Origin of the sequence: Roseivirga ehrenbergii, assembly GCF_001593005.1 — a bacterium.
In the GTDB taxonomy this organism is placed as follows: domain Bacteria; phylum Bacteroidota; class Bacteroidia; order Cytophagales; family Cyclobacteriaceae; genus Roseivirga; species Roseivirga ehrenbergii.
The window spans coordinates 461,372-502,340 of record NZ_LQZQ01000002.1 but is presented as its reverse complement, the minus strand read 5'-3'; the positions used below and the strand labels follow the sequence as shown (position 1 = coordinate 502,340).

The 40,969-nt window shown below is 38.9% G+C and carries 33 protein-coding genes and 2 tRNA genes (1 of these 35 only partly in view); 15 read left to right on the top strand and 20 right to left on the bottom strand.

What is annotated here, in order from left to right:
* The 4 genes from MB14_RS19070 to MB14_RS04065 form a co-directional block, all read right to left on the bottom strand.
* On the bottom strand, window positions 1-1,287 hold a 1,287-nt coding region (locus MB14_RS19070; protein WP_221405454.1), incomplete at its 3' end, for an autotransporter outer membrane beta-barrel domain-containing protein.
* A 132-nt stretch (window positions 1,288-1,419) separates the two neighbouring features.
* The gene (locus tag MB14_RS04075) at window positions 1,420-3,192 is read right to left on the bottom strand and encodes a tetratricopeptide repeat protein (protein ID WP_062589001.1); all 1,773 of its coding nucleotides are present in this window, start codon (window positions 3,190-3,192) and stop codon (window positions 1,420-1,422) included.
* 274 nt (window positions 3,193-3,466) lie between these two features.
* Window positions 3,467-4,147, bottom strand: coding sequence for a response regulator transcription factor (locus tag MB14_RS04070; RefSeq protein WP_062588999.1), 681 nt, complete (start codon window positions 4,145-4,147; stop codon window positions 3,467-3,469).
* Complete coding sequence (locus tag MB14_RS04065; RefSeq protein ID WP_062588997.1) at window positions 4,144-5,649, bottom strand: sensor histidine kinase; 1,506 nt, start codon at window positions 5,647-5,649, stop codon at window positions 4,144-4,146. Before MB14_RS04065 ends, MB14_RS04070 begins: the two co-directional genes overlap by 4 nt.
* Before the next feature lie 117 nt (window positions 5,650-5,766).
* Between MB14_RS04065 and MB14_RS04060 the strand changes: the two genes are divergently transcribed.
* The 7 genes from MB14_RS04060 to MB14_RS04030 all read left to right on the top strand — a co-directional run bounded on the left by MB14_RS04060 (window position 5,767) and on the right by MB14_RS04030 (window position 13,715).
* A complete protein-coding gene (locus MB14_RS04060) occupies window positions 5,767-6,612 on the top strand; it encodes a GLPGLI family protein (protein WP_062588995.1) in 846 nt (281 codons plus the stop codon).
* Window positions 6,613-6,644: 32 nt separating this feature from the next.
* Complete coding sequence (locus MB14_RS04055) at window positions 6,645-9,338, top strand: carboxypeptidase-like regulatory domain-containing protein (protein ID WP_062588992.1); 2,694 nt, start codon at window positions 6,645-6,647, stop codon at window positions 9,336-9,338.
* A gap of 193 nt (window positions 9,339-9,531) precedes the next feature.
* Window positions 9,532-10,161, top strand: coding sequence for a peptidoglycan-binding domain-containing protein (locus tag MB14_RS04050; RefSeq protein WP_062588990.1), 630 nt, complete (start codon window positions 9,532-9,534; stop codon window positions 10,159-10,161).
* Window positions 10,162-10,164: 3 nt separating this feature from the next.
* Window positions 10,165-10,515, top strand: coding sequence for a hypothetical protein (locus MB14_RS04045; protein ID WP_062588988.1), 351 nt, complete (start codon window positions 10,165-10,167; stop codon window positions 10,513-10,515).
* A gap of 10 nt (window positions 10,516-10,525) precedes the next feature.
* Window positions 10,526-11,362: a hypothetical protein gene (locus tag MB14_RS04040; protein ID WP_062588985.1), complete on the top strand. Its 837-nt coding sequence runs from the start codon at window positions 10,526-10,528 to the stop codon at window positions 11,360-11,362.
* Window positions 11,355-11,831 carry a Rab family GTPase gene (locus MB14_RS04035; protein ID WP_062588983.1) on the top strand — a complete coding sequence of 159 codons (477 nt, stop codon included), beginning with the start codon at window positions 11,355-11,357 and terminating at the stop codon, window positions 11,829-11,831. The genes MB14_RS04040 and MB14_RS04035 overlap by 8 nt, the downstream gene beginning before the upstream one ends.
* Window positions 11,832-13,715: a hybrid sensor histidine kinase/response regulator gene (locus MB14_RS04030; RefSeq protein WP_062588981.1), complete on the top strand. Its 1,884-nt coding sequence runs from the start codon at window positions 11,832-11,834 to the stop codon at window positions 13,713-13,715.
* A gap of 2 nt (window positions 13,716-13,717) precedes the next feature.
* Here the strand turns inward: MB14_RS04030 and MB14_RS04025 are convergent, their stop codons facing one another.
* On the bottom strand, window positions 13,718-16,117 hold the full coding sequence (locus MB14_RS04025) for an ABC transporter permease (RefSeq protein ID WP_062588980.1): 2,400 nt from the start codon (window positions 16,115-16,117) through the stop codon (window positions 13,718-13,720).
* A 631-nt stretch (window positions 16,118-16,748) separates the two neighbouring features.
* Here MB14_RS04025 and MB14_RS04020 point away from each other — a divergent pair.
* The 5 genes from MB14_RS04020 to MB14_RS04000 all read left to right on the top strand — a co-directional run bounded on the left by MB14_RS04020 (window position 16,749) and on the right by MB14_RS04000 (window position 21,064).
* The gene (locus MB14_RS04020) at window positions 16,749-18,104 is read left to right on the top strand and encodes a sigma-54-dependent transcriptional regulator (protein ID WP_062588978.1); all 1,356 of its coding nucleotides are present in this window, start codon (window positions 16,749-16,751) and stop codon (window positions 18,102-18,104) included.
* Between the two features lie 185 nt (window positions 18,105-18,289).
* The gene (locus tag MB14_RS04015; RefSeq protein WP_132644066.1) at window positions 18,290-19,213 is read left to right on the top strand and encodes a Cbp1 family collagen-binding glycoprotein adhesin; all 924 of its coding nucleotides are present in this window, start codon (window positions 18,290-18,292) and stop codon (window positions 19,211-19,213) included.
* A gap of 102 nt (window positions 19,214-19,315) precedes the next feature.
* Window positions 19,316-19,933 (top strand): porin family protein, encoded by a 618-nt coding sequence (locus MB14_RS04010; protein WP_071387096.1) that lies wholly within the window; start codon window positions 19,316-19,318, stop codon window positions 19,931-19,933.
* Window positions 19,934-20,039: 106 nt separating this feature from the next.
* Entirely contained in the window at window positions 20,040-20,573 is a 534-nt protein-coding gene (locus MB14_RS04005; protein WP_062588973.1) for an RNA methyltransferase, read from the top strand.
* A gap of 41 nt (window positions 20,574-20,614) precedes the next feature.
* A complete protein-coding gene (locus MB14_RS04000; RefSeq protein WP_053222374.1) occupies window positions 20,615-21,064 on the top strand; it encodes a hypothetical protein in 450 nt (149 codons plus the stop codon).
* A 47-nt stretch (window positions 21,065-21,111) separates the two neighbouring features.
* Here the strand turns inward: MB14_RS04000 and MB14_RS03995 are convergent, their stop codons facing one another.
* Entirely contained in the window at window positions 21,112-23,475 is a 2,364-nt protein-coding gene (locus tag MB14_RS03995; protein WP_062588971.1) for an ABC transporter permease, read from the bottom strand.
* A gap of 237 nt (window positions 23,476-23,712) precedes the next feature.
* On the opposite strand from MB14_RS03995, the gene MB14_RS03990 reads away from it, so the two are divergent.
* Window positions 23,713-23,785, top strand: a tRNA-Gly gene (locus tag MB14_RS03990).
* 181 nt (window positions 23,786-23,966) lie between these two features.
* Window positions 23,967-24,050 (top strand) — tRNA-Leu (locus tag MB14_RS03985).
* Window positions 24,051-24,302: 252 nt separating this feature from the next.
* Here the strand turns inward: MB14_RS03985 and MB14_RS03980 are convergent.
* From MB14_RS03980 to MB14_RS03915, 14 genes are all read right to left on the bottom strand, one after another.
* Complete coding sequence (locus MB14_RS03980) at window positions 24,303-26,510, bottom strand: DUF5916 domain-containing protein (RefSeq protein WP_062588969.1); 2,208 nt, start codon at window positions 26,508-26,510, stop codon at window positions 24,303-24,305.
* Window positions 26,511-26,520: 10 nt separating this feature from the next.
* Entirely contained in the window at window positions 26,521-27,921 is a 1,401-nt protein-coding gene (locus tag MB14_RS03975) for a DUF3526 domain-containing protein (RefSeq protein WP_062588967.1), read from the bottom strand.
* A gap of 1 nt (window position 27,922) precedes the next feature.
* A complete protein-coding gene (locus tag MB14_RS03970) occupies window positions 27,923-29,311 on the bottom strand; it encodes an ABC transporter permease (protein WP_062588965.1) in 1,389 nt (462 codons plus the stop codon).
* A 3-nt stretch (window positions 29,312-29,314) separates the two neighbouring features.
* Complete coding sequence (locus MB14_RS03965) at window positions 29,315-30,016, bottom strand: ABC transporter ATP-binding protein (protein ID WP_062588963.1); 702 nt, start codon at window positions 30,014-30,016, stop codon at window positions 29,315-29,317.
* Between the two features lie 119 nt (window positions 30,017-30,135).
* The gene (locus MB14_RS03960) at window positions 30,136-31,581 is read right to left on the bottom strand and encodes a DUF3526 domain-containing protein (RefSeq protein ID WP_062588956.1); all 1,446 of its coding nucleotides are present in this window, start codon (window positions 31,579-31,581) and stop codon (window positions 30,136-30,138) included.
* A complete protein-coding gene (locus MB14_RS03955) occupies window positions 31,574-33,010 on the bottom strand; it encodes a DUF2705 family protein (protein WP_062588954.1) in 1,437 nt (478 codons plus the stop codon). Before MB14_RS03955 ends, MB14_RS03960 begins: the two co-directional genes overlap by 8 nt.
* A gap of 4 nt (window positions 33,011-33,014) precedes the next feature.
* Complete coding sequence (locus MB14_RS03950; protein ID WP_062588952.1) at window positions 33,015-33,716, bottom strand: ABC transporter ATP-binding protein; 702 nt, start codon at window positions 33,714-33,716, stop codon at window positions 33,015-33,017.
* Between the two features lie 3 nt (window positions 33,717-33,719).
* On the bottom strand, window positions 33,720-34,925 hold the full coding sequence (locus MB14_RS03945) for a DUF4374 domain-containing protein (RefSeq protein WP_062588949.1): 1,206 nt from the start codon (window positions 34,923-34,925) through the stop codon (window positions 33,720-33,722).
* 19 nt (window positions 34,926-34,944) lie between these two features.
* Entirely contained in the window at window positions 34,945-37,278 is a 2,334-nt protein-coding gene (locus tag MB14_RS03940) for a TonB-dependent receptor (protein ID WP_246032608.1), read from the bottom strand.
* A gap of 149 nt (window positions 37,279-37,427) precedes the next feature.
* Window positions 37,428-38,312, bottom strand: coding sequence for a hypothetical protein (locus MB14_RS03935; protein ID WP_062588944.1), 885 nt, complete (start codon window positions 38,310-38,312; stop codon window positions 37,428-37,430).
* Window positions 38,313-38,475: 163 nt separating this feature from the next.
* Window positions 38,476-38,856, bottom strand: coding sequence for a hypothetical protein (locus MB14_RS03930; protein ID WP_062588941.1), 381 nt, complete (start codon window positions 38,854-38,856; stop codon window positions 38,476-38,478).
* A 1-nt stretch (window position 38,857) separates the two neighbouring features.
* Window positions 38,858-39,286, bottom strand: coding sequence for a hypothetical protein (locus tag MB14_RS03925; protein ID WP_062588939.1), 429 nt, complete (start codon window positions 39,284-39,286; stop codon window positions 38,858-38,860).
* Complete coding sequence (locus MB14_RS03920) at window positions 39,283-39,666, bottom strand: MerC domain-containing protein (RefSeq protein ID WP_062588937.1); 384 nt, start codon at window positions 39,664-39,666, stop codon at window positions 39,283-39,285. Before MB14_RS03920 ends, MB14_RS03925 begins: the two co-directional genes overlap by 4 nt.
* A gap of 212 nt (window positions 39,667-39,878) precedes the next feature.
* Complete coding sequence (locus MB14_RS03915; protein WP_062588935.1) at window positions 39,879-40,256, bottom strand: Fur family transcriptional regulator; 378 nt, start codon at window positions 40,254-40,256, stop codon at window positions 39,879-39,881.
* 194 nt (window positions 40,257-40,450) lie between these two features.
* On the opposite strand from MB14_RS03915, the gene MB14_RS03910 reads away from it, so the two are divergent.
* A protein-coding gene (locus tag MB14_RS03910) for an NAD(P)/FAD-dependent oxidoreductase (protein WP_062588932.1) crosses the window boundary here: on the top strand, window positions 40,451-40,969 show its 5' portion. The gene runs 390 nt beyond the window's last position; the window shows 519 of its 909 coding nt (coding positions 1-519); its start codon is at window positions 40,451-40,453; its stop codon lies beyond the right edge, outside the window.

Sequence of the window (40,969 nt, the reverse complement as noted above, 5' to 3'; positions counted from 1 at the left end):
AATCACCAAAGCTTTATTTGCCCCTAATGAATTAGCTGCTCCTGGAATAGCCAAGGTCAAGATAGCGTCCTTTCCTCCAGCATCTTTAATCGTTCCTCCATTCAACCCAAGAGAATTAGTTGCTACATAATCTAAGTCTGCGTTATTATCTCCAGCTTGAACTGTATAGCTAAAGGTTAGCGTGCTACTTCCAGTGCCCGAGGTATAATTTATCACCCTGTCTACTGATCCTGTCTCTAAAGTGAGTTGAAGAGAACCTGTTACCGTAACTGCTTCTGAAAAAGTAACCGTTACTGCAATTGCATCTCCTACTTTATAAGTGCCATTACCTGTAGATGAACTTACACTTGTAACTGTTGGTGCAACCGCGCTAGCTATTACAGTTGTAGTGTTGTCAGTATCTGTATCCGTTCCATCATTCACCACTACGGTAAAGGTGGTGGTTTCTGAAGTTGCAGTTCTATTGTCTGTTGGGTTAAATACCAATGCTCTTAAAGCCGTTTGCATAGCCGCAGGTGTACGACTAGTAATTGTATAAGGACCAGAACCTGAAGAAGCTCCTGTAATTATCCCCTTCGCATTGTTATCTAAAGTAATTGTTGCCGTTAGATTATCCCCATCAGCATCAGCCACTGTGATTGCAGAGAAAGGAGAAATGGTTGCGTTGTCATTTACGGTTTGGCCTGCTGAAGCTCCTCCAATGGTTGGGGCGGTGTTGGATACAGGAGTAGGAATCATGGTTGCTCCTACACCGCTAAAAGCACTATTAGCAATAACTGCAGTATATGGCCCAGCATTAAAGGTTTGGCCAGCAGTATAGTTGCCTGGCAAACTTTGAATAACAGTACCTGCGGGAATAGTTAATGTTTCTCCAGATGCAATTGTAGTAGAAGGGGCTAGAGAAAACGCGATCACTTCATCAGTAGTATGGATAAATGGACCATATGTTGCAGCGTAAGTACCCATTGATGTCGCACTTCCTGATTTCCCTCCAGAAGTGGTATAAGTAAGCCCAGTGGCACCCGCGAATCCGCCTGATGGAGCAGAATTATAAACATTTTTAATGATAACACTAAAAGCGTTCTGAACATTTGAGTAGTTTCCCGAAAACTGAAAAGTAGCCGGTTGGTTCAAAACCATTTTCAATCGAAAATTCCCTAAGTTTCCCGGTTCAACACTAAATGTAGCATCCAACTGCTGTGCAGAGAGTTGAAACTGTGTTATAATTAATAAGAAAAGAAGCGCTGATAGATTACGGAAGAATTGACAGAAACGAACTTTGAACATAGTCTAATTGCATTAAAAACTATCCAATCACCATGACTGGAAAGAGTAAATGCTAAGAACATAGGTTATAAGGGAAGAACACTACACCAAGGGCGGACAATAGGCGGACTACAAAACAAGACAAATAGCAGACTAAGCCAATTTTGAAAGGAAAACCAGCATTTCCTTAGCATCTTGAAACCCAAGTTTTTGTTTAAGTCTGTATTTTGCTCTGATTACGCTATCGCTTGATATATTCAATAAAGCAGCTATTTCTTTATTAGACAGATTAATTTTAAGGAGTGCCAGTAATCTCTGCTCGTTGGTAGACAGTTTGACTTGTTTATCGGTTTCAATCAATGAAAAAAATTGAGGGAAAACAGCCTCAAAATAGAGAACAAATGCTGTCCAATCTCTATCACCCCTTACCGCATTATGCATCTTTTCAATCAGGCTATTAATGTCTGGGGCATTACTCTGTTCTTCATCAATTTTGATTTCTAACTCTCCTGCTCTTTTTTCTAGGCTTTCATTCTTTGACAGCAACTCTTCAGTATAGTTAGCCAACCTTTCCTTTTCAGATTCATAGTCGAGTAACTTCAGGGTCATTTCTTGTTGAGCAATTAGTTGATCTTTTCCCTTTATTAAGAGCTTTGTTTTCAGCTTATTTCGATTCCACATTGCCCAAAAAGCCACCACCAGTAATATTACTGAAACAACTAAAATCACCTGTCTACTTTGTGATATCTTCAGGTTTTCTATTTCAAGTTGCTGTAATTCTATCTCTTTGTCACTTTTCATTTTCTCGAATTCAAATTCCTTTGTCATTCGTTCGTTATTCCTTTGATTTGTTTTAATCGAAATCGAATCTTTCAAAGCGACATGTAGCTTGTAGTACTTTAATGCATTATCATAATTTAAAAGGGACTCGTATGCTTTGGATAGCAAAGCATACATTTCACTCAAAAGTGCATCATCTAAAAATGTTTTCTTCTCAAGACCTCTGTTTAAATAAGTAATGGCTGATCTAAAATTAGAATCATCAATCATTAACTCACCTCTATTCTTTAAAACAACAGCCTGGCTACGTTGATTATTAAGTTCAGTCCATAACTGTTCTGCTCGGTCATAGTATTTGATTGCATTCGGCACATCCTTCAACTTGGCATAGGCATGCCCAATGTTCATCACTAAATTTGCCACTTGAGCCTTAGAGTCCAATGCCTCAAAAGTATCTAAGGCCTTTTGAAAATATTCCAAAGCACTGCCGTAATCCAATTTGGATGCACTGATAATACCTAAATTACCATTGATTTGACCTATCCTGATTTTTGAAACTTCTGGGTTATCCTCTGCTAAACTTCTTGCCTCTAGTAGAAATGTTTTTGCACTAGTGTAGTCTTCTAACATTTGCTTAACTGAAGCAATATTGATAAGGTTTGATACTTCTAAATCAACATTGTTGATTTTTCTAGCTGCATTGATTCCATCAAAAGAAAGCTCTATTGCTTTGTCATAATTATTCTCCCTTATGTTAATAGCCACTAGGCTTAAATTGGAATAAGCCAATCCATATTGAAAATCAATAGATTGTGAAATCTTCTTTGCTTGGTTTAGAACATCCTTTGCTTCTTGAAATGAAGACCTCAGATTAAAAATCACACCTTGATTGATCCAAGCCATTACTTTACCTTCTGAATAACCCACTTCATCTGACAACTGAATTGCCTGAGTTGATAAATCCATGGCTTCATCTGGGGTATTATACATCAAACCCCGTGTCAGATCATTTATCGCATCGATCTTTTCATTACCATCAAGTAACGGAATTTGCCTTCTAATACTATCAATTCTAGCCTGTTGTGAAAAAAGGTTTAGAGATAAAAATGAAAAGACTATTATCCAATATATAGTTGTTCTCGACATGATTTAAAGATCCCGAAATTAACGATAAGTCTATCGCAGTCAAAATAATTTGACAGAAGTAACAAATTCCATTTCCAGATCAAGATTAGAATAGTTGTAAGCTTTTTATTCTTAGAGAAAGCCCCACTGCTCGATTGAGCAATGGGGCCTGTTAATGTTTTATGGTGTTTACTGCCCTACAAAGAAAATAGAGTTGGTTATAATTAACTTACAGTTTCCTAATAAGTAAAATATCGGTCAAGCCATAATTGTGTACCTACGGGCAAGCCGTTTTTCAACACACCAACTTATACCCGTAACCACGAATATTCAGAATTTCTACGGTTTCATCTTCGCTTAGTTTTTTGCGGAGTTTGGTGATGAAAACGTCCATGCTTCTGGCATTGAAAAAGTCGTCATTGCCCCAAAGTTGAGTAAGAATCAAACTTCTATCGGTAACTGCATTTCGGTTTTCGCTCAAGTGAAAAAGCAATTGTGCCTCACGGTGGGTTAAGGTTTGTTCCTTCTCTCCTAAAACCAGTTTCTGTTTAGAAAGGTTGAAACGATATTTACCAATATTCACTTCCTCAGAAGATTCTCGTTTTCTCTTTCGGTCTAAAAGCGCATGAATCCGAACGATAAGTTCTTCCATACTAAAAGGCTTTTTCAAATAATCGTTTCCGCCCAAACCAAAACCCTCCACTACATCTTCGGTTCTAGATTTAGAGGTCAGAAAAATGACAGGGATTTTATCGTTTTCAGTCCTAATTTCTTTGACGAGCGTAAAGCCGTCCTTCTTAGGCATCATCACGTCTAGCACCAATAATTCTGGTTTTTCTGTGCGGTAAGTAATTAATGCTTGTTCCCCGTTGGTACAAAAAAGCACTTCAAAACCACGGGTTTCTAGGCTTTCCTTAATAATGGTGCCCAATGCCGTTTCATCTTCGGCCAGTAATATTTTGATTTTATCCGTCATGAAAAAGCCACTTCAAAGCTGGTCAGTTGAGATTTCAAAACTAAGTCTATCGACCCTCCATGTTTCTCAATAATCTTTCGGGTATAATAAAGGCCGATCCCAAAACCTTTCACATCGTGTTGATTACCGGTAGGTATTCTGTAAAATTTGTCAAACACCCTTTCCTTTTGGCTCCTCTCAATAAAACCGCCATTGTCTTGAACCGCCACTTGTACTCGTGTACCTAGCTTGGTCAAAATCACCTGTATTTCGTTTCCTCCATACTTTATGGCATTGTCTACCAAATTGGAGAGCGCGTTTTCAAGATGGAAAGGATCTGCTTCTATAATCACATCAGCAGCAGGCGCAACAAATGAAAGTAGTTTATCGCCCGATAGCATTTTATACTTTTCAACCATGGTAGAAAGTAGCTGTGTTAAATTCACAGGCTCTTTCCTCAAACTCAATTCATCACTGTCGAGCGTGGCTGTTTCCAGTAGTTTCTCCACCATCAGATTAAGTTTTTTCAACTGATCATTCGACATATCTAAATACTTGGCCGTTTTTTCAGGGTCGTTTTGTTTATTGAAATTTGCAATACCTTCAAGGGCTGAAGTAACCGTAGCTATTGGGGTTTTAAATTCGTGGGTAATGTTGCTGATCAAGTCGTTCTTAATTTCAGCCAACTGCTTTTGCTGATTGATGATTTTATAGAGGTACAAGAGCGAACCCACCACAGAAACCGAGATAAGTAGAGAAATCAGCAAATCCACCATACCTCTTTTCAGAATAATTAAAGAGGCATTATCGAAATACATTTTCAACTCCTTTTTGGGTAAATAGCTGGCTTTTGAAAGGGTGGAAAGCGAAAACTCATCATCGCTAAATTCCCTAGATCGTTCAACCACCTCGCTGTTTTGTAAAGAGGCAAAAGCGAAATCAATGTCTATTTTCTTTCGGCCCAATTCTTTCTGAACATACTTTGTCAGGTTTTCAAAGTCGATGGAGTCTTGCACCATCGAAATCATAATTTTGGTAGTAAAAGCTTCTAACTCATATAATTTGGTAGAAGGAATGGTGTCTTTGGTAATCGAAATGCTTTTAATGGCAGCTGGATTATTAAGTTTGGCAGTACCAAGTAAACGAACTCTTGAATCTCCTTTGCCCGTGCTCCGAATCGTTAGTCCACCAATTGAAGTGTCTGAGTTAAAGGCTGCATTGGTCGAAAACTCAAACCTTTTTAGAGAATCACTCTTCTTTCCTTCAATATTATGCTGAAAAAACGCTTTGATTTCACTGGTATCAAAAGCGCCACTGTCGTTTCTATCTAGAAACACAAAGTTCTTGGCCAAAGAAGAAAAATAGCCTTCAACTCCGTTGTCTAAAGCTACTTGCACATCGTTGATAAAGCGCTGCTTGTTCAGGTTATAATTCTGAACATTTCTATACACTTGAATGCCCACAGTAATAAATACCGTAAAGGAAATCAGATAGATAATAGCCTTGAACTTGCGTTTTTTCACGGTTCAAATATACGCATTCGTAATGCCTGAGCATCAAAGGTTAACACTCGTTAACACTGGTTAACTATCGGTTTAATTGAATTCAAGCTTTTTTGTATTCCATAAAACAGATCAAAAATGAAAAAGCTCAAAAAAACAATTATGCTCGTATTGGGCATTATAACAGCAGGAACGCTGACCCTAAATGCCCAGAATTTTCAAGGAATTGCTACATATCAGTCTGCTCGCAAAATGGGCGGGTTAAGTATTAAAGGAGATGGGATGTCGCCAGAAATGGAAAAGCAAATTCAGGAAAGCCTTAAAAAACAAATGCAAAAAGAATATGAATTGAAATTCAACTTAACTGAATCTACTTGGGCCGAAGTGGAAAGTCTTGAAGGGGCACCTGCGGCAGCCGCTGGGGGTGTAGTAATGAGAATATCTTCTAATTCGGGCACTAAGTATAAAAACACTGCCGACAATCTATTTTTAAACGAAACCGAAGTGTTTAGCAAACCTTTTTTAGTTGAGAGTGAGCTTAAAAACCGAGAATGGCAATTGACCAACGAAACCAAGAAAATTGGCAATTACACTGCCCAAAAAGCCATTTTTTCTGAAATAGTAGAGCGCACCGTTATTTCATTCAACAATGACGATAAAGAATCAACAGTAACCTCCGATACCATCAATATCGAGGCTTGGTTCACTCCTGAAATTCCAGTATCACAAGGACCCGATGATTTTTGGGGTCTACCGGGTTTAATCATGGAAATTACTGACGGCAAAATCACTTACCTCTGCACCAAAGTAATTCTGAATCCAGAAGAAGGTGTGAAAATCAAGAAGCCATCGAAAGGTAAAAAAGTTACTCCTGAAGAATTAAAGGTTATTCGAGACGAAAAAACCAAAGAGATGATGGAAAAGTATAGCCAAGGTAGCAACGGAGATGGTAAGAGCTTTACCATAAAAATAGGCGGCAACTAATTTTTCGAACCCAAAGGTCAAAAACTCACAACATGAAAAGAATAGGCTTTATTTTTCTGCTCGCATTTCTATGTGGAGCAATACAACAAGCAAATGCCCAACAAAAAGTAGTTTACCTTGGCGAGGTAAGAGATTCATTAGGCTTGCCTCTTGAATATGCCAATGTAATGGCCATGGACACCACTAAAAAAACGATTGCTTCGTTTGGAGTCACTAATAAACAAGGCCAGTTTAGATTACTGCTAGAAGACCAAAAGGTCTATCAGCTCAAAGTCAGTTTTATTGGCTTCGTTCCTTTCGAAAAGTATTTCACTGCCAAAGACACCCAAGCTCTACCCGTTTCAATTCAGTTGAATAATGACGAAAGAAATTTGGGTGCTGTAGAAGTGGTTTCTGAAATGCCCATTCTCATTCAAGGCGATACCATTACTTATAAAACCGATGTATTTACCCAAGGCAACGAGCGCAAGCTAGAAGACGTGCTCAAAGATTTACCTGGTTTTGAAGTAGATGAAGATGGACAAGTCAAGGTACAAGGTAAAAAAGTGGACAAGCTATTGGTTGATGGCAAAGAATTCTTTGAGGGTGACACCAAGTTGGCCACGAAAAACCTACCTGCTAAAGCAGTAGACAAAGTTCAGGTATTGCAGAATTTCAATGACGTTGGCCCTTTAAGCGGGGTGAATAACAGTGAACAATTGGCATTGAATATTCAACTCAAAGAAGACATGAAGAACATGGTTTTTGGCGATTTGGAACTTGCTGGCGGCCCTGAAGAAAGGTATAAAGCGCACGCCAACGTTTTCTATTATGATAAGAAAACCAACATCAACTTTATTGGTGATGCCAACAATGTAGGCGATTTGGCCTTTAGCATGGGTGATTACTTTAGGTTTAGCGGTGGCTTAGCGAGTTTAGCAAGCCGATCAGGTTCAAACTTCCGCGTAAGCTCCGACCAGTTGGGTATTCCAATGGCAGAAAGAAACAGCGCAAAGGAATTGAATAACCAACTGGGTGCACTCAATTTCAATTACACGCCTAGCAGCAAAATCAGATTTTCAGGTTTTGCCATTGGCTCTAAAGTAGACAACACTTTGGGTTCAATATCGGAACGCCAGTATGTTTTACAATCAGGAGAAACAGAAACACTAACCACTGAATCGAATGTGCAGAGTACTTCGGGTTTGTTCAAATTGGGCATTACCTATTCGCCAAACACAAGTTTGCAATTGGATTATAATGTGTTCTCTCGACTTTCTAATATTGAAAATTCAGACCTTCAAAATTCGCTTTTCAATAATACATCGAATGATATTAACAGCTTAAGCACTCAACAGCCATTTTCTATTGAACAGCAACTGAGGGCATTCTATGCCCCAGATGAAAAGAACGTTTTTTCGGCCGAAGTCACCTATAAAAATCAAGAACAAGACCCAACATACGACTTGTCGACAACGCAAAGGCCTTTTGCGGCAATCATTCCTATGACGGGCAACAGCCCTTACAACCTGCTTCAATTCAAAAATATAGGTACCGAGCAAGCCGAAGCCGCCATTAACTATTATAGAATTCTGAACAACACCAACCATATCAATTTCAAACTTGGGGTGAACCAAACGAGTCAGGATTTAAGCTCCAGTATTATGGAAAGGCTCGACATCGGGACTACGAATGAGTTCAACGATCCGGACTTAAATAACTTGGTTGATTATAGTTTCAGTGATTATTATTTCGGGCTTTACTACAAAGTGAAGTTTGGAAAGTTGGTATTGAACCCAGGGCTTAACCTACATCAATATTCCATCGAAAATCAGCAAAACGGCATCACCGAAGGTTTCGATAAAACACTTTTACTTCCTTCGTTAAATGCGAAATACAATTTCAGAAATTCACATTCACTGAATCTGAATTATGGAATGTCAGCCAGTTTTACAGATATTCAAAACGCTGCGCAAGGCATAATTGTAAGGGGTTATAACTCGTTATTTGCTGGAAACCCAGTGTTAGACAATAGTTGGTATCATAATATAAACCTCAACTATTTCAATTTCAACATGTATAATTTCCTTAACGTTTCGGGCGGAGTAAACTACCAAAAACGCTATGACGACATCACCAACATTATAGATTTCAGCGGATTGGAAAGGGTAAATACACCTACTAACATTGATTTTGCCAATGAAAGCATGTCGGGGAATGCCAGTATCGACAAAAGGTTCGACCATTACAGGGTTAGTCTTTCCGGAAACTGGTCGCGGTCGGTAACGAATAACCGCATTAGCGATCTGACCAATGAAAATGTAAGCTTTCAACAAGGCTATAAAGCGGGGCTTTCTACCACGGTTTTAAAAGCTTTAGAGTTCAATTTTGGTTATGAAGTTTCATTCAATAATTACACTGCCAGCAGCACTAGCAGTAAGTTCGAAAATCACAAACCTACGGCTCGTTTGTACATCAATTTCTTAAAAGATTTCCGTTTCGATACCGACTATGAGTATAACACTTATAAAAACACTTCTAACGGAACAAAAAGCACTTACGACCTGCTAAATGCCAAATTGAGTTACAGAAAAGAAGGCAGCAAATGGGAGTTTAAAACCACCGCCATGAACCTGCTGAACACCACGGGAATTAGAAGAGATTCATTTTCGGAAAGCTTAATCAGCACTTACGAGTACTTTATTCAAAAGCGATATTTCTTATTTTCAGTGAATTACGACTTATAACAAAATACATTATATTAAATTCTATTCTGTGCCGCTCGGTTTTGAGCGGCATTTTTTATGCCTTTCTCATAACAGCATTATTATCAAAATCTTATCGTGTTTAACAGTCTTGCAGTTTTATCCCCCGCCACAATGTTATCCGATCAATAATTTCTGCTATTTTTATGGCTGAGATTTTTTAATCCATACAGTCATGAAGCGTCTTCTTGTTATTGTAATACTCATAGGTGTAGTTGCCTATATCGCAGTTCAGTATCTAAAAGATCGTAGATTCAATCCGCCATCGGCTTACGATTATGAACTAAGCCAAAATATCGATACCGATTTTTACGATCGCGCTGTGCTTAAAGAATACTATAAAACTGCTTTAGAAGTGGGTTCTTACGCCCGTTCATTGTGGAGAAACGATCAAATAGATGTTCGATTTATCAACAACGAAGATTTTGAATCTACCAGAGCAACAGAAGTGTATAATGAAATGATTGCCACAGCCAAAATGCTCGAAACTAAACTTGAGCTGTCTGCCGAACTAAAATCTAAAGGTTATAATGACTACGAAGTCCGAATGTATTTTGAACAAGGCTTGACTCGAGAAGACATTAACTTTGAAAGAAATTACCATTTACTCGATCTAAAAATCGGAGCAAAAGGTGCGGCCGTTTGGGAACTTCAAAAGTTATTAAACACCGATTCAGACAGCATTCCTCAAGACGGAATATTTAACCTAATTACTGCCAATAGGCTTAAGACTTTTCAACAAAACAATGGTCTTTTCCCTTCGGGCGAAGTAGACGAAAAAACACTTAAAGCTTTAATTAAATAAATCATGGCTAAGGAAAAAGAAGAAGAAAAGAAACAACCTGTTTCTTCAGGCGACCCAAAAATTGACGCGGTTAAACAATTGATTTTTGGTGAAAGCATGCAGCAGTACGATGCTGAGTTCAACGAAATCAAAGCGTTAATCAAGCGTACGCGCAACGAAATTGAAAGCGAATTAAATGACACCCGCGATCAGCTCAACAACATCATCAACGAGCTAAGAACCGACATGAATAAGAAGGTTACTCAGCTTAGGTCTGATATGGATGAAGCTGTTACCGACCTTGACAATAGAAAAGTAAACAGAAAGCTACTCGGTGCCCTATTGCAAGAAATGGGTAAACAAATCGCTGAATAAGTAACCATTCATGAGCAAAGGCTTGGCTTTTGATAAACTTAGAGAAATCCTTCTGGAGAAAGACTGGGAGGAAAGGGAAGAGTTTGCCCAAAAGCTAAGCGACCTCGATGATCAGTTAAACTCTAGAAACAGGCTGGAAGAAAAAATTCAGCCTATTTTGGACGATGAACGCGAAAGCCTAAGACATCGTTTTCCAGATCTTTTCGGCCCTCAAATTACCGAAACCATTAGCAAACAGATTCGCGAATCGCAAGATGAAGTGGTAGAAGCACTCTATCCTATTTTGGGTAGAATGATCAAAAAATACATTACCAGCGAAATAGAAAAGCTTTCTGAAAAAGTAGATGAGCAAATGAAGCTTGCTTTTTCTTGGGAGGCTTGGAAAATTCGAATCAAAGCTTGGTTTACCGGCACGCCTCAAAAAAACATGATTATTTCTAAGCTCATTGAGCCTAAAATTGAGGAAATATTTATTGTTGAAAAGCAATCCGGCATGCTTATGGGGAGCTTCTCTAAAAACCATTCGGTAGATCAAGACATGATTGCGGCAATGCTCACTGCCATTAAAGCCTTTGTAGAAGATGCTTTCAAAGGCGAAACTCAGGAGCTGGACAGCATTGATTACGACAACTATAAAATCGTAATAAAGAACTTCAAATCATTCTTTATTGCTGTGGTTACTTCGGGCGGAATGAGCATGGCTTTCCGTGACAAACTGGACGACACATTGCTAGATTTTGCCGAAAAAGTACTTAGAAAGGCCAAAGATGCCGATGAAGAAGTAAAGCAAGAAAGAATAACCTCTGGTCTTGAGCAATACTTTGATAACTTTGACAAGAATGAATAAAAAGGTAATTCTTGTTGGCCATTTTGGAGTAGGGAAAACCTCTGTAGTACAACAATTCGTATACAGTAAATTTTCCGAAAAATACCTCACTACTATTGGAGTAAAAATAGATAAGAAACTAGTTAAGTTCGATGGATATCAAATGACCCTACTCATTTGGGACATTGCCGGTGAAACCGAGCAGAACAGCGTATCAAAAAGCTATAAGCTGGGCTCACATGGTATTATCTATGTTTTTGACCTCACACGCCCTTCTACCTACGAAAACCTCGAAGGGCAGATAGAATATTTAAAAACGCTATTACCCAATGCTCCCATTCAAATTTTAGGAAACAAAAAAGACTTGATTTCTGAAGAAGAGTTTAACAGTGTTAAAGAAAGCATCACGCTTCCCTTTAAAGCCACAAGTGCCAAAACAGGGGAACATGTTGAAGAAGCATTTATCGACCTCGCTAAAGCAATGCTGTAAATGAATAAGCTCGATAAAGTCAAACTTCAGCAAGTAGCATCAAAAATTCAGGTAATAATTTTTGATGAGGCTGGAAAAATACTCGAGAGCTGCGACACATTGCTAAAAACTAATAGTAGTGAACCTATTTTCAACCAGTTCATTTTTCTACAAAGCCTACAAGAAGTGTTCGTAACTATGGCTCGTGGTGAAAGCCATGAATTTCCTGAAGTAGAATGGGAAGAACAGCGACAAGGTTTATTGAGCCTAACTTTTGAGAAGCTAGAAAACGGACAAATTCAGTTAGTTATACTTGACAAAACGAGTGATTATCCGCGAATTCTTTTAAATCAGCAAAGCAGAAACAATAGCGTTATTAATGAAGAAGTAGCACTACTTCAGAATAAAGTGGCTGAAATGGAAAACCAGCTTCTTGGGTATCAAAACGAGGAGTTGAAGAGAATTCAAGTTTTTAAAAATCAATTTTTTGCCAACGTAAGCCACGAGGTAAGAACTCCATTAAATAGCATTGCAGGTTTAGTCAGCCTTATTCAAGACGACAAATCAAAACTGAACGATTATTTACCATCGCTAAAGGCTACTTCTGACCACCTTAACTCCATCATCAACGATATTTTAGATATTTCTAAAATTGAAGCCCGCAAGCTTCGTTTTGAGCAAATAGATTTTAACCTAACAGAATGCATTAACAACATTATTGCTGGTTTTGAATTTGAAGCAGAAAGAAAAAACACCCAAGTAAAGCTCAACATTCCTAATGAGCCTATTCTTCTCAAAAGTGACCCAACGCGCTTAAGTCAAGTATTATATAACCTGATAGGGAATGCTCTAAAATTTACTTCAGAAGGTAAAGTAACGCTTACAGTAAAGCCAACTGCACTGAAAAACAATCAAGTCAATATTCATTTTGAATTGACCGACACGGGAATTGGAATGACTCCAGAGCAAGTTAAAAGTGTTTTGGAACCTTATTCTCAAGCCGACCAAAGCACCTCCAGAATTTTTGGAGGAACTGGCTTAGGCCTAAACATTGCTTTAAAGCTTATTGAAGCTTTTGGGGGAAACCTCAATATTATTAGTAAGCCACAAAAAGGCACCACCATGAGCTTCGACCTTGCTTTTGATAAAGGACAAGCCAAGAAAGAAAAAAAGAAGCAACCAGATTCGAAACCAACCCCCTCTCTTGCCGAATTTAAAATTCTTTTTGGGGAAGACGACCCCGTAAGTCGTGCGGTAATTGCTGCATTTTTAGAGTCGCGAAAAGCGCAACTCACGGTAGTAGCTTCTGGCGAAGAGCTGATTTCAAATTTAACTGATAACACTTTCGATATTGTTATTTCCGATATCCAACTCAAGGGCATGAGTGGCATTAAAGTAATAGAGCAGAGAAGAAGCGTAAACGATTTTGTGCCCTTCATTTTTGTAAGCGGAAGCGAAGTTGAAGAATTCAGTTCCTTAGAACTTTTCAGCAATTGGCAGTTATTGCAAAAACCCGTGGATCTGCCTTTTCTAGAAGAGAGCATTCTTCAAGTTCTATCCTTGAAAAACAAGTTCAAAGTCGACTTGAGTATACTTAAACGCACGGTTCAGGAAGACGAAAGCTTTTTGAAAGAGATGATTGAGGTGGTTCTCTTAAACCTCCCAATGGAACTGAATATACTGAAAGAAAAAACAGCCAGAAAAGACTGGATCGAAGTAAGAAAAGTTTTGCATAAAATACGCCCTAGTATAGACTATTTAGGAATTCCCTTTCTAAGCGAAGCCCGTAAGTCTATACATCATCAGGTAGAAACAGGTAAAGTAAACGAATCCACAAAGCAGCAAATCAAAGAATTTACAACAGGTACCGCCTTCGCATTAAATGACTTGAAAACATACATTTAGCCTTATTCATACCTTAAGGTTTCCGATGGGTTTTTTCGCGAGGTAAACCATACAATAATACTGACAATGCTCAGTGTCAAAAGAACTGCCACAATCACAGAAATCACCATGGAGAAGAAGCTGACAGGAGCTTGATAAGCAAAGTTTTCTGTCCACTTATTGATGACCCAATATGAGATAGGGGCAGAAATTATGCCTGCCAGAACAATGATTTTTAGGGTATCAGAAAAAATGATTTGTATAATTTGGCGCGTCATGGCCCCAAGTACTTTTCGTATACCGATCTCTTTTCTACGTTGACTCACATTAAAAGCAGAAAGTCCTGAAAGCCCTATTAAAGAGATGAAGATACAGAGTATTGACATGGAAGTGATCAAGGTGTTTTGATTCTTGTCCGCTTCATATTGATCACGTAAACTTTGGTTTAAGAAAGAGTAATTGAGCGGATAATTTGGGATAGTTTTCTCCCAAGTACTTTTTATGCTCGCTATTAAGTTCTCCTCATTTCCTGGTCTGAACCTTACAATCAAGTAGCTACCGGGCTGGTTATTAAAAACAATCACTAAAGGTTCAATAGGGTTGTGCAGTGAGAAAAAATTGAAATCACCTACCACTCCAATTACCCTCCCAAACTCTTCTTGATGAAAAAAGCCCATCTTTTTATCAATTGCGTTCTCCCAGCCAAGCATTCTTGCCGCGGTTTCATTAACCACAAAATAGGCATTGCCTCTGGTCTCATCCCCTCGGTAGAATGTGCCTTCCTTTAATGTCATCCCAAAGGTCTCCAAGTAATTTGCATCGCCCTGCAATGTTTTGAATTCCTGCTGCTGCATTTCTCCGTCTTTTTCAACCATAAAAACAGTTTGACCGACATCAGTACCGGGTAAAAAATTGGAAGAACTTACTGCTTCTATTTGTGGGTTTTGCTCAAACACCTCTTTTAATACCTTAAACTTGGTTCTTGCTAAACTATCCTGGCTGTTGATAACAAGAATTTGGTCTTTATCATAACCTAATTCCTTGTCTTGTAAGAAGTTCAGTTGGTCTTTCATAAGCAAAGTCCCTGTTAAAACGCCAATTGAAATTACAAACTGAAAAAGCACTAGGCCCCTTCTAATCCAACTACCGCTTCTGTCTGCAACCCAATTCCCCTTTAGGGCTTTAACAGGTTTTATTTTGGCTAAATATAATGCTGGATACAGCCCTGAAATCAAACCAGTGCAGATTACCAAGACCAGAAGTAGGCCAATCAAATCAGGGTGCGCAAACAAGTTGAATGAAAAATTCACGTTCAACAATGACTGAAAACCCGAATATTCGATAAGCAACCAAGCCATAGTTACACTCAAGATTAAGGCCACAGAAACCTGAACAAGAGACTCGAAAAGAAGTGCCATTCTAAGGCTTATGGAATCCGAGCCTAATACTTTTCTAATCCCAATTTCTCTAGCACGAAGGCCAGCGCGAGCCGTTGACAAATTCATGTAGTTAATGCAAGCCAAAAAGAGAATCGAAAACCCAATGATGCTAAAGACAATAAGGTTATTTGGGTTTCCCTTCGCAAAATCATCTTCAATTTTATCCTTATCGTAATGGATCTCAGCTAATTTTTGAATACGCAAATGATGCTCTCCATTAATTTTATTACCGAATGGCATGAAGTACTTCTCATTAAACGCCTTGAACTTCTCCAGAAACCGAGCTTTGTCAAAGCCTGGCTTCATCAATATATAATTCGCACAACTCGGATTCCATAACGCCTCAGAATTAAATACACCATCCTGAAAAGCAAATTCCCTTTGTGCAATTCCAGAGATAAGTACTTGAAATTTAAAATGAGTGTTTTCAGGTTGATTCTCGAACACTCCAGTAATTTTCAGATTGTTTCCGTCAATTTCAATGATTTGATTTATTGCCGAATCATTACCAAAAAGTCTTTCTTTAATATTCTCCGAAATAATTACAGAATGAGGCTCTGATAGTGCAGATTCCAAATTTCCCTCTATAAAATTCAAGGTGAAAACTTTAGTAACATCGGAATCCGTATAGAAAATATCTCGCTCTCTAAAGGTTTCATTTTTTAAGGTAACCTCTCTTCTGTTTGCCGGACTAAACCTAGCATAGGTTTCAATTTCCGGAAATTCTTCTGCCAACATTGGAGATAACTCTGGGGCCGAAAATGCAGTATTGAACTCTACTCCAGGCGCCTTAATGAGGTGACTAAAGCGATAAACCCGATCTCCATTTTCATGGTATTTATCATAAGAAAGCTCATTCTTCAAATAAAGCATTAACCAAATCGAGGCTGTTAGCCCGAGAGTAAGTCCTAGAAGGTTAAGAAGCGTGAAGAACTTATTTCTCCATAAGAAACGAAGGGTAAATTTTAAGTTAATGAAGTTCATTGTTTGTTGTTTGTTGTTTTGACCTATCGAATAAATCTACAACTAAATAATAAGTTGAAAAACATTTGGGCTGATTATTCTCCCGCCATTCCCAATCAGCAATTGATAATTAACAAATCATAAAAAATTCGGTTGGGTATTCTAAATGTCTACGATCCTAAAAACATTGATTAGAGCCCGTGAACGCATAAATGAAGGGGTGAATTGGTTCAAAGAAGCAGGTTACCTCTCAAATAGGATATGAACCAACCAGTTAATTAACGTTAAATTAATTTAAGAAACACAACCTTTCTCTTAAAAAAACGATCTTTGTATTAGAAATCAATGAGAAGTAGTAACCCTCAGGTTTCAAAGAATTCGATCACAAACGTGTGATCATCTTCATTAAGTTAGTAGTTTATTTGTTTAAAACCCGAGGAGTAGTTAACCTCGGGTTTTTTTATGCTCTATTCGGAAGGCTCTTTTTGGTACATGCCCTCCTCCATTATTCAATAACCACATAACATGCTAAATTCGAATAGTTAAAAATCATATGTAAACATCTGGTGACAATCATCTGTTTTAAAAACATGTTATTTGTGAAAAGTCAAATTGCACACACAAGCTTAATTTCATTTTGTAAATTGGTCGCATGAATAAAGCCTCTTTTACCATTTTCGTAGTTGAAGATGATGAATGGTACCGAAAACTTCTGGTGTATACCCTTGAGTTAAACCCAGACTACCGCGTAGTAGCTTTTGAAGACGGAAAATCTTTATTGGACGCTCTTAAAGAAAAGCCACAGGTAATAACTCTGGATTATCGCCTGCCAGATACCAATGGAGAAGATCTTTTGAAAAAGATAAAGGAGATCGCTCCTGAAATCAAGGTAATCATCATTTCCGAGCAAAGCGAAATAGATACTGCCGTAGAGCTGCTTAAAAATGGCGCTTACGATTACATTACCAAAACCAAAGACATAAAGGATAGGCTACACAATGTAATTAAACACATTCGTGAGCATTCTTCCTTACAAGAAAGAATAGAGACCCTTCAATCAGAAGTTGAGAAGAAATACGATTTCCAGAACTCAATTATTGGGCAAAGTGAACCTCTGAAAAAGGTCTTTGGGCTAATTAAAAAAGCTACAATCACCAATATCTCTGTAATCATTAATGGCGAAACTGGTACTGGTAAAGAACTTGTAGCCAAGGCCGTTCATTATAATTCGGAAAAGAAAGAAAGCCCATTTGTAGCCGTAAACATGAGTGCTATTCCGAAAGAACTAGCAGAAAGCGAACTCTTTGGTCATGAAAAAGGAGCATTCACGGGGGCAGCCAATCGACATATTGGAAAGTTTGAGCAGGCCAATGGCGGAACGCTCTTTTTGGATGAAATGGGTGAAATGGACAAAACTCTTCAGGCCAAAATACTAAGGGCACTTCAAGAAAAAGAAATTACCCGAGTGGGAGGAAAAGAGGTGGTTAAAATCAATTGTAGGATTGTAGCCGCTACCCACCGCGATTTACTGGAAGAAGTTAAGGCTGGCAATTTTAGAGAAGATTTATATTATCGCCTTTTCGGACTCACCATCCACCTTCCTCCTTTGCGCGAACGCGGAAAAGACATCATTGTTCTGGCCAAACACTTTATTGATGAATTTTGTAAAGAGAATGGTTTGAGTAAGAAAATCTTATCGTCAGACGCTTCTAAAAAACTGTTGGGTTATGGTTACCCAGGAAATATCAGAGAACTAAAATCTGTGGTGGAACTTGCAGTGGTAATGTCTGAAGGCGAAACCATCCAACCTGATGACATCACCTTCGGCACTAAAGATGTAATTGCTGAAATGTCGGGTGAAGAAATGAGTTTAAAAGAATACAACCAGCGCATCATTCAGTTGTATTTGAAGAACTACGATAATGACATCAAGCTGGTAGCCCAAAAATTAGATATCGGTCAGTCCACCATTTACCGAATGCTCAAAGAAATCGAAGAAAAGAATTAGCCAAAAACGCTTCAAACTTTATTCATTTTGACAAAAACGCTCTCAAAAGTAGAGCGTTTTTTATTTTAATCCACCACATCATACTGATTTACAATTACTTATAACTAATTCTCATCGTGGCTTTGTTTTGGCATAATACCAAGCACAAGAGAAAAATTAGTATTAACACATATAAATCAGTAGCCATGAAAATTCAAAATTCAAAAACAAGCAAAGCGCTTTTAGTGCTAGCAGCGTTCGCCACTGTAGGTCTGGCGTCTTGCAGTAATGGTGAAAAACAAAAAGTAATCGAAGAACAAACCGTTTCTATTCAAGAAATGAAAAGCGAGATTGCTTCTAGGGATTCCGCCTTTAACGAAGTATTAAATATGCTTAGTCAGGTAGAAGATCAGGTAGCAACGATTGTTGAAAAGGAAAACCTAATTGCTAACGCCCAAACAGGAGACAATGCCGATAACAAAGACAAGCTTCTAAAAGAACTTACTTTGATCGATAATTTGGTAGCGCAGTCGAACGAAACGATAGAAAACCTAAAAGGAAAGTTGAGAAACACCGATTTGAAGTTATCTGGGTTTCAAAAACGAATCAATCAGTTGACTGAGGATTTGGAACAACGAAGCGTTATGATTGCCGACTTACGAAGCGAAGTGCTTAGAAAAGATGAGCAAATCAATATGATTGCAAGCAGATATGACTCCATTCAAGTGATATCAACAAGTCAGGTAAGAGAAATCAATACTAAAGATCAAGAAATCGAATTACTAACATCTGTAAATGACGATTTGAATACTGTTCACTATGCTGTGGGTAGCTTCAAAGACCTTAAAGAAAGAGGTTTAGTTTCTAGAGAAGGTGGTTTTTTATGGTTCGGAAGAACAATTGATTTAAACGAATCTGCCTTAGGCGATGAGTATATTGAAACTGATATTCGTGAGTTTTCTAAACTCCCAATAGAAGCAGATAAAATTGAATTGGTTACCGAACACCCTGCCGATTCTTATGTAATCGTACAAGACGAAAACGAATCAAACATTAAGTACTTAGAAATTACTGACCCTAAGAAATTCTGGCAAGTATCTAAATACTTAGTGATTTCAACAAAAAGCTAATGCCCCTCCTCAACTGAGCAATAGCCAGCAAGAAAAGTAGGCTCCTTAACCGGAGCTTACTTTAAAAGCTAAAAAATACAACCATACTAAAAATCGAGAACCATGAAAAAGACAAATAAACTATACATAATTGCCCTATTGATGTTACTTATGGCATCAGCGGCAAAGGCCCAAACAGGTTTTACTGTAGGCGCTAACATTTCAAATCTATATGTAGATGATGTAGATGACGAAAATGCAAAAGTCGGTTTAAACATTGGTATTTATAACCGAATCAAAATCACAAACTTCTTAGGCATTCAGCATGAATTCCTATACGCTCAAAAAGGAGCAGCCCTGCAATACGATAATTTTCTTTCGGGCAGCGGTACATACAAATACAATCTTAATTATATCAAAATGCCGGTTATGCTTAGCGCCAATTTGGGCAAGCTTAACTTACATGCGGGCCCTTATGTAGGCTTTTTGGCTGGTGTTAAAATCAAAGATGTAGACGGAGATGGTTCTATAAACAGCATCCAGGAACTAGACCGAGACGACTTCAACACTTTAGACTATGGTGGAGTAGCAGGTTTAGGCTACGACTTTGACGGAGGTATTTTGGGAGTAAGATATAACTACGGTTTCCGAGAAATCGGTAAATCAGGATCCTTCGCTGGAGAAGCCACAAGCGAAGCTAAAAACTCGGCATTAACAGTCTATATCGGCTTTCATTTTTGATGGTTCTTTTGAAAGCCATATGTGTAGGGTAGGGTCTTAGGACTCTACTCTTTTTTTATGCCCAAAAACTATCGTTCTTATCAGTTATAGTTTTTTAATTTTGACCATGCGAAAATTAAAAAATGACGAACTCGACAGGCTGACGCTCGAAGAATTCAAAACCACCGAAAAACTTCCGCTTGTGCTTATTCTGGATAATGTCCGTAGCATGAACAATGTCGGTTCGGCCTTTCGTACTTCCGATGCTTTCGCAGTAGAAAAAATTTACCTCTGCGGCATTACTGCCCAACCTCCCCATAGGGAAATCAACAAAACCGCCTTGGGTGCTACCGAATCCGTAGATTGGGAACATGCAGAAAACACGGCAACACTTTGCAAAGACCTACAGCAACAGGGCTACAAAGTATTGGCTGTAGAACAAGCCGATAACAGTACTTCATTAGAGAACTTTAAAATTGAAGAAGGCCAGAAATATGCACTTGTTTTCGGAAACGAAGTTTTTGGGGTAGAAGATGAAGTAATCGAAGTTGCTGATGGCTGCCTCGAAATCCCTCAATTTGGCACCAAACATTCGCTAAACATTTCGGTTAGCATTGGTGTGGTGTTATGGGATTTGACCCGTAAAATAAAGTTTGGGTAACTCATTTTTGCTTAAATTCACCTTTCGAAAAGCCTGATCATATGAAGCAAATTAGCAACAAAGGAAAAGTAAACCGTTTTAAGTACTTGCTGTACTTCTACCTGCTTTTTGTGGTGTTTATTTTTGTGTACAAATATATAATCAGGCCCGATTTACCAAGCCTGATCTTATTGGTTGGCTTTGCCCCTGTTTTTGGCTTTTTGTCTAGTTTGGTCAATTGGCCGCTATACGTTACGGCTATTGAAACTGAAAATGGAGTGGCCATCAGTACTAAAAAACTATTCTCTAAAAAGGAGAAATCTATTTTGGTGACTAAGTACAACTTTGATAGTTATTACGAAACCGATCACCTCCACATAGGGCTAAATCTTTTAGACAAAGACGACAAACTTCAAAAACACAAACTGCGCATTAGCTGGTTGCGCATTAAAGACCTTCGCGCTTTAGAAGAAAAGCTAAGAGAAATTAATCCTTATGCACCTGTGAAGTAATTTGAGCTTGCTTAGACTAAAGAACCCAAACAAGCTCATAATTCCATTTACTCATACTTCAAGCTCTTTACAGGGTTTGCCGCTGCGGCACGGAACGAATGGTAGCTTACTGTAAGCAAAGCAATAATTACAGACGCAAAACCTGCAATAATATATACTCCTACACCTATGGTTGCCTGATATTCGAAAGCCGACAAGAAATCGGACAAGAAGAAGTAAGACAAAGGCACAGCAATTCCAAAACCCAAAAGCACCAGCAGCAGAAAATTTTTGGCTAAAAGCATAATCAAATTGCCAATTCCAGCCCCCAACACTTTGCGGATACCAATTTCCTTGATGCGTTGTTCTGCCGCAAAAGAAGCCAAGCCGAAAAGTCCTAACAGGGAAATAAACACAGCAATCAGGGTGAAAATATTGGCCAAAGTACCAATATCGGATTCTCTGCGGTAGAGGTTTTCATATTGTTCATCCAAGAATTGGTACTCAAACGGATACTGACCATTCACTTCTTTAAATACCTTTTCTACATAATCTAAAGTGGTTTTGGTATTTGCCGTAGTTGTTTTCAGAAACATTACATTCGATGACTCTGGCCTTAAACTGATCACCAAAGGATCAATTTTATTGTGCAGCGATGCAAAATGGAAATCCTTTACAATACCAACCACCTTACCTTGCCTGTCCCAAAAAGTGATAGGCTGATTCAGAGGGTTGTCAACGTTCATATTCTTAGCTGTTTGCTCATTAATAATCACATTGAGGGTATCGCTTACCAGATTAGGGTCAAAGGAACGCCCCTCTTTCATTTCCATACCCAAAGTTTCAATAAAATCTGTGCTCACCTGCAAAACCGTAAATAGCACTTCACTTTCAGGGTCTTTTCCTTCCCATGAAAAACCTCCTGAAGTAGAACTTCCAATATTAATCGGGGAATTACTGGCCGTAGATACATTCAGAATATTAGGGTTTTCGAGCATTTTAGCCTTAAAAAGCTCAATCTTACTTTCATTCTGAAGTTCACCTTCCAACGGAAGGTAAATGATGCTCTCTTTGTTATACCCTAAGTTGATGTTCTTTACATAAGAAATCTGCTTATGCACTGCCAAAGTACTGATGATCAAAAAAATGGAAATCAGAAACTGAAAAACTACCAAGCCTTTTCGAATGCCATTGGACCAACCCGAAGAGCGAAAACTGCCCCTCAATACTTTTATGGGTGAAAAAGAGGAAAGAAATAAGGAAGGATAACTACCCGCTAAAACACCCACTACCAAAGCAATCCCCACAAGTAAAAGTAGGTTATTGAGGTTTAGAAGAGAGAAAGTCATGGCCTTACCCGTAAAATCATTCAGAGAGGGCAACAAGTACATAATCACCAAGCCAGCCAGCAAGGTAGACGCCAAAGCCATAATTATGGATTCTCCCATAAACTGAGCAATCAGCTGACCTCGGGTAGAACCCACCGCTTTCTTCACACCTACTTCTTTTGCCCTTTTTGAAGAACGAGCCGTAGCCAAATTCATAAAATTGATACAGGCAATCACCAAAATAAAAATAGCCACATAACCAAACAGCCTCACGTAGGTAATTCTTCCCCCAGCCTGAACACCATCTTTGTATCTTCCGTGCAAGTACTGCTCTCCTATATTTTGTATAAAAAGATCAACTACCGAGCCTTCGTTTTTGGTTTTTACATAATCCTTAATTTTTGCATTGAAGGCCTGAGCATCTACACCTTCATGAAGTTTGATATAGTCTCTTATCCCATTGTTTCCCCAATTCTCCAACCATTCGTTGTTTCTAAGCCAAGGCTCAATGGGCAACACAAATTCAAAATCAAGGGTTGAGTTTATTGGAGGGTCTTTAAACACACCACCAATTTTATATTCGCCCCAGCCATTTACCTGAACCATTTTGTCTAAAACCGCAGTGGTCTTAAATATGCGTTCTGCCAAAGATTCAGAAATGTACACTACATCTGGTGCAGTTAAACTGTTTTGCTGACTGCCTTCAATAAAGGGAAAGTCGAAAACATGGAAAAAGTCTTCACTGGCGACCCTGCCACGAGACTTATAAGATTGGTCATTTACTATAAATAAACGCTCCTCCTCCCAAACTAGCTGAGTGATGTATTCCACTTCGGGCATTTCGGCCTTAAAAGCATCTTTCAAAGGACCTGGATTTGCTGTGGTAGTAAGCACATAACCACCAGAATAGCGCTGATGCTCCATTACCTGATAAATTCGATCCACATCTTTATGAAAGAGATTGACCGACTTTTCATCTTGAATATAAAGAAACAGCATTAGGCTTGTAGCAATGCCAACCGTAAGCCCCGAAATGTTTAAAAGGGAATAGCCGCGTTCTTTCCAAAAGACACGCAGCGCAGTGGTGATAATGTTCTTGACCATGGTTTTGTTGATTTGAGTTACTTATGAGACTCGTTTATTTGTAATTCATTACTCCACAGACACAAAAAAGTAACTTAGGTTGCACACTATGGAAAATTTTGTTAGCCTTAAACCGCTGACAACTAGACAGAAGAAGAAATACATTTATTTTTTTGCCAAACGCATTGCATATTTAACGGCCTTAGTTAAATTTGCACTCCAATTCGCTACAAGAGCGATAAACAAGTACTGAAATAAGCGAGAGTAGCTCAGCTGGTAGAGCACGACCTTGCCAAGGTCGGGGTCGCGGGTTCGAATCCCGTCTCCCGCTCATTATGTAAAGACGCGGATATTTAATCAAGTCATTTACAATGAGTCGCAAGATTTGTCCCGAAGTGTCGGGATCGTCTTTTCACTCAATAATATCAAAGCGTGATCATGATCGCGCTTTTTTACTTTAGAGCCAATAGGTTTTAAAGACTACCAAAAAACTTGACTATCTGATAGTCGATGCCGGAGTGGTGGAACTGGTAGACACGCAAGACTTAAAATCTTGTGACCATCTGGTCGTGCGGGTTCAAGTCCCGCCTCTGGTACAAAAGCCTCGGAGCAATCTGAGGCTTTTTGTATTTTATCCAACCCATTACCCAAACTGATTTTCCATCCAAGTAATAGAACTTATATACACGCAAGACTTAAAAATCTTGTGTGCATCTGGTCGTGCGGGTTCACTTCGAAGCTTCGGAGGCCGCCCCTAGTACAAAAAGCCGATTTTTCCCTTTCCTAAGACGAGGACAGAGTGATCGAATCTAGATATCAATGGATGGATAATCAGCGTAAGAGACTCTCTAAAACTGCTTCAAAAAGGTAATCTTAGCAATGGTTTGCTGCTGTTGAAAGTCTCTTTCCGTAGTATCTATAGAATTACTATTAAAGACAAGATAAAGGAATGATAGCGGTTGGTATTCCCAGCTGAAACGTACATTCCAGCGGCCTTGATCATCGAATGTATTGTATTGATAAAAAGATGAAAGCTGAATTCTCGGGTTCACGGCTACCCTACCACCAAGCGTGGTTAAATGTGTTTCTAAATCTTGTCGAAGCGTCCCCAAGTTTTGGAGTCTGATATATTCGTAATCAAAATTCAGCGCAAAATGAGGTGACGGTGCTAACCTTCCTCCACCGACAACCTTTTGCTGTTTCCCGTTATAAAAGTCACCCCACTCATAACTTCCGCTCAAAGACCATTTCTTAGACCTGTCGGTGTTGAAGTTAATGTCGTTTCGAACATAGAAGTAATCATCCTGCGAAATATCAACACCCAGAGGAGCAAAGTTAAAGTTAATGTTCTGCCAAGTTGGTGTAACGGCATATTCTATAAAGCTGCCATCCGTAAAAAATACATAAACCGGAAAAAAATAGAGGCTCGCTTGCTGAAAATTGCCTGGATTGCTAGCATCGTGATAGTAGTTTACAAATACACCGGGGTCCCATCTCCTAATCCATTTCAACTTTTCTGGCCGAACGATAAAATACCCACCGGGATTGTGTTTCATAACATCACTCTGGCTAATAAAACCCATCGCTGGGTTATAGGACTGATCGATATACTCTGTCACCCAACCAAAATACGCTTTATTGGATTGTCTTCCAGCAAAAACACGCCCCGCAAAACCTATATCATTCTGCTCATAATTAGCAGAGAATGAGGCGAGGTAATTGACCGTCCACATATCAGAAGGACGAATAAGGCCATCCACAGTGAAAGTAGAGTTGTTTTGGCTATCGGCATTTAAAGACTCTGAGGTTTCATCCAAACGATGGGTGAGCATAAATCCTACATTATTCTCTTTTCCATAATTTCTGGAATACCTAAAAACACCAAAATTACCCGCCTGTGAAATGTTGGTTTCGGCCTGATGGATATACATGCCAGCCAGTGTCTGATTTTCATCCCTCTGGGTATATCGTGCTCCGATATCTATCGGGGCGGGTTGGGCATTGAAGTTTCCAGCCAAACCTACTTTTCTACTGAAAAATGGTCGAATTGAAGATTGATCGCTACCAGACCAAATGCCAGAATTTTCAAGAAAGAACTGTCTTCGTTCTGGAAAGAAAATATTAAACCGTTCGAGGTTGTTAACTGCTCTATCTACATCAGCTTGAGCAAAATCTGTATTGAAGGTAAGGTCAACCACAGTATTTGGGTTCACAGCCCACTTTGCGTCACCTCCTACTTTAAATTCATTTGTAGAAGTAGAAACTCCACCCTCCTTTTGACTTTCATACTGAAACAAGGCATATGGCTCAACTCGTACATTAGCACTTGGTTCTGGCAACTCCAGTCCTTTTAACTGAGCCGCATAAGTCATTCGATAAGGGCTAAAAGATTGCGGAATGGCAGGAAAAACGGTTTGTTCATAGTCTCTTCTGGCCAGCCTTGTAAAAGTGACCCCCCAAGCAGTTTCTTCGTCTTCTGAAGACAAATCATAACGAAGTGATTTAAAAGGAATGGCAAATTCTATATAGTAGCCCTCTTTGGTTTGAGAAGTTCTTACATTCCAAAGGGCATTCCAGTCGTTGTCGGTACTTTGATCATTGAAGTTCTGTAAGTCTCTTTGGTTGCCATAGGGTGTAGTTTGAAAAGCAACAGCATACTGTTTCAAGTTTTGAGGATCTAACTGTATTCCAAAAGCATCATTTTCGCCCCAATTGAAATCGCGCCTGAGATCTTGAACACGGATTCCTTTCCTTCCTAAACTATCAGCACAAAACGCACCTACATATAAGTTCTTATCATCAAAAAGTAAGCGAACTTCTGTCTTGTACTGATAGTCGCCACCTTGACGAGGTTCCATTCTGAAGAAATCAGTAACAGGAATAGCCCGTTGCCAGTCGGCTTCTTCTAGCTTGCCATCTATCTTTATTATGCCAGTACTCCTTACAGCTCTAACTTCTTTTCTTATTTCAGGTGGGGGAAAGTTTCCCCCCGTTTCTTGACCTTTCAAAGTTTGAAAACAAGTTAAAATAAAGAGTAATTGTAGAACCTTTTTCATCTTAGCCCATTTACAAAAGTTGTCGCTTTCCTTCCAACCCAAGCCCTCTCAAGGCCATTAACACAGATAAAATGAGTAATACAGATATATTGATCCATATACCAGAAGCTCCAATCGAAGAGCGGTATTCAAACTCTGGAATATTATCGAGATCATCGAGATCGAGCATTTTGTTGTCAAAAACAAAGGGCATGAAATGTGCCCTCCAGTTTAAACTGAATGATTTTACATAACCTTTAAACTCATTGTAATTTTTAGAAGAAGTGCCAGCCAATTGTGTAGCTCCATCTTGGAATAGAACAGCTGGGCTTAAATAGCGCCATGCATCTATCCATTTTTGTTGCTTCTCCAATTGCTGATCGTATGCATCAACCAGAGGAGCAAGGGTCTTCTCCATAATTTCCTGACTGGCAAAGTAGCCCTGCCAGTATCCGAAGGCATTTTCACCTTCATTTCTAATCAATTCAGGATGGTTTCTTAAATATTCATCTAGCACTTGATCTTGTGCTTCACTCAACTCCTTTTTGGTTTCCCTTATTTCATTTAGCAGCGAAACCCTTGAAGGTGTAGGGTATATACTATTTGCTGCCTGGTTTATAACTGCCGGAAGGATTAAAACTATCACAATCCAAAATGAAAGCAATGAAATAGAGTTTCTAGCAGAAGATGAACCTAGAATATTAACCAAATAGGAAATTGCAAACCAAAAAGCCAGATAAGCATAAGTAATAAGAAAGAAAACCAACAATTGGCTACTTAACGCAACTCCTATCCATAACGCTGTGACAATAAGTGCTACCGTTAGAATTGCTGTTAATGAACAACACCTGATAATAAACCGCTGCAACAGCCATAAATTGGTGCGTATTGGGCTTGAAGCTAACAATTTGAGCCGGCCCGACTCGAGTTCTTGTGATCGCAAATTATATGAAAATGCAATAATTATAAGCGGAACTAGGTAGGTAATAACAAAGACCAGATCGAAGTTACCAAAGAGTAATTGCACCGGATTGGTGAGCTCATTGAAACTCATGGTGGCCAAATCTTCTCTGGATGTTATTTTTAATTGATGAGCGTAGAGGTCGCTTTGGCCAATGCCCAACTTACTCATTTCAGTAGCTGGCATAGTGGCCAGTCGGCCAGTAGCTATTGCCACGTTGGTTGGAGAAAGCCTAAAAGAACTAGGGTGTTCTTCTCCTTTACTCAAAGCGAGAGCCACTTCTTGAACTACTTGTTCTTTAGCAACTTGATTCTCAATGGCTGCTTGTAAATCTAGCTGTCTTCTTTCAAAGTGTTTCATACCATTATGGCCTGCATATAAACAGAGCGCTAACAGCATCATAGACAACGAAATAAACCAATAATTACGACTGAGTAGCCTTGTTTCGTGAAGAATATTGAGAGAAAGCATTTTAAATACGGGTTGAAACGAAAAACAAAAGACCAAAGGAGAAGAGTAGCCAAACCGTGAGAATAAGCAGGTTGCTTTGGTTACTACTCATTACTTCATTGAATTTAGGAGCATCGAATTGAAAGTCAGGAACTTCCGATAATAATGAAGCATCCGCCCTATAGTTCCATTCTCCTAGCTTAGAGTTTTCGGCAAAGTTGTCGTTCAGAATGCGTTGCATTTCTACTCGGTGTTTTTCGGCCAAATCTGCAAAATTCCAGTGTGTAGCATAATCTGTATTGGCCAGCGACATGGACATAAATCGGGTAGGTAAGAAAGGAGACAGGAATGCCAGATTCTTATAAACTTTTGATTGTGCTTGGTAAACCTCTCTTAGTTTTTCGTTGTGCTTGAAATAAATTTCAGCATCGTGTTCTTCTCCTTTTTGCATTCTAAAAGCATCAAAGTTAAAGGGCAAATCTTCCAGCCTATTTACCTGATAAGTCTTTAGGGTTTCCTGTTCCAATTTCTTTGAAGCCTCACTCCATGGGTCATGTCCGTCTATGCCTTGCTTTTTATCTTCTGCTACCGCAGACTCAAACTCTTGCCGGGTGGGGTAAGGATACTTTTCATTGGTATAACTGCTGGCGATCTTTGGGACCGCCAGACAGCTTACAATCCAAATGGTTAGCAACATAACCAATGAAATACCCGAGTTACTTGTCAATGAGGAGACTACAAGGGTAATAGCGTTAATTATGGCAAAATAGACTAGATAAACTAGCCACATAGTTGCCAAAAATTTCCAATTAAAATCTTGAATAAATACAGCGGCTAGAATAAATAGAAAGGTGGTTAGCAGCGCAATAGGAATGTAGTTCCCAAACCATTTGCCCCAAACTAACTGTCCATTGCTAATTCCCTGGGTCTTAATAATTCTAATAGTACCTTGTTCCTTCTCTCTTGTTATCGAATGATGGCCCAAGGCAATAATCATTAAAGGAACGATAAACAGCAGTATAAAATCAGGTGTCAAATCTCCAAAACGAGAAAGGCCAGTTTGGTCCGCAGCGGCTACATTGTCTGCTTCATTTCTGCTATGTGCTTCTAAGAAAATCGAAATTCCAGTATATTTTTCTACTCCTGGATCAATTAGTGAAAGAGGGAACTGGGGCTTAAAGGCATAAGTACCATAATGAGCGGCATTATGCGGATTGGTAGCGCCTTGTGCCAACCATAACTCCCTAGCATGTTCTTGCGCCTGTTCACGCTGAAGATTTTTCTCTTGCCAGTGCTTATGGCTAATAAAAACGGCCACTAAGCTAAGGATTGCCACAATACCGAACATCCATTTAAACTGACCCGAACGGAATGTCTCTTTAATCTCTTTTTTGGCTACATGGAAAATCATAGATCAACTGTTCATGTGGTTGAGATAAAGCTTTTCTAAATCGCTATGGTTGATTTGTTCTGTAGAAAGTTGTTCAACCAATTTGCCTGACTTCATTATTCCAATGTCTGTACCTGTTTCTTTAGCCCTAAATAAATCGTGAGTAGCCATTAACGTGGCCACGTTTTGTTGGCTTAAACGAAGCAACAATTCCGAGAACTCATTGCTCGCTTTTGGGTCCAGACCCGAAGTCGGTTCATCTAACAATAGCACTCTGGCCTTTTTGGCTATGGCCATTGCTACTCCAATCTTTTGCCTCATTCCTTTAGAATAGGTTTTTACTCTTTTCTTGAAAGCTTCATCTTGCAATCCTGCTTCTTGAAGAAAATTTACCATTTCATCTTCATGATACTTCATACCCGCCAGACCAACGAAGTACTCAAGGTTTTCTAAACCGCTGAGTTCATTATATAAAACCAAGTTTTCCGGGATATAGGCAATTAGTTTCTTGATTGCTTGTGGATCCTTTGATACCTCAATCTGATTGATAATCGCCTTGCCGCTGGTTGGAGCAATGAAATTAAGAAAGAGGTTAATAGTAGTAGACTTTCCTGCGCCATTGGCACCTAGAAGACAATAAATGTCTCCAGGTTCAATGGACAGGTTCAGGTTATCAAGCGCTAAACTCTCCTGATATTTTTTAGTAAGGTTAACAGCGTGTAGCATATCTTATTCCATTTGCAACAATGATGCAAATATGATGATTTAATTCATTTATGCAACAGTGTTGCATAAATAGATGTGCTCAAGTTGAAGAGTGGCTGAATCTCCATATAAAAGGTACACTATTTAACCCCTTCTATTCTTCTACGCATTTGAATTAGCCCTACGGAAAACAAGCAAATTGTATAGAGTGAAACTCCTGCCAACGAAGTTAATATTGGCCTCCATTTGTCGGCAGTTTGAGGCATAGAGAACTGGGGTAAATTGTCATAATCTTTCTCCAATATTGGTTTATCCCAGAACAGTCTCGTAAAGTAGAAGTCCGTTATTTCCCCATGAAAATCACTTAAAGCATTTTGAAAACGCACTAACGTAGCTAAGTCCGTTTCGGTAGTCTGAGAGAAAACCTCTTGTAAACTTACAGATGGACTAAGCCAATGAAACTTCGAAGTCCACTTACTTCTTCTTTCAACCTGTTCGTTATAATCATCTACAACTTTCTGACTCTCCATGCCTTTAAGTGTAGTATAAGCAGCATAAGCTTTCGGCATCAAGTTGTTCTGTATCAGACTATCCGTGCCCTCCAAATCGGGGCGATAAGCTAAAAACTCTCTAATCACCTCTCTACTTTCTTCTTGATCATTTTCATTTTCAAGACCCGTTCTTCTAGTAAGTCCAGCAAGTGTGGAGCTATTCAAAGGGTATTTTACAGTCACCAAAACATTGAGTACCGAAGGAATAATGATAAGTAGAAAAATCCAACAGCCTGCCGCGCTAATGGCATTAAAGGCAGAGTTTTTTCTAAGGCCAATAATCAGGAATAATAGCCCAAACCAAAAAGAGCAATAGACAAGTACAGCAAGGAGCCATACCAAGGCGGCTAACAAATTGCCTTGTGCTAGTACGTTCCCCGAATAGAGAAGGCCTAAAAACGAAATAAGCAGGGCCAAGCCCGTAATAATTACAAAATAGAAGCCTAATCTGATCAAAGTAATTTTTTGAATGCTCATAGTCTGTATTTGCAACAATGGCAAAGTTCCGTTCTCCTTTTCAGAAGAAAATAACCCATAACAAAAGGCTATGATTATGAGTGGAAACAGGTAGATAATTACAAAAGAAAGGTCGAAATTGCCCGCCATCAAGTTCACAGGGTTAGCCAATTCATTTTCAAATAACTGATAATGTAGACTCATACCTGTAAGTCTATAGTAGTATCGAAACAAATCTCTTTGGCCTATAGCCAAAGAGGCGTAATCATGAGGGTGAATAATGGCATGGTAACCATGCCTAAACCAGGCAAAGGAAGGTTGGGCAGCGATGTCATGAATCTGTTCTAGGTCAGGTGAGGAGTTTGTATTGTCAAAGCTGGCCCTGTACTGAGCAAATTCGCTTTCTTCTAAAGCTGTAACTATTCTTATGGTCTCTCGCTGGGCTTCGATTTCAGCATTACCATAGTAAATCCCATAAATTCCAAAACCGAATGTGATACACAAAAGCAAAAGCTGAAATTTGTTGCGTATAAACGACTTCCATTCGTAACGAATAAGTGTTTTCACCCTGTTATCCATGTATTGGTTTTAGTTTTTTATTACTTCTCTTCAATAAGAATATGGTAAAAACCACCCAAGCCAACAGTGACAAAAGTTCTAAGTAATACGGCCTTAAGGCAAAAAAAAATGTAGGTGCCGTATAATAAAACCCGTCAATCTCTTCCCACAATTCTTCCCCTGCTGCGTACTCATAAAACTCACCATACTTTGAGTTTTCAGCCATATCATTATTCATTCGTCTTACAAGCATTCGTCTATACTCTTCCACCTCGTTCTCAAAATGGTTGAAAGTGTGTAAATCCGTTCCACTCAAAGACATTGAAAGGTGTTGAGTAGCAATGAAAGGGTTGAAAATGCTAGCAATGCTTCCTAATCTATTCTGCTTGCTGAAAATAGCCCGAATTCCTTCATAATGATGGTCATAAACCATATTCCCATAATCTTCGCCCGCTTGCATGCTTACTCCCTCAAAATTGAAAGGCAATTGACTCAGTGAGTCCACCTTATACTTTTCTAAATACTCTGTTTCTAATTCTGCCATGCGAACAGAACGCGGGGTTTGTCCATCTAACCCATTCAGTTTACTTTCTTCAATTCCTGCCTTGAACTCTCTCATGGAAGGCAATGGATAAAAACTCTCGCTCAAGTTGGCCACTGTTTTTGGCATCAGAATAACAAAGAAAGTCCAAAAGGTAAGTAGTGTTAAAAGTGCATTCCTACCCGTCAGAGATTTCATTGAAATCCATACTGCAATAGTGATTACCAGGAATAAATAAATAGCATAAATGGTAATAAGAAGGGCTGTTCTACTAGCTACATCGGGCAGGGAATCGTTGTTAGCTGTAGCATTGGCAATTAAAATTAGGCCTACAAAAAATGGCATCAACATAATTAAAAGAATGATGCAATAGGCCAAGATTTTTCCCCAAGTAATAGCATTAGCCGATACCCCTTGACTCATTAATAACTTGAGTGTTCCGCTTTCTTTTTCTTTGGTATAAGAAGAAAAAGAAAGAAAGATAATTAGCAATGGAAGTAAAACCTGTAGTACCAAGGAAGAGCTTAACTCACCAAACCTGATCATGCTACTATGATCTTGTGCAGGTCTGAACATAAACTCATGCTGATTGTGTGCTTCCAAATAAACAGATGTACCAGTATAAGCATCTAGCCCAAAATCGAATAGGCTTAGTACTGTTTTAGGTTTGAATGCAAAGGTGCCATAGTGGGCAGCTATATGCGGATGCTTATCACCTTGATTGAGCCACTCCTGACGTTTATCATTTTCCGTTTTCGTTATTATCTCTTTTTGTTGCTCGTAAGATACAAAACCAGCAAAAAGTGAAATACCAAGCAGCACCATAATGATTATACCCAGAAAAACGATCAGTCGCTCACGGAAGGCTATTCTGATTTCCTTTTTAGCAATATGCAATAAGGCACTCATAAGTCTAGTTGTGCATGTGTTTTAGATACATTTTCTCCAAGTCTTGAAAGCTCACTTCATCTGATTCGAAGTGCTCAATGAGCACGCCCTGCTTCATTATTCCTATGTGTGTACCTGTTTCTTTGGCCCTGAAAAGGTCGTGAGTGGCCATCAATGTAGCCACTCCATTTCCTTTCATTTCCAACAGTAGTTCTGAGAATTCATTGCTCGCCTTTGGATCTAAGCCAGAAGTTGGTTCGTCAAGTAACAACACCTTAGCTTCCCTTGCTCGTGCTAGTGCAATTCCCACTTTCTGACGCATTCCTTTTGAGTAGCTGCTTACTCTTCGGTTCATAAAATCGGCCTGTAAACCCGACTGTAAAAGAAGGTTTTCCAATTCCTGTTTGGAGTAATTTTTATTTCCTAAGCCACAGAAAAAATCCAGATTTTCCATGCCAGTCAGGTTGGGGTAGAGCATCAAATTTTCTGGAATGTACGACAGCAACTGCTTCGTTTCTTTATCATGTTTTGATACATCCAAACCATTAATGGTGGCTGAACCAGCGGATGGAGAAATAAAATTCAGGAATAAGTTGATGGTGGTAGATTTTCCAGCACCATTTGCCCCTAAAAGGCAAAATATGTCCCCTTCCTTAACAGAAAGGTTCAACTCATTCAACGCTGTGAAGTTGCCATACTTCTTGGTCAGGTTTACAGACTTTAACATACTTTAGTCTAGTTTTGAAAATCCAGTGAGGTAGCCTCCTGTTGACCCAAAAAATTTAGAAGAGCTATTGTTCGATACATTATACTCATACACTGCATTCTCATTGTTGGTAGCAGTAGAAAAATACAAAGTGTTATCATCTGCCTCATAAATTAACATGGTTCTTGAGGCATAAGTAGTTGGTAAACCTGCAACTGGACCGCTACTCGTTTTTGCTCCTAAATCTATTTCCACATATTTAAACTGTGGCTCACCTGTAGCGTATTCCCAAAAATCAGATTCATTCTGAACGTTTGCGGTGAATGCTTTTCCTCCTGAAGTGTAGTAAATTCCGTAGCAAATATTACCAACCGTTTCTTCTAGGTTAAAGAAGTAATCGGTGTCAAACTCTGTTTCACCAGCCTTTATACGCAAAACACCGCTTGGGGCAGCGCCTCCAGCATTTGTGGTTCCTAAAGCCTGAACGTAAATATCTCCGTTAGCTGCTTTTACCATTCCTGAATTAGCAGAAGGTCCACCGAACAACATGCCGGTTCTATCATCCGAAATTACTTTTTCTACTTCATTCGTATTTAGGTTAATAACAGCTATATAAGCATTGTCATTTACAGGTGAAAAATTGTTCTCATAATGAACCCCCATAAAAAGTTTACCATCTCTCTCAATCATATCTAAATAATAGGTTCTATCCGCTTCTGGTATCAGACTCGTTATGGTTGATAATGAGATTTCACTAGTAATTCTCATTGAAGAAGGATCAAAAACGATAAGTTTAGAAATTCCGCCCGCCACTGTTCCGTACGCAACCGTTTCACTTTTAAAGTAAAGCGTTGAGAAAGTATTAGCTCCTGGAACAACAATTCGCTCTTCCTCTTCTGGTATTCCATCGCTGTTGATGATATACTTAACTAGGTTGGCGGGTGCTCCATGCGGAGTTGCAAAAACGGCTCCATTATAAGTAACTGTAGAGGCACTTCCTGTTAGCTCTATCGCGTTTTCATTATCTATACTACTAAAGTTTAATTCATTTGCCCATTGGAGATAAGTAGTCTGGTCTGGCCAAGCACCACTAACTGTAGAAATTGCATAACCCGTTTCAATCGGTTCATTAGTTTCGCTTGGTTCTGGGTTATCATCTGAACAGCCAGAGAATAGAAAGCCTGTTGCCAGTAGAAAGCTAGCCAGGTAATATTTTGATAAATTTTTCATCTTGTGATTTTGATTATTTTTAGTTGATAAAAGTTCTGAGAGTGAGGTAGAATGCCCTACCTGGACGCTGAACGCTAAAGTTGTCGTAAGCTTTAGTGTCGAAAATATTGGTTGATTCTAGGGTAATGGAAAGGCGGTTATCTGGCCAGATATATGATATTCCTGCATTTTGAATAAACTGATTAGGAATTACATTTTTTAAATCCCGATTGCCATCTACAGCCCAGAAAAGGTAAAACTCATTAACGTATGCCCCCGACCACCAGGCTGAGAACTTACTTTTTGTTCCCAAAAAATTGTCTTCAGAAAATTTCACTTCGGCATTGCCGAATAAATAAGGAATGTTAGGTAAACGAGCATTGAAATATTTGTCATCTATTGACCCAGTCACACTTTTTGGAGAGCGATTTCTGATGTCCTGAAAAGTCAGGTTTGCTTTAGCACTTAGAAAAGGAAAAGCCTGAAAACTTAAGTCAACATCGAACCCCTTTACCGAGGCTTCAAGAAGGTTTTGATATTGGGCAAAAAACTGTGATGTCCTTAACCAAATAATGTTATCGGTGTGTCGGTAAAAGCCGTTGATATCCAACTTTATTTTTCCTTGCGTATAAAGTAGGCCTAGATTGGCATTGTGGCTTTGCTCGGGTTTTAGAAAAGGATTGGGTCTTACGAGAGTAAAGTCCCCAAAAAGCTCAAATTCATCAGGTAAACGAGTGGCATACTCATAGGAGGCTTTAGCAATAAAATTAGAGAGAAGATTAGCTCTAAACGATTGAGAGTAACCAATATTAGAAACACGCTGTTTATTGGGAACAAACTCTAAATTTTGAATGGCATATCCATCCGCCTGATAGGCAAAATGCTTTAATGCTGTGTAGCTACTTATCCCGTTTAAGAAAGTGTGTTCATAGGCTAAACCAGTAGCATTTTTAATGAGCACGGTTGGATTCTGGTAGAAATCCTGACCATAGAATTCTGCTGCAATTGGATCTTCTCCTGTACGCCTAAACCAAGATGAGAAAACATTAAAAATCACTTTTCCATTATTCCATGGATCAGAAACAATGTTGAACCGACTGACGGCATTTTTGGAGTTTAATTCAAGCAAGTTACGAGAGGTTGAAATTTCGCCTCCGTCCGTTCTCCTTCGATAAATTTCACCGTCCCAGGTATAAGCATTGAGTGTAGTATCTGTGAATTCACCTTTGGTAAAGTTCATTCCTCCATACCACTTCAATCCTGTTTTTGGGAGAATTTCTTCTTTTTCATATTCTACAGAGAAGCCAGTAGTGGCCTCGCTATACACTGCCTCACCATAAGGCTGAGACATTACAGCATTATGTTGTACATCATCATCTAAGCCAGAAAGTCTAAGACTAAGAATGAGCCTATCCGTCCAGTTTTTATCAACAACTCCTGCATAAAGGTTAATTAGGTGGTTTGAATACTTATCATGAAAGCGCTCAACTGTAGCGGGCTGTGGGTTTCCAAACTCATTCGGAATCTCAATATCAACAGTGTAATTATTATCTGAATGATTATAGAAGGAATTAATTCCAACCAGTAAACCCTTGTCTGGTTGAACAAGCTGCCCATTCAGATTAAGTTTATGGCTATTGAAAGAGCCGTATGAATAGGCCACATCTAAATAGTTGCGGTACTCTTTCCTTGGCACAATGTTAATTGCTCCACCCAGTGCGTCAGCACCAAGGTTTACCGGTACGACACCTTTATACACCTCAATTTGCTTCATCAGGTTTACAGGAAGCACGTTGAGACCCATACCTGAACCAAAATATGATAAGGGAATTCCGTCAAGAAAGAATTTGACCTGTTTGCCAGACATGCCATTTATATAGACCTCTGCATCACTACCAAAGCCGCCAGTTTGGCGTACATTCACTCCAGAAATCTGCTTAATAACATCACTGGTATTATTGCTTTGAGAATACAATAGTTTGGCTTCTAACAAAGCTACTGCAGCTACGCTCTCTTTCAATTCACTAGCTTCTGATTTACCTGTTACAGTAACTTCAGTTAGCTCAGTAATCAACTCCTCAAGCGTTAAGTCAATTTTCAGTTTCTGAGACTTTTGAATGGTAATTGATTTTTGAACTTCATTAAAACCTATAAACGAAGCCCTTAACCTATAAGCCCCTGGCTGTAACTGAGTAAAACTATATTTGCCCTCAGCACTTGAGACAGTAAATAGACTATCGTTTAAGCTCACATGGGCACCCGGAATAACTCCCCCATCATTTGAATAAACCATACCCTCAAGTATTGGCAATTGCGCATATAATGAAGGTGAAAGCATTATACAGCTGAAGAAGAATATTAGGAGGGACTTCATGGATAGAAATTGAGTTTTAACCTGTCGCGGTAAACCAAACCTTTATTACATTTTTGCAACAACGATGCAAGTATGAATTATTTACACATATTTGCAACAAGGTTGCAAATATGATTTGGTACGAATTGAAGAGTGGCTGAATATTAATTCTATTGGTTAGATAAACTGCGAGCCCAATAGTCCGAAATCATCCTAATGGCATTTATCCCATCTTCTGAATTGCCGTAATTACTCTTCTGCACTTCATAATATTGTAAAGTAGTGGAAGCAGCATAAAAGATTGCGGAATCGGTTTGGGTGGGTACATAGCCCTTAGGAATTGCATAAGTGAAATAACCACTCTTACCTGCCTTAACAGGAATGCTGAAGAAGTCACGCTTTACGAAAGCACCACTTTCATCTTCAGCGCTAGAAGCTTCCACAAAAAAATCAACAGCATAATCTGGGTAACCGAATAGGTATCCATAAGCTCTATAGCGATCATTTTTACTCTCAAATTCTATAGTTGTTAAAACTGTAGCCGGATCTGAATTGGCTGTAAATCCCCACTGTCCAAAGAAATTTGCCTTTTCGGAAATCACCTTAGCAAATAAGTCCTTTCTACAAACAAGCATTTGAAGGTTTCGCTTGCCTTGCCAACTCTGTTTATAGGGAATCAAAAGAAACTCTAGATTGTCATTGCTAAGTGCCTTTAATACTTTGTTCCAACTGCTCAACTCTTCTAAAGCCATTTTAACTGAGTCGGCTTTTAAATCAACTACATTTGCTTGTCCATCTTTCATTTCACTGGCTTTAGCTATTGGGTAGGATAGAGAAAAGCCAAGGCTACTGATTGGTTTTAAAGTATCCATTAAAGTGTATAAAGCCTCATGTTCTAAACCATAGCTAAGTAAATCATTAGCCATTTTTAACTCCGCTTCGGTAAGATGAGAAAGATTCCAATCACTAATTTTTGAAACGTAACCAAGGCGCTTGGTGGTGGTACACGACACCAATACCAGCAAGATGAGGGTTGATAAAAATACTTTTTTCATTCTAATCAATAGATCTACTCAGGTCAGCTAATTTATTCTGTTAAAGTCAGCCCTATCTGCAAGGTTTTATAGGTGTTATTGCAATCCAGGTTAGACCCTCTAGTTTTGCACATTTATTACTCGCCCCTAAAAATTTAGAAAGTAAGGTCAAGGGGGAATCTTTTCATTGATTTTGGAGCAAGAGTTGAATTTGGTTGAGCTGATTTACCAACTCTTCTTGCACTTTATAAATCTCCTCTTCACTAAGTTCAATTTTAGTGTGGCCATGATCATGCCCCTCATGCCTCTCATGCCCTGAGAGTTCAAGTGAATAACCTGGAATCTCAAAAAGCCCCTCTTCAAGCTCTTCAACAATCCTAGAAAGGCTATCTTTCTTTTGGTGGTTTGATTGTTCCAACATCTGCTCCAAGTGTTCCATCATTTCAATAGCCTCCTTTTGCTTTTGATATGCACGCTCCAGTAACTGATTATCTTCTTGATTCCCCGATTTGCATGAGTTTAAAATCGCGAAAATGAAAATTCCTATAATGAATCTGCTTTGCATTTTACTTAATGAGTTTAGCTTCTTGAAGAATAAAATTCATATGATCGATATCCAATTCATTCAATTTTAGCAGGCCTTTAATCTTTACAAATTCATCAGGTTCAAGCTGCTTTGGGAATTCTTTAAACTGGATTTCAGCAATCGATTCAGGGCCGGCACCTCCACAAAAGAAACAAGAACTAAAAGGCAATGCAGAGAGCATAAACATAGAGTCAAAATCTAAAGGAATATAATATCCTGAAAGTATCACCTCACTATTTTCTAAGGCTAGCAGTTCCTTATTAAAAGTAGGCACTTCAAAATATGCACCCACTTCCTCGAAGTACTTGGGTTTGAAAATCACCTTATCAAATATTTCCCAACCTTCTGGTTTTTGATTGAGCCCTGTATTTACAAATAAAACCAGGACCAAAGTGAGTACCGTTTTCATACCGATGATTGTTTCTGAAGTTTTTTATTAATAATGTGACTCGTTATTACCATTGCGGAACCAAGAACCCTCAATAGGGATTCAAGCCAAAAAATTTCAACCATACCACCAGCAATTATCAGCAGGAGACCCAACATTAAAAAAATGACCGCTTGCCTTCTCTTCAAATTGAAGTAGGTATGAAAAATAGATACGGAACCAATAATTGCAGCTAGTATAAACATAGGCGACTCCATCTTCTCCAAATACTCCATTTGCGCCCCTATAATTACTGATGAAATAAACAGGAAAGGAATGGCCGCGCAATGAATTAAGCAAACCAGCGATATAGCTATACCCCAATTATCTAAAAACGAAGGGCCTTTTGTTGTTCTAACCATGGCCAATGTTAGGGAGTAATTTTAATAAATGCAACGTTGTTGCATAAACAAATGTCAATTCTGTTTTCGACACACCTTTTTGACTTATGGAGAGTGATTAAAAATTGAGATTTATATTAGAGTTAAGCTAACATCAAAGCATTAGGGCTAGGAGGTCGAAATAGAACTCTTATTTAGCCTACTTCTGGATTCAGGTATAGAAAACTAAATCACTAAGAACAATCCTTGCATACTCCAACAAGAACACAATTCAGCCTTTCAACATTATAATCTTTAGGAAGTGAAAAATTGACCATCACGGGAAGACATTCGATGGTTTCACAAGCTGTGCAGCGAAAATGGAAATGGTTATCAGGTAGTTTATTTTCTTCTTTACATTTTACGCACAATGCAAAATACTGCTTACCATCATCTGCTACGATTTTATGAATTACTCCATCTTCACAAAAACTATTTAATATTCTGTAAATGGTAGCTCTATCAGCATTCACTGATATTTTCTTTTCAATCGCACTTTGACTCATTGCCTTTCTAGAATTCATCAAAGCGGACAATACAGCTTCTTTCGCTATGGTATTCCTTCTTTTCAAATCAGAGCTATTTCATTGCAACACTGTTGCAATTTTGTAAAAAGATTATACATTTGCAAAACACATTAACGCAACAGTGTTGCATTAATAACAAGCAAAAATTGAAAACACTGTTGGTAGTAAAACACAATAACCATGAGTAATTAGCACTTACTCAACCTTTTTTACTCACTAACATTCGAAATACCAATACAATGGAAGACAATAGTCATTTTGAAGTAATCATTATCGGAGGCAGTTATGCTGGCCTTTCTGCCGCCATGGCATTAGGGCGCTCTTTACGGAATGTTCTAATTATTGATAGTGGCTTGCCCTGCAACCGCCAAACACCTCATTCACATAATTTTCTTACGCAAGATGGGGCAACGCCAGCCGAAATAAGCGCAAAAGCGAAGGCTCAAGTTCTGAAGTACAGTACTGTTAAATTCTATAACGATCTGGCCGTAACTGGAAAGAAAATTGACAATGGATTTCAAATTGCCACAGCATCGGGAAAAGAATTTACCGCCAAGAAATTGATTTTTGCCACAGGCATTAAAGACACCATACCCGAAATTAAGGGATTTGCTGAATCTTGGGGGATTTCTATGGTCCACTGCCCATACTGCCATGGTTATGAATTGCGTAATCAAAAAACTGGCATTATAGCCAACGCAGATCGTGCCTTTCACTTAGCTTCGTTGGTCAGAAACTTGACAGACGACCTTACTATT

Bases quoted from the DNA above. Each gene is read 5' to 3' on its own strand.
- MB14_RS04075 (WP_062589001.1), bottom strand. From the start codon at position 3,192: ATGTCGAGAACAACTATATATTGGATAATAGTCTTTTCATTTTTATCT.
- MB14_RS04070 (WP_062588999.1), bottom strand. From the start codon at position 4,147: ATGACGGATAAAATCAAAATATTACTGGCCGAAGATGAAACGGCATTG.
- MB14_RS04060 (WP_062588995.1), top strand. From the start codon at position 5,767: ATGAAAAAGCTCAAAAAAACAATTATGCTCGTATTGGGCATTATAACA.
- MB14_RS04055 (WP_062588992.1), top strand. From the start codon at position 6,645: ATGAAAAGAATAGGCTTTATTTTTCTGCTCGCATTTCTATGTGGAGCA.
- MB14_RS04050 (WP_062588990.1), top strand. From the start codon at position 9,532: ATGAAGCGTCTTCTTGTTATTGTAATACTCATAGGTGTAGTTGCCTAT.
- MB14_RS04045 (WP_062588988.1), top strand. From the start codon at position 10,165: ATGGCTAAGGAAAAAGAAGAAGAAAAGAAACAACCTGTTTCTTCAGGC.
- MB14_RS04040 (WP_062588985.1), top strand. From the start codon at position 10,526: ATGAGCAAAGGCTTGGCTTTTGATAAACTTAGAGAAATCCTTCTGGAG.
- MB14_RS04035 (WP_062588983.1), top strand. From the start codon at position 11,355: ATGAATAAAAAGGTAATTCTTGTTGGCCATTTTGGAGTAGGGAAAACC.
- MB14_RS04030 (WP_062588981.1), top strand. From the start codon at position 11,832: ATGAATAAGCTCGATAAAGTCAAACTTCAGCAAGTAGCATCAAAAATT.
- MB14_RS04025 (WP_062588980.1), bottom strand. From the start codon at position 16,117: ATGAACTTCATTAACTTAAAATTTACCCTTCGTTTCTTATGGAGAAAT.
- MB14_RS04020 (WP_062588978.1), top strand. From the start codon at position 16,749: ATGAATAAAGCCTCTTTTACCATTTTCGTAGTTGAAGATGATGAATGG.
- MB14_RS04015 (WP_132644066.1), top strand. From the start codon at position 18,290: ATGAAAATTCAAAATTCAAAAACAAGCAAAGCGCTTTTAGTGCTAGCA.
- MB14_RS04010 (WP_071387096.1), top strand. From the start codon at position 19,316: ATGAAAAAGACAAATAAACTATACATAATTGCCCTATTGATGTTACTT.
- MB14_RS04005 (WP_062588973.1), top strand. From the start codon at position 20,040: ATGCGAAAATTAAAAAATGACGAACTCGACAGGCTGACGCTCGAAGAA.
- MB14_RS04000 (WP_053222374.1), top strand. From the start codon at position 20,615: ATGAAGCAAATTAGCAACAAAGGAAAAGTAAACCGTTTTAAGTACTTG.
- MB14_RS03995 (WP_062588971.1), bottom strand. From the start codon at position 23,475: ATGGTCAAGAACATTATCACCACTGCGCTGCGTGTCTTTTGGAAAGAA.
- MB14_RS03980 (WP_062588969.1), bottom strand. From the start codon at position 26,510: ATGAAAAAGGTTCTACAATTACTCTTTATTTTAACTTGTTTTCAAACT.
- MB14_RS03975 (WP_062588967.1), bottom strand. From the start codon at position 27,921: ATGCTTTCTCTCAATATTCTTCACGAAACAAGGCTACTCAGTCGTAAT.
- MB14_RS03970 (WP_062588965.1), bottom strand. From the start codon at position 29,311: ATGATTTTCCATGTAGCCAAAAAAGAGATTAAAGAGACATTCCGTTCG.
- MB14_RS03965 (WP_062588963.1), bottom strand. From the start codon at position 30,016: ATGCTACACGCTGTTAACCTTACTAAAAAATATCAGGAGAGTTTAGCG.
- MB14_RS03960 (WP_062588956.1), bottom strand. From the start codon at position 31,581: ATGGATAACAGGGTGAAAACACTTATTCGTTACGAATGGAAGTCGTTT.
- MB14_RS03955 (WP_062588954.1), bottom strand. From the start codon at position 33,010: ATGAGTGCCTTATTGCATATTGCTAAAAAGGAAATCAGAATAGCCTTC.
- MB14_RS03950 (WP_062588952.1), bottom strand. From the start codon at position 33,716: ATGTTAAAGTCTGTAAACCTGACCAAGAAGTATGGCAACTTCACAGCG.
- MB14_RS03945 (WP_062588949.1), bottom strand. From the start codon at position 34,925: ATGAAAAATTTATCAAAATATTACCTGGCTAGCTTTCTACTGGCAACA.
- MB14_RS03940 (WP_246032608.1), bottom strand. From the start codon at position 37,278: ATGAAGTCCCTCCTAATATTCTTCTTCAGCTGTATAATGCTTTCACCT.
- MB14_RS03935 (WP_062588944.1), bottom strand. From the start codon at position 38,312: ATGAAAAAAGTATTTTTATCAACCCTCATCTTGCTGGTATTGGTGTCG.
- MB14_RS03930 (WP_062588941.1), bottom strand. From the start codon at position 38,856: ATGCAAAGCAGATTCATTATAGGAATTTTCATTTTCGCGATTTTAAAC.
- MB14_RS03925 (WP_062588939.1), bottom strand. From the start codon at position 39,286: ATGAAAACGGTACTCACTTTGGTCCTGGTTTTATTTGTAAATACAGGG.
- MB14_RS03920 (WP_062588937.1), bottom strand. From the start codon at position 39,666: ATGGTTAGAACAACAAAAGGCCCTTCGTTTTTAGATAATTGGGGTATA.